The organism is Streptomyces sp. NBC_01591 (genome assembly GCF_035918155.1).
In the GTDB taxonomy this organism is placed as follows: domain Bacteria; phylum Actinomycetota; class Actinomycetes; order Streptomycetales; family Streptomycetaceae; genus Streptomyces.
In genome coordinates, this window is sequence record NZ_CP109328.1 from 1 (window position 1) to 57,671 (window position 57,671).

Sequence of the window (57,671 nt, forward strand, 5' to 3'; positions counted from 1 at the left end):
GCTCCGCGAACACGACGCGCCGTCGCTACGCGACGGAAGACGACCACGCACTCCGTGTGGTCCGGGACTTCGTCCCGGGGATCCGGGCCACTCCGTGGCCCTTGAGTCCAACTCCGCTGGACTCTGGCCCTGTTCGCTCCGCGATCAGGGCGACGGGCCGTGCTCCGCACGGCCCTGGGCTGGCTGCATGTGCGGGCGTCAGGGCCTGGGTGTGCTCGGCTGCTTGATGGGGCATCTCTTTTCCGCTGACTCGTGGTCGGTTTCGGGAAGAGATCAGTCCGTCTTATGGAAGCAGAAAAACTATGGAATCTTCGAGATGTCTGCGGGCCCCTCTTCGGAGACGTCGCGGGCGGTTCCGGACCGGTCCTCTCGGAGGATCTCGTCCATCAACTTGCCTTGATCTTCGGGTAGTTGACCTGCTTTCTGTTTGGTGCGGGTCTTGCACAGCCACGGGCCGATCATGACGCTTTCGCCGTCGGCCTCGATCCATTCTCTGGCCCCTGGCGGGCGGCCGTGACGCTCTACGAAGGCGCGCAGCAGCAGCGCTGTCTGCTCGAAGGAACGGCGTTTCCTGGTACCGGATGTGACAGTTGTTCTCGGCGTTTTCTTCAGCGGGACTTGATCGGCGGTCAGGCCGAGGCTGGTGAGAAGGTCGCGCTGGCCGGAGTTGAGATCGTGCCAGGTGGTGAACTGACGGTGCAGCCAGCTGCCGGCCTTCACGCCGTCGATCACCGTGTCGCGGCGCAGCGTGGCCGGGTCGTGGCCGGCTTCGATATGGCGCTTGATCAGGTGGTATTTGCGGTGCCAGTCGGGGCCGTGCGGGAGCGTCCAGTGCGGGTCGAGGGCGGTGAGCTGGGCTTCGCGGCTGGGGGCGAGACGGCCTTTGCGGGCCAGGGACCGCTGATCGACGAGGAACTGACCGCCCGGTTCCTGGGAAGGGATGGCGAGGTGGCCGTGTTCGGTGTGGAAGGCCTCAACGGTGGCCATATGCCCCTGCCAGGCGGCTTCGCTGTCGTCCCAGACCATGCCCAGGTCTTCGAGCTCGGCAATCCAGTCCTCGGCGAGAGAACCCTGGTGATAGGCGGTGCGTTGCCCGGTGATGAACTGGCCGAGCCGGTAGCCGTAGGCATCCTCGTAGTCGGCCGGGACACGCAGGTGACCGTGCTCGGTGTGATAGCGGACGGCGGCCGCGAGTCCCGCGCGGCGGGGTGCGGACAGAACCGCACCAGCAGCGGGCCAGGCCAACAGGTCCATGGCCCGGGCGATATGCCCGGGGTCGAGCGTGAAGTCGAACCGGAACCGGCGTGTGATCAGGGTGTGGGTGTTGGCGTCCAGGCGGCGCTTGGCGTTCTTGCGCGGGGCCCGGGCGGCAATCGACTGGTCATGATGCCGGAGCGCAGCGGTGACCAGCCACAGTGCCTCGTAGGGGGTGGAGAGGAGGTCGGTGGGGTCGGCGTCGGGTGGGGTGTAGGCGGGGATGACCAGGCTCGCCGTCTTGCGCTCGATGGTCGGGGGCTTACGCAGAGCGCGGCCGAGGCCGCCTGGACGATGCGGCGCACGCTCGCCGTACGGTCCGCGAACACGACCGCGTCCACGGCCGGCAGGTCCACTCCCTCGCCCAGGACCTGGGCATTGGTCAGCACGCCGCGGTCGGCATCGGCGAAGCCGGTGAGGATGGCGTGGCGCTGGTCGGGGGTGTGGGTGCCGTTGATCGACTGCACGAGAAGGTCGTCGGCCCATACGGGGCGTTGATTCCCAGGGAGGGCACGCAGCGTATGGGGAAACTGGCGGGCGAAGTCGGCGGCGTCCGCGACCTGCTGGAAGTACACGATCACATGCTTGAGGTGGTGCTCCGTCATGGCCCTGAGGACGGCCAGGTGCAGCGCCGTCGTGCGACGGGCACTCGGCGCGAACCCGGTGTGGGCGTCGCCGGAGTTGGTGAGGACGGTGCGCAGGTCGGTGCTGGTGATCGTGGGCACGAGGAGCTGGTAGTCGGCCAGGACGCCGTCCTCGATCGCGTCCGCGTGGGAGTAGGTGTGCAGGCGCGGGCCGAAGACCTTCGGATCGTCCATCGACGCGATCAGAGAGGGAGCCTCCCAGGCCGGGACGGTGGCCGCGGTCCGCTTCGGCTGGGGCCGTGTATCGGGGGCCTCGGTCAGGCGCGGAGCCTCCCACTCGTACGGGGTTGCGGTCATGTAGAGGCGGCGGTCGGCCAGGACACGCTGGTGGTCGTGGATCATCGTCCACTGCTTGTCCCAGCTCCCCGCCGTGCGGTGCGCCTCGTCCACGACCAGGAGGTCGAAGACAGGGGCAGCGAAGACGCTGTGCTGGGACTCCTCGATCCTGGAGAGGGAATCGAACGTGACGAACACCGTCGCCCGCTCACGCCGTTTCCTGCACTGAGCAAGCCAGTACGCCAGGTACTCCCCCGAACCCGTACTCACCGCCCCCGCACCCGCCAGCACAGGATGCTTACGGGCATCGGAGGAAGAGACCGCCATCAACGGCTCACGGCGCCCCTCCGCGCGGGCCGCGGCCGCCCACTGACCAATCAAATCCAGGCCCGGCACCGCCACCAGGAGATACCAGACATCGAGAGCTTCCGCAGTGCGCAGCGCGGTCAGGGTCTTCCCCGTCCCACACGCCGAGACAATATGCCCACGCGAACCCGGGCGCTTCAGATGCCGGGCTGCGCTGTCCACCGCCTGCTGCTGATCTGGGCGCAGCACACGACGTTCGGGGCGAACCGAGATGGGCGGGCCGTCGTAGTTGGGGTCGGTGGTCATCAAGTGGTTCCTCAAGGACACGGGAGGAGACGTTGAGGCTGGAGCGGCGGTGGTCAGCAGTACGGCCAGTGGATTCCTTGTCCGCGGCCTCTGATCGCACGCCATTCAGGGACGGGGACCCGGCCGGCCGCGGCATAGATCCAGCCCTTTTGGTGGTAGACGCGGTTGAGGAGCGTGTCGAGGACGTGCCAGTCGGCGTGATGCCCGCAGGCACTGCACCGGTTGGGGTTGAAGCTGCGGCCCCGCTGCCAGGCGGGGCGGTCGTGCAGTTGCGCCGCGATGTCTGCCGTGTCGCCGTCCGGTGCCGCCAGGATGCGGCGTGCCATGGCGACGGCCTCGGGGAAGTCCGTGGTGGTGAACTCCTCGCCGCGCGGGCTGTATGACGGCAGCAGCCCGAACACCCACCACAGGGAGAAGGAGCACCGCTCGCACGGCGCCTCGTATGCCAGCACGTCTACCTGCAGCGAACTCACCAGGCCGCACCTCCTTACACGGTGATCCTGGCACATCGTTTCTTGGCGCTGGGCGCGGTCTGGCAGGGGGGCAGGTAACTGGTAGAGAGTCCGTCCGGTAGCGCTCAAGTCCGGCGACAAGGGCGACGGCGGTGTCCGCTGCCTCTCGGCGCTGCGCTGGTTCGCGGGCGGTGTACATGTGGCCGAGGGGCAGAAGAGGGTGTCAGCCGTCGCGTCTTCGTCCACGACAGGCGCCTCCGTCCCGTAAGGGAGGAGGCGCCTTCTCGGATCAGAGGGTGTCGTCCATGGACGCTTTCCCGGTGCTCCAGCAGGTCGGACCAGAGCCAGCCGCTGCCTGAGCCATCAGGCCTGCAGCTCGGCCTCTGGCCGGCCTGCTTCGGACGGTTGCCCTCGTCCCTGCCAGAGGAAAAGGGCACACCAGTCCTGATTTATCTAGTGGCCAGTCTGCCGCCAAGCATGACTAGCCAGTCTTCTTCACCAGTGAGCCGACAAAACTCATGCGGTGAAACGCAGGGTCCTGGTCCTGTAAGGATCCTGCGAACAACCCCGAGCATGAAGGTCTGGGTGACTCCTTGCACGCCTTGAACTGAGACGGGAGCTGACCCAACGTCGACTCGCCCCGGATTCCTGCTGGCCAGTGGCCGGACAGGAGTCAACTCGGGCTTGGATACGCGGTGGACCAATGTAGTTGGGGCCCGCGTGGGTGGCGTTGCGCCTGTCAGAGTAGGGCGTGGAATCGAGTCCTGCGCAGGCGGGAGCGCCAACTCCCGGTGGGGCTCGATCCGGCTGAGCCTGAAGTCCGCGTGGGGTGTCGCCAACGCCTTCGGACCGAAGGCCCAGTGAGCCGACATCAGCAAGTACGGCGGCGGTACGCCGCCGCCGTACGCGAGCTCATGAGGAGCCCACCCGGTGAAGCCCCCGCGTACCGACGAGGCGGCCATGTCGTCCGTCGTACTGTCCGGCCGGACGCAGTCCGCGCCCGCAGTGATCACGCCTTCCCGTTTCGGGATGGCCCAGGCGATCGTGCTGGTCGCCTTTGTGACCGCGGCAGTTGTCCTCTGCCTGGCCGCGCACATGCCCGTGAACACCGTCTACGACGTCCTTCTACTTCTCGGCGGTGCCGGTTCCATCGGTGTCGCTGTTCTCCTCGCCGCAGGTGTCAGTGACCGGCGGCGAAGCGGGAACTTCCTGCGCCGGATCGTCACCGCGGTCCTGAACAACGGGTCGGGGAGCTGAGGCGGCATGGCGCGACCTGAGAACCCGATCGACTACACGGTTCCGGAGGTGGGCATGCTGGCCAAGTACCTCCGGGACCTGCGCAGCCAGTCCGGGATGACCTTCCGTGACCTGGCCGGCATCACCCCCACCTCGTCGGAGTCGGCACTGAAGCGGGCCGTGAAGGGCGGCTCGCGTCCTCCCAAGCAGGTCGTGGTCATCGAGCTCGTCGAGGTCACTGACGGCGATCTCGGCCACGCCCTGAAGCTTCTCGCCGGGGCCGAGAAGGCCGCGGCCGAGGCGAGGCGCGAGGCGAGGCGCTCCACGGTTCTGCCGAAGCCTGGCCTCGCGTGCACCCGGGCCGAACTGGGGCAGGCGATGCGCGATGCGTACAACGCGGCGGCACGACCGACGCTGGACGAAATGGTGGACCGTGCGGGCCTGGCCCTTCCCCGCAGCACGGCCCACCTCATCGTCAAAGCCCGCAACGTGCCCCGGGATGTGCGCACGTACCTGGCGTTCCTGCACGGCATCGGTGTGCAGGAGGCCGAACTGCATCCCTGGATCAAGGCCTGGGTCAGGGTTGTGGGCTGGGGAGCCGGGGTGCTCGAGCAGAAGGTGCTCGGTAGGCCGCACACCCGCTTCGAGTCAGTCTTCGATCAGTGGGTCCGTGGCCTTCTGCGCAGCCCCAGCCTGATGGCACGCCTGCATCCTGGAGCGATCGCCGACAGACCCGACGTTCTGGTGGAGCTCGTCGGCCGCCGCTTCGTCAATGGATTCGAGGAACTGGACATCGCCGCCTGACCTCGATGAGGCTGGGGTGATCGAGGGATCGGTCACCCCAGCACGAGCGGCGGGCGAGGGACACCCGGGAAGATCGAGGCGCTGGTCAGCGGGCATGGTGAGCTAACCCGGACACCGTGGTTCCCCTCTCGTGCCAGTGAGCATCTGATGATCGCCTACGAGGAACCCGAGATCGATCCGCGGTGGACCGAGACGTTCGAGGTCGTCGAGGGCGCTGCACACGGGCGGGTGCTGCGACTGCTCGAACACACCGCGCCGGAAGAGAAGCTGGCCGGCTGGTCACTGCCGGCGATCCACAGGACCGGGCCGGGTGTATGGGATCAGTGTGCTCGTCCGGCGGCTCCGCCGTGGGTGCGTCGGTTCCGATGTTGCCCCGCCGACGGAATGCGGGGCCTGGGCAGGGCGGCTGGGGCATCGTCGCACCGGAGTCCAGGAAGCCATTCCATGCCGAGCGCCTCAACGGATTCGGTCTCTTCACGGCTGAGGCGGGCCGCGCCGGCCAAGTCGCGCAAGTCGGTGATCCACTGACCCAGCGGGAAGCAGGAACTGCCGTGGGTGTCGGTGTAGTCAACGGGGACGCGCAGATGCTGGTAGCGGCGGAAGAAGCGCCGGGCGGCGCGCAGTCCGTGGGCGTGCGTGGCGCTCTGGCTGCCGAGGGGACGGCACAGGGCAAGGGTGAGGGGGCCGCGCTGCAGCGGCAGAGCGGCCAGGAGTGTCTGCTGTGCTTTGGCGAGAGTAGGGAAGGCATCGATCTGCTCGTCTAGCCAGCGAGTGAGGTCGTCCGCGTCGGCGGGGAGCGGGCCCGGGTAGAGAGACAGGTCCGTGTCGGCCTCGCGGGCACGCGTGTACATGCGCTGCCACGCCGCGTGCCAGGCGGGGTTCCACCAGCGGTCGATGTCCTTCAGGGCGCGGGCGTAGGGGGCGGGCAGGGTGCTGTCGGCGGCCAGGCGGCGCTGCTCGGCAAGCCAGGCGCCCAGTGGTCGACCCTGATAGGTCTCATCCGGTTCCGGGAGCAGATGGCCGTGGGCACGGGCGTAGTCCTGGGCAACGGGGAGGAGGTTTTCGGTGCTGTCTTCGGTGTGGGCCCAGGGCATGGTGCAGGTGACCAGGGCGGCGACTCGGGCTGCGGAGAGGTGTCCGGCGGCCTTGAGAGCGCGCTGGTACCCCAGCCAGCAGCCGAGGTGGAACCCGTCATCGGTGATGTGGTTGCTGGGCACGTTCAGATGGCCGTGGGTGTCGAAGAATGCCTGCGCGCAGGCCATCCCGTTCTCCCAGACATCGGGTTCGGGCTCCATGATCCGCAGCATCAGGTGCGGGGCGATCTCCGTTGCGCGTGCCGGGTGAATGGCGAGGGCCGGTGCGGGCGGTAGCAGCCGGGCGCCGTTGATCGGCAGGCGGTGGAAGTAGTGCTCGTCGTACGCCTTGAGCGCGATCATGACCTGGTGCAGGAGGTGGTACGGGGTCCCGAACGTTGCTGCCTCGGGGCGCTGCCCGGGGCCGAAGAGCACCGGGATGACCAGTGTGGAGATCTTGTTCATACCAGGGCCGATGCGCAGAGCGCGGCCGATCGCCTGGACGATGTCGATGGTGGACTGTTTGGGGTCGGCGAAGAGCACGGAGTCGGCCAGCGGGAAGTCGACACCTTCGACACATAGGCGGACGTTGCACAGCACGCTCAGCTCCGCGAGAGTGCTGGCGTGCTGGTCTTGCGGAGGCTGGGCAAACCGGGTCAGGTGCTCTCGCCGCTCTGAACGGCTGTTACGGGAATGGATGCTGGCGACCCATAGGCCGTGGGCGTGGCCGCCGGGGATGGCTGCGGCGGTCTCGGGCAGGGTTTCGGCGAAGGCATCGCTTTGCGCGATGCTGCGGCTGAAGACGACCGTGCGGCGGATGCTGTGTTCCTCGCGCGCTCTGAGCAGGGCCAGCTGGGCCGCCGCTACCCGCATGGCATCGGTCTGGGGCGTGCGGCTGGCCCCCTTGCCGGCGGTCAAGAGGGTGCGCAGGTGCGGGTCGTGGATCTCGGGGGCGGCGATGCGGTAGTCGGCCAGGCGTCCCTCATGGATGGCCTCGGCCAGCGAGTAGCGGTAGGCGACAGGTCCGTAGAGGGAGACGTCGTCCATGGAGGCGATCGGTTCGGTGACGATGTCTCGGTTGACGTCCCAGATGCGGGGCGTGGCGGTGAGGTAGAGGCGGTGGCGGGCGGGGATGGCGTCGTTGTCGTGGATGACGGCCCACGGTTTGCCGCGGGCGCCGGCGGTACGGTGGGCTTCGTCCACGACCGCGATGTCCCAGCGCGGCAGCAGATGGCGCTGGTGAGCTTCGACGAGCTTGGGCAGCGAGGCGTAGGTGGCGAAGGCACTGACGGGACCGTCTGCACCGCGTACGACGGCAGCCAGCCGGGCGGGGTCGCTGGTCATGGTGAGCACGCCGCTCAGGATGGGCTCACTGGTCTGTGTGTCGGAGCACAGGCCCAGGAAGTGGCCCGGCCGGCCGGAGGTGTGCCAGACGCGGGCGGTCTGGTTGAGCAGTTCCAGGGTCGGCATCACGGTCAGGCTGCGGCTGTCGGAGGTGAGCTCGTGGGCGATGTGGACGGCGAGGTGGGTCTTTCCGGTGCCGCACGGCATGATCACCTGCTGGCGTTCGTATCCCATAGCGAAGGCGTTGAGGACGCAGTCGGCCGCGGCGCGCTGGCGTGTCCACAGTTCGCTGGGCAGGCGTTTGGCGGGCTGGTCGTGCAGCACAAGACGGCTCCGGCGCAAGGGCAGGTGACGGGTTTCTAAGGGGCAGGATGCGGACGAGCCCGCGGCGCAGGGCACTCACCCCGGCCTGTCTCACCCGTTGGGGTGAACGCCCCGGGCCCTCTGGGTCCTCACCGTGGTAGGGAGCGGAGTGCGGTGGAGATCCGGTTCATTGCGGGCGTGGCGTCCTGGGCAGGACAGCCGGTGCGGGAGGCGCGATGTACGGCGGGCGGCAAGCATCGTGATTGGACGGTTGCCGGGCCGCCTGGGCAAAGGGGTTGGGGAATACGGTGTGGAGCAGAAGTCTGCCGCGGCGGCCGGTCCGCTTCGTGGCCAACGAGTCGAACTGTTCGTTCTTGTGGCGGGTGGCCGGGGCACAGGGGGTGGAGGTCGGCTTCCTGCTCGCCGAACTCGGCGACGGGCCGCCGGGCCAGGAGGCCCTTCAGCCATATCTGGCCGAGGTGTTCCTCAGCGGTGCGGCGGCAGACCGGCTCGCGGAGATGCTCGGGGTGCCGTCCGCGCGGCTTCGGTGGGCCCTGCCGCATCTGCGCGAGGCACATCTTCTGCCGGGTGGGCAGGCGCGGTGGGAGTGGCCGTGGCAGCCGCTGGCGCACTATCTCGTGCCGGCTTGCGGACTGTGTACGGCGGCACGGGGCGCCGGCCTTGGTGGGGTGTGGCTCGTCTGGCCGGAGCGGTGGCGGATCTGCGAGCGGCACGGCCGGTTCACGCACGTGCGTCAGAGGAATGGGGCGGGAGTGGATCTGGCGCCGCTGCCGGAGTCGGTCGACGCCCACCGTCGGCGGGGCCGGCTTGAGCGGCGGTTCGGGCCGGCCGGAGGGTTCCTGGTCTCGGACGCCTTCGCCCTTACTGGGTGGTGGTGGCGCCGCGCCCCTCTCACCCGGCGGTGGACCGGGCGGGCCGGGCGGGCGGGACTGCAGCCCGAAGTCGTCGAGACGGCATGGCTGTTGGTGTATCCGGAGGTGCTGCAGGTAGCCCGGGCGCTGCTGCGCTACGAGCAGCAACGCGCCGCTCTGCCCGGCGGGCCCTGGGCTGCGGCCGAGTCCCGTCTGGTGGCCGAGCTGTCCCAGCTGGCGGATGCGCTCGAACTGCCGCCGGGCAGGTGGCAGGTCCCGGTGGCGGAGTGGCTCGCCCGGCATCAGCGGTGCGCGCCGGCCACCAGGGATGACGAGTGCGGCGGGCGCCGCCGTGGCCGGAGGCCGGTCACAGCGCTGATCCACCGCGACGACGAGCACCGGGCGCCGCTGGAGAACCTCTGCTGCCTGCCCTGGGACTGGAGTGACTCGTTCACCGTCGTATGAGCTCCCGCCCACAGCGGCACGCCCCGTCTGGTTTCGCACACGTATCTGCCCTGTTCCCTCGATCGTGGGGTGGAGCCGGGTGCGGCTGCGCATGCCCCATCCGTACGTGGATGCTGGAGCAGGGGCACGCACGGTGCGGCCCACGACAACAGCCAAGGGGGCGGCGGACATGCCAGGGGCCCCGGTCAGCGCATGCGACATCACCGTCTGCTACCTCGACCGGTTCGGACGACAGCGCGAGTGCCCGGTGTCAGAGGCCGGCGAGGTGCCGTTCGAGGAACTGGCACCGCTGGAGCGGCCCGTGCCCTACCCGGGACGGCAGTCGTTCGTCACCAACGCGTGGGCCTCGGCCACCGACCAGTTGCTGGCCTGCGGCTCGCTGCGGCAGCAGCGCTGCGGCATGGTCCTGGACCGCGACTTGGCGGTCGGGCTGCGCAGCGCGGGGCCGATGGAGCTGCGCTGGAGCCAGCAGGGGCGCCGCCACCGCCTGCGGCCAGCGTTCGTCGCCTTACGGGCGGGCTGGCGCGAGGTGATCTGCGTGCAGCCGGAGCAGTTCACCGACCGGTGGCAATCCGAGCAGGCGGTGCTGGCGGTGGCTGCGGCAGCAGCAGGCTGGCAGATCCGGGTGATGGAACCTCCCACCGGGGTGGAACTGGACAACCTCCAGCTTCTCTACGCCGCCCGCAGCCCACGATGGCTCACGGCAGGGCAGGACCAGTTGCTGGCACAGCAGTTCACCTCGCCTCGAACCATCCGCTCTGGGCTACGAGCCGCCGCCCTGCCCCCGTACGCGGGGGTGGACCTTGCCTATCACCTGATCTGGGCGCAGCGGCTGCATACCGACATGGGTGTCCCGCTCACCCCGTCGTCGACGGCATGGGCCCGCTCAGGGGAGGCCGTGTGACCTCGGCTTCGCGGCACACCGCAGGTGCGGGGGCGCTCGCCGCTGCTGACACCCTGGCTGTGGGGGACACTATCCGCTTCCGCGGCGTGGCCTGGGTCGTGACCGCCTTCCACGGACCGCGTCTCTTCCTCGACGCCGCAGAGTCGGCAGAGCCTGTGGAGCCGCTGATCATCCTGCAGACGGCCGTGACCTCGGCCTCCGACTTCGCCGTGCTGAACCGGGCGGCGCCGCGCAGTTCGCTGCCCGGCCGCCTCGGCGAGTTCCGTGCGCTGCCGAAGGATGTACGCAAGGCCGCCCTCGCGTGGGAGCGGCATGTCAAGGAAGTACTGCACCAGCAGGCCCCGAACGTTCCCGCCACCACCGAGCCCCGACCGGCCTTCGACCCGCAGCGGCGCACCCTGCGTTAGCGCTACCAGGCCAAGGCCGGCCAGTTGTCGCAGGCAGGAACACCGGTGTCCGCGGCCACTGTCGAACGGAAGTGCGCGGCCTGGCGCAAAGAAGGCCTGATGGGCCTGGTCGACAAACGCAGCCTGCGCAGTACGGCCCCGCACGGGCGCGTCGATGCGCGGGTGGTCGACCTCGTGTGGGAGATCCTGGACGACGAACGCGACAAGGGCCTGTCTCCGGGAACCCTGTCCCGGCTGATCGACCGGGTGCAGCAGACGGTCCGGACCCGCTACGCGCAGCTGCTGGCCGATCCGAAGACCGCCCGGGGCCTGGTGATCAGTCCGGCGACGTTCTACCGGCTACTGGAGCGCCTCGGGATCACCGCGCAGAACGCGCACGACGCGGCGGCCCGCCACGCGGCCGGACCTGCCACATCCGCAGAGCGGCCGGTCGCCCGGCGGGCGACCTGGGCCCGCTGGCCCGGGGAACTGGTGCAGATCGACACCACCGGACTGGACGTCCTCGTCCTCGGCGACGACGGACGGGGCATCTCTGTGGAGCTCACCATCGCCATCGACGTGGCCACCCGCAGCATCGTGGGCTCTCTGCTCGTGCCCAAGCGCACCGGCCGCACAGGCGGGACGGGACGGTGGACCGCCGGGCGGGCCACCCGCTCGTTCGACACCATGCAGGTCGTCGCCCAGACCACGGCCCCGCTACCCGCGCGCCCGGGCTGGGCACCGGAAACCTTCATGGAAGGATCCGACCTCCCCTTCGAGGACCTCCTGGCGGCCGACCCCCGCTTCGCCGGCGCCGCCGCCAGGCCCGTCATCAAACCCGAAACACTCGTCATCGACCACGGCTCGCCGTTCATCTCCGCGGACTTCACCCGCGCCTGCCACTGCATGGGCATCGAAGTACGCGAGGCACGGCTGCGCACCGCCGTCGACAAGGCCATCGTGGAGCGCGCCATGCTGGCGGTGAAAACCGGCTTCAGCCAGTACCTGGCCTCCTACACCCATCACCGTCTGGACCTGCGTGGCAAACGCGTCCGCAAGCAGCCTCTGTGGACAATCCCCCAGCTCCAGGAACTGTTCGAGCAGTGGGTGGTTCTCCGCTGGCAGCAGACCCCTCACGCAGCACTTCGTAGTCCGTTCACTCCTGGGCTGTGCCTGACTCCCAACCAGATGTACGCAGCCCTGGTGTCCCTGCGCGGCTACCGGTCCACCACGCTGACCGCGCAGGAGAACCGCAAGCTGCTGCCGACGGTGTGGGTCCGGGTCAGCCGCAAGGGCTTCCAGATCAACAACCGCACCTACAACCTCGACCGGGGAAAGCTGGACCTCTTCCGTGGGCCCTCCGGCATCGCAGCGCAGCAGGGGCGCTGGGAGGTCCACTACTCCCCCGACCACCCGGAAGTCGCCTGGCTGTTCAACCACCGGGCCGAGCCGGGCACCGACCCGTGGGTCGAGGTGCCCTTCATCCACCGCCGACTGCTCAAGGACCGGTGGACCGAGGAAACCTGGGACCAGGCCCTGCGTATCCACCTCGCCGCCGGCGGCAGCCGCCGTGACGAGGCCGCCGTCACCCGGGCCACCGCTCAGCTGCTGCGCACCGCGGCCGCCGGGCCCTCGCCTACCGCGGCCAGGCCGGGTCCCCGCGCGGCTGCCGCGGTGCCCCGCCCCGCGCGGCCGACGCCCACCACCAAGCCCTACGCCGACGGCCTGCCGCCCCTGGACCCGGACTCCGTCCGCCCCTTCCGCTCCCTCGACCGTCCCTCCGGAGAGCTGTTCGACACGCCCGAGCCCGTCCGTGGCGCGGGCCTGAGCCTGGACGACTTCCTGGCCTCCCTGCCCGGCCTCCACCCGCCCGGCCCCACCGATCCCGGGCCCGTGGGCGACAACAACTGCAGGCCCACCCCAGACACCACCCAAGGTGACAGCAGCACCGGCCCTCCCCCACCGGGCAACGGGCGACAGGGAGATGACCGGTGAAACCCCCCGTACGTGACGCTCAAAGTGTCCCGCCGCCCGCGTCGGCGCCGGCCCTGTCTCCTGGGTCACCGACCACTCTGCACGGCTGGCGCGCCCGCGTACGGCACCAGCCGCCCCTCCCCGATCCCGCCGGTCGACGGCCCCGTGCCCGTCGACGAGGACGACCCCCGGGTGCGTTACCACGCCCAGCTCAGCCTCGTCGAAACCACCGACATCGCCACAGGCATGAAGACCGCACGGCGGATGCTGCGCCTCAACGGCGAACGCCGCCACCCCTGCCAGCACGTCGCCATCGACAGCGACTGCCGCGGTACTGGCAAACGCACCCTGCTGCACCACATCGGGCTGGCCCACCAGGGACGCCGCGAGAATCGGCCACCATGAAGCCGACATTGTGCCGGTTCGCCGCGTACTCGGGACCGGGGTCCCCGAGGGTGACCTCGGCCGTTGCCGTCCGGCCGTCGCGCTGGTAGGTCAGCGTCACCCGGTCGCCGGGCTTGTGGGTCCAGATCTCGCCGATCAGGGTCGGGCCGCTGTCGATCACGGTGTCGTTGAACTTCGTGATGACATCGCCCGCCCTGAGGCCGGCCCGGTCCGCGGGGCCGTCCTTCGACACGGCTGCCGTACCGTCCGCCCCCTGGTCGGAGATGACCGCGCCGCCGGTCTTCTCGTCCATGCTGACCGTGGCTCCGATCACCGGGTAGACCGGCTTGCCGGTCTTGATCAACTGCTGGGCGACGTTCGTCGCCTGGTTGATCGGAATCGCGAAGCCGAGGCCGATGGAGCCCGCCTGGGTCTGGCCGACGCTGCTGCCGGTCGACTGGATGGCCGAGTTGATGCCGATGACCGCACCGCGCGCATCGAGCAACGGGCCGCCGGAGTTGCCCGGGTTGATCGAGGCGTCGGTCTGCAGGGCGCTCATGTACGAGTTGCTGCCGCCGGAGCCGTCACCGGAGGCGACCGGGCGGTTCTTCGCGCTGATGATGCCCGTGGTGACCGTGTTGGACAGGCCGAACGGGGCGCCGATGGCAATCGTGGAATCGCCGACCGCGACCTCGTCCGAATTGCCGAGGGCCAGCGGAGCGAGCCCCGACGGCGGGTTCTTCAGCTTCAGAACGGCGACGTCGTATCCCTGCGCCCGGCCGACCACCTCGGCGCCGTACTTCTTGCGAGGTCGCGCGGGTTGGCGGTGACCTCGGCGAGCAGCCCCTGCCAGATGGTGGGGACGGCGGCCACGGCATCGACGACAGCCGCATCCCCGTCGTCTGCGTCAACGCCCCGCCCGAACCCGGCACATCCGCCGACTGGTCCGCGGCCCTGGCCGTCTTCCTCGGCTGGGATCTGTACCGCCCGGACACCGAGCAACGGCCCGTACAGCGCATGAAGGACTTCACCGGGCCTGCGGTCCACGTGATGCGCCATGCCCGTACGGAGGTCTGCCTGATCGACGGAATCGACCGGCTGCGGCCCGAGGACCTGCAGCCGACGTTCGACTACCTCGCCGACGAACTGGGCCTGACCGTCTTCTGGAGCGGCATCGGCTCCAGCGACATCCTGCGTGAGGCCCGCGCCGCCCGCTTCCCCGCCCTCAGACGCCTCACCGAGGCTACCGCCCCCATCCGGCCACGCTCAGTCCCCACACTCTGGGTCAACCGGCTCCCGCCTCGCTGCACGGAACACCCCGACGAATGGGCCGGCACCCTGGCCACCCTCGACAGCCTGCTGCGGCTACGGCACCACAAACTCGGCAGCCTCCTGGACCACGAGGAAGAGCTCTACCGCATCACCGACGGACTCATGGAACACCTCACCCCGCTGATCGGTATGGCCGCCCAACTCTCCATCCTCGACCGCACCGAAACCCTCACCCGCGATGTCCTGCACGACGCCGCCCGCTACCTCGACCTGCCTCTCGGCTGACGGCGTCGGCGCCATCCGTGGCGACAGCCCCGCACGCAGGTCCTGTTCAGCAGGCGTGGCGAGGTTCATCGGCGTGACATCGCAGCACCGGCGCGGCCGGTGGCGCTGGGCTGTGCCGGGGAGTGCGGGTGCGTGTGCCACATGCCCAGGAAGTGGCTGATGCTGCCGGTGTCTTCCGTCCGGCGGCGAGGTGGACGCTGACACCGTGCTGGAAGTAGGCCTCGGTCAGCGGAGAGTCCGGGGGCGGGCTGGTCGCCTCGCCGACGAAGATCACGCCGCTGGCCTCGTCGACGAGCAGGGTGCCTCCCGTGGCCATTCACGTCTGTCCCTGCAGCTGCGACGACGGCATGCTGCCGCCTGGCCGGGCGCCTCGACGGGAGGGTGGGGGTGACCGTACGACCCGTCTGTGACGGCACGCCATAATGCTCCTGTTATAGGAGGGGTCGTGAGTCTGTCGTTTTCTCACCAGTTCAACGTGCAGGCGGTCGCAGCGGAAGGTGGTCCCGCCCGGTTCGGGACGAATGTGCTGGCCGGCCTCGTCGACGGGATCGACACGTTCCGGAACGAGTTGGAGCAACAGCGGCGCTCACGCAGCCTTGGGGCCGGGATGCTCGGGGCGTTCTTGTGGGTGGACGACACTGAACTGCTGCGCCGGATAGCCGGGTTCCCGTCCGCATGCGTGGTGGTCAGTAAACAGTCAAGGGGCCCACGGTCCCTGGAGAGACTGCGCAAGGTGGCCAACGCGGTGAAGGGCGCGGCCGGCTTCCCCGCTCGGGCGCTGCCCAATCTGGAGGGACTGAGCCTCCATGAGGACGGCGCGGCGCCTGTACTCGGTCCCGGCTCTGCGTCACCGGACATCCAGCTGCCTGCGCTACGCAGCCTCGGTTACCGCAAGGCCGGTGATCATCTCGTTCCGATCCTGCACACCAAAATGTTGCTGCTGGGTGAGCTGTGGCGGCACGACGAAGACGGGTTGGGCGGGGTGGCCGATGTCATCGGCTTCCGGCCCAGCCGGCTGTGGCTGGGAAGTGCCAACGGCACGGAAAGCTCCCGCCGCAGCCTGGAGTTCGGGCTGTGGACACGGGACCCCGGTCTCATGAAGGCCGCGCAGAAGTTCCTGGTCGAGGTCGTTGCCCAGTCCGAGGAGCTGGATCCCGACAGCAACATCCTGACCCCAGACCTGGTTGAACCGGACTACGACGACGAGGAGATGTGGGAGGCGCTCACCACGCTCAGCGACGGCTCAACCGATGACGGCCACAAGGACGACGTATGACGGGGACGAGCGAAACCATCGCCCCCGGGTCGCCTCGCTTCGCCCTGCACACCCTGGGCTGGCGCGCCTTTCAGGACCTGTGCGCAGCTGTGCTGCGGGAGGTGTGGGGACAGTCCGTACAGGCGTTCGCGGACTCCAACGACGGGGGCAGAGACGGCGCCTTCTACGGCACCTGGCAACCGCCCGACGAGCCCGGAGGCGTGCAGGATGTGCCGCCGGGCCCCTTTGCGCTGCAGTGCAAGCACACCAAGAAGGCGGATGCCACACTCGCCCCGTCGGAACTCGAGGACGAATTCGCCAAGGTCCGTGCCTTGGTTAAGCGCGGGGTATGCGCGACCTATGTGCTGCTGACCAACGCCCGGGTCAGCGGCCTGTCCGAGGAAAAGATCCAGCGGCGACTACGCGCCTGCGGGGTGGCACACCCCCTGGTCCTCGACGGGCAGTGGCTGAGCGACATGATCGCCTCACATCGAGAGCTGCGGATGTTCGTCCCCCGTGTCTATGGACTCGGTGACCTGTCACAGATTCTCGACGAACGCGCCTACACCCAGGCCTCAGTGCTGATGAAGTCCGCGCCGGAACAGGTCTCCACGTTCGTCGTCACCAGCGCCTACCGCAAGGCCGCCCGCGCACTGCGCGACCACGGCTTCGTACTGCTGCTCGGCGACCCGGCCGTGGGCAAATCCGTCATCGCCCTGATGCTGGCCATCAGCGCCGCCGACAACTGGAGCTGCGTGGCCATCAAGCCGCGCACCTCCGACGAACTGGTACAGCGCTGGAACCCGCACGAGAAGGACCAGTTCTTCTGGCTCGATGACGCCTTCGGCGCCGTCCGCCATGAGGAGATCCTCACCCACGCCTGGGCACGGGACCTGCCGCACGTGATGAGCGCCGTGAAGAACGGGGCCCGGGTCGTGCTGACCTCCCGCAACTACATCTACAACGAGGCCCGGCCCCTGCTGAAACCGTATGCCTACCCCCTGCTGCACGAACAGCAGGTCACCGTCGATGTCGCCGACCTCGCCCGCACGGAGCGGCAGCAGATCCTCTACAACCATCTCGCTGCGGGCGATCAGCCGGCGGACGTGCTCAGCCGGATGAAACCGCACCTCGAAGCCGCAGCCGACGCCGAGCCGTTCCGCCCCGAAGCCGCACGGCGCCTCGGACTCCAGGCATTCACCACGGGGCTGTCCCTGACCCGCGAGAGCATTACGTCCTTCATGGCCCGGCCCCGGCAGCTCCTGATCGATGTCTACGACCAACTGGACGTACACGCCCACGCAGCCCTCGCCCTCGTGTACGCCACAGGTCAGGACAAGGGGCTGCCCAGCCCCCTCGCCCTCGATCCGGCCCAGCGCGACATCATCGATCGGGCTGGCGCCGCCCCCGGCGCCGCCAGCCGGGCCATGACCACGCTGACCGGCACCTTCCTCACCGAGGCGACCGCCCTTGACGGGCAGGCGTACTGGTCATTCCACCACCCCACTCTCCGGGAGGGCTTCGCCACCTGGCTGACCACCCAGGCCCACTTGCTGCCCATCGTCCTCACCGGCATGACCGACCGGGCCCTGCTCTCCCGCACGGACTGCCTGCCCACCGGCAGCGAACAGCGCCAGGGCACTCTCCTGCGTATCCCGCCGCCTCTGTACCAGGCGACGGCCAAACGGATCTCCGCGTTGCGCCGACATCGCCGCAGTCCTCTGAGGGATTGGCAGGAGGAGTACGAGCGTCGACAGAGCGTCTTCTCCTACTTGTCGCGGGACAGCAGCGACGGCTTCCTACGCGCCTACCTCATGGAAGATCCCGATCTCCACTCGGTGCTCATGGACTTCGGCACGCCGGCCAACGACGACATCCGCTCGCGGGTACTGGCCCGCCTCCACCGCGCCGGTTTGCTCCCCGAAGACATCCGGCAGCAGGCGATCGCACGTATGACGGACCTAGCCGTCATGGCACCCGACGCCTCGTGGATTGAAGACAACGACTTGCACCATGCCTGGCACGTCCTCCTCACGGAAGAGGAACGCGAGAACCTGTTCGAGCACGTATGCCGTGAACTCGTTCCCCGCCTCGAACAACGGGTATACGACTGGGCCTCGGAGTTCAACGGCGACCCAGACAACGACCCCGTCGACGACGCGCTGTTCTGGTACAGCCAAGCCTTCGAGCGACGGCTGGACGATGACACCGCCGGTGAGTTCGACCGCGCACAAGACATCTACCAACAGATCCGCGAGGATCCGGACGAAGCACACCGCGACTGGGCTCCCGATCCTCTTCCCTACCGACGAGAGACCCCACAGAACAGCCAACCGATCCCAGAACAGCGCAGTCTTTTCGACGACATCGACCACTGACAGACGGCCAGAACGCCGCCCCGGGCCCCGCGTCCGCAGCGTTCCCGTGGCTTCCGTCACGCCCTCCAGCAAGACCCCTGCCAGACACCGCTCCCTGCCGATCACGAGGACGCACACCCGCGGCTCCACAGCGAAGCCGGAACCGGGTGGGCGGCGGGCGTGCATCATCCGCCTCGAACCAACCCAGCCGCACCGGCACGTGCAAGCGAGCAGAGGAAAGGGGTGGTCGTGCATCAGATTTCTCAACATATCTGCAGGCTTCTCACTCAACTTGCAGCAGTACAGGTCAAACACCCTTACGACGTGACAGAACAGGACCACGACATGTCTCATCCGCCTGCAACACCCCAGGTCAGAGGCATACCTCCGCTACAACAAAAATGAGAACTCACACCAGGCAGTCACCGCACGGCCGTCCCTGATCGTCACCGGCCCCGCCGGCGCCGGGAAGACCACCGCGCTGCTCCAGGTCGGTCGTGCCTGCCACCTCGCCCACACCCGACGCCACGGCCCCACAGCCACAGCCGGGCAGGTGCCTGTCGCCTACGTCCTGGTCCCGCCCGCCGCCAGCGCCAAGACCCTGGCCACCGAGTTCGCCCGCTACCTCGGCATCCCCGTCGCCGCCGGCATGTCCCAGGTCCAGATCACCAACGCGGTCTGCCACACCTACACCGCTGCCGGCGTCCAGCTGGTGATGATCGACGAGGTCCACCGGCTCAACCCCCGCACCACCACCGGCGCCCAGAGCGCCGACCTGATCAAAGACCTCACCGAACGCATCGGCGCCACCTTCGTCTACGCCGGAATCGACGTCACCACCACACCTCTGTTCACCGGGGTGCGCGGTGCGCAGCTCGCCGGACGCGCTTCCCTCATCGACTGCGCCGCCTTTCCCGCCCGCCTCGGTGAGAGCGAACCCTTCCGCGACCTCATTACCGCCATGGAAGGCGCGCTCGACCTGCGCCACCACCGGCCCGGAACTCTCCCCCAACTGGCCCCGTACCTGCACGAACGCACCGCCGGCCGTATCAGCAGCCTCGCCCGCCTCATCCGCCAGGCCGCCATCGCTGCCCTACTCGACGGCACCGAACGCATCACCAGAACCAGCCTCGAAGCCATCCGCCTGGACCACCTCGCCGAACAGCACTACCGACCCCACACCCGGCCCCGAAGCCGCAGCGCCAGCACCCTGTGAGCCGGACAGACGTTACGGACCGTGCCGTAGCAGAGGCCGGCGCCCCACAGTGCAGCGCCGTCACCGCAAGGGCATGGCTGCAGGTCCCGGCAGCCGCGCCGGGCGTGTTCCGAGTACGGCCGCTGCCCGGCGAAGCGACCGCCTCGTACGCCCAACGTATCGCTATGTCCTATCAGCTGACTCTGCCCCAGCTCCTCGACGGGGCTGGTATCGCCCTCCACGGCCACGGCACACTGCCGGCAGCCGAACTCCACCTCAACCACAACGCGGCCCGGCACCTCGCTGCCCTCGCCCGGGTCCCACTCCCCAACCTCCTGCGTGCCTTGCCCCGCCCCGCCCTCAACGACACCGCCCCCAGCGCCGAGGCCGCCGCACGCTGGAAGCGGCTCAACGCCGCACAGCAGCCCGTCCGCGCCTGCACCCTGTGCACCCACCACCGCAGCCACGGCACCACCGACACCGCCTGGGTTCACCCACCGCCGCACCGGCTGGTGTGCCCGCGTCACCACCAAGCCGCCCCCGACCCACGGCTTGCCTCCCCCATCCACACGTGGGCCGTGCCCCAACTCGCGGCCGCGCGCCACGCCCACCAGCGCCTGCTACGACATCCCGGCGCCGCTACCGCCTGGACCGCGGCACGCGCCATCACCACCCGCTGGTACGACCACCAGCAACATCTCACCCACCGCTGGCACACCCGCCTGACCCGACTCTGCGCGGGCAACCCCCACCTGGCCACCACGGGCAGCGCCTCCCCCGCACTCCTCGCGCGCGACCTGGTGATCTACCCGGAAACCGTCGCCCTCACCCGCGCACTCGCCACCCTGCCGAACCGGCCACACCGCACCACCAACGACGCCCTCGGCCTCATCGCTCACCGGTTGAACCTCACCCACCTGACCCCCAGCGCGAACGACCCCCTCCGTATCTTCCTCACCCACACACACCACTGACCAGCCAAACCGCGCTTTGAAGCCCGGATAGAACGCAGCCGCCTATAGACGCACCACTACATCAACGGGAAACCCAAGATCATTCCCACACAGCCACCGGACCGCAGGCCAAACGCCCGAACAACCAAACCGAACGCGATCCCAGGCCACACCCATCACACCCGAACACAGCCACTTCAGCCGTCCCGAGTCCCACTCCAAAGACGGAACACCAGACCAAAGCAGCCCAACCCCCTGAACATCACTGCTCCGTCACAGTTGCCGAGGTGTGGAGTCGGCTGCGCGCCGGCCACGGACAGGTATCCGCCAAAGAATTGGCCGCTGCCACGGGCCGCGGCAGTCGGCGGCTCCAGGTGCTGCTCCGCGAGCAGATCGGACTGCCGTCGCGAACCGCCAGCCGAATACTGCGGTTTCAACGGGCGCTCACCTTACCGACTGGTGCCTGCAGGTCGCTGGCTGACCGGGCGGCTGTGTGTGGCTACTACGACCAGGCACACATGAACCGCGACTTCCGCGACCTTGCCGGACTCACCCCGGCACAGCTATGCCTTCTCACCGACCGTGCCGTTTCCCGAGGCAGGGCTCCTATCGAAGGACGGCTGGCCAATGTCTTCGATCATTGAAGCCGTCGTGGGCCCGTCGACGGTCCGGTGCGACTTTCCGCCGGGACCGCCACGACATCCTCCGGTGACCGCTCCCGGCGGGGCCGGTTCGCCGCCGGCGGGCTGCGTTCGGCACGCTACCGACGGGACATTTCGGCCCCGACCGAACCGTCCTGCACTGGAACGTCAGGCCCGGTCCGGCAGCAGTTCCGCGTTGAGTACGGCGATGCCCGCCTCGCCCTCCTCGAACAAGGCGATCAGCTCCTCGGGCCCGGCATCCGGACCGGCGGTGTGGTCGACGAGGAGGACCGGCTGGAACTCCCCGCCCTGCTCGACGGGGACGAAGCCGGTGGTCAGCTCGCGGCGGAGCAGGACGACCCGGTCGGCGTCGAGCGGATCGGAGGGCAGTGCTCCGGACAGTACGCGCCCCTCCTCCGGGCGCGCCCGGAGGCTGTGAGCGAGGACGTCCCGGCGGGCGAGGAGCGTCACCGCGAGCCGGTCACCGGTCCGCTCGTAGCGGGCGGCCAGATCCTCCGGCAGCAGATAGAAAACGCCCTCCTCACCCTCGTGCCCCCGGTCGAGAAGAAGCCGCGCCAGCCGGGCTCCGGGCTCGTCGGCGTGCGAACCGAGCCCCAGAAGCACATCACGCCCACCGGGCCCGAGGGAGGGCACCGCCCCGATCCACAGCTCGGCGGAGCCCTCCGGGGCCTGCTGGATGTCGTCGTCCTTCGTCATGGCGGCGATCCAAGCACACGGCACCGACAGGCCGTTGTCAGTGCGCTGCTCGCGGCGCAGCGCCCGGGGGTGACCCGGTGACCACCTCGTACGCCCCGAAGGAGCCCCTGCCCGCGCTCTCGGCGGATCTGCGGCCCCTGGCGGTGGAGGCGCTCGACCGGATCCTCACCAAGGAGTCTTGGACTGCTCGGCGATCGCGTGGTCGCGGGTGGGCACCAGGGTGCCGTCCACGATGAGCACGGTGTCCTTCGCGAACCGCTTGCGGGGATGCAGCGCGAGTGACGGGCCGAGGTCGTCGCTGATGCGGTCGGCTGCGGACTTCGGAACGCCGAAAGGCGAAGCAAGTTGACGCAACGTCAAGTTCGTGCGGCAGTGGGCCGCCACGAGCAGCACCCGGTCCTCCAGGGGAAGAGACCACGGGCGGCCCTTACGGACCGGATCCTGGAAAACACCATCAAGATCACACCAGCCGAGGAGAACGAGCGGCCTGTGAAACGGACGCAAGATGCAAAGTGGGCGGTCAACCTGGCACTCGGTTCACAACGCCGTGAGGACGAAGGTCAGCAGCGCCAGGGACAGGGTGGCGCTGCCTGCGAAGGCCACGGCACCACGCAACAGGGCGGTGGCGTAGGTGGCTCCGTCGATGCGAGCGAGCAGGCCGGCTGCGGCTCCGACGAGCGTGCAGAAAAGCGCGACGACCGAGAGGAGGAGGACCAGGAGCATCAGGTGGTTGGTGGAGGTGTTCATGCCTTCTTCCCGAGGTGGTTGACGACGGCGACTTCGATGAACTTCGCGGTTTTGGTGTTCACAGGGGTTCAGGCCGAACAAAGATGAATGAAGACGGTCGCCCAAGAGAGGAGAAGCAGGACATGGAGGAGGTGCACGAGGATCCGTTGGCGGAGCTCGCGCTGCGGCTGCGCACCCTTAAGACACAGCGAGGCCTGCAGATGGCTGGGCTGCAGCAGCGGACAGGGCTAGGGCGAACAACGGTCAGCCAAGCGCTGAGCGGTCATAAGGTGCCATCCGAGGCCACGCTGGTGATCTTGGCTAAGGCGCTGGGTACGGAGGTAGTCCCGTTGCTGGCCTTACGCCGCGCCGCCGCGTGCATGCCGCAGGTGGGGGAGGGCTCTCCGAGAAGAGTGCTTCGTAGGTCGGTGCGGCCGACGGTGCAGCCTTCGTTCGAGGAGCGGTACCTCAGCTACGTCGCGGAGCGGCATTCCCGGCTGACTGTCGTAGGGCTGGACCTGAGCCGGCCAGAACGTGCACACTGGCCGCTGGACGCGGCGTACTTGAGCTTGGAACTGGCGGAGCAGCCAGAGAGTTGGCCTTCGAGTAGCGAGGAGGCGGACCGGCCATCCGTTGTGGTGAAGCGTGCAGAGAACGCGTTGGCCAGCTGTCGACGGGTACTTCTGCGAGGGCTCGCCGGCAGCGGAAAGACAACGCTGCTGCAGTGGTTGGCTGTCGCCACAGCGCGCGATGAGCTGCCGGATGAACTGGCGGACTGGCGGGGGAAGATTCCGTTCGTCCTGCCGCTGCGCACACTGGTGCGGCGTGGGCCCCTTCCGGAGCCACATGAGTTCCTCTCTGCGGTCGGAACACCTCTGGCCAGCTCCCAGCCTGAGGGATGGGCCGATGGCGTGCTCGCCAGAGGTGAGGCCCTGGTCCTGGTCGACGGCATCGACGAAGTCCCCCAGGAGGATCGGGCTGCCACACGGGACTGGCTTGAACAGCTCTTGGCGGCCTACAAGGACGCATACTTTGTGGTCACCACCCGGCCGTCAGCGGTTCCCGAAGGTTGGCTGGCTTCGTCGCGCTTCACCGAATTGTCCGTACGGCCCATGAGTGCCGCTGACACGGGCATGTTCGTCGGTCGGTGGCATACCGCTGCCCGGCACAGTGCGGCGACCGACACCGAACGCTCGCAGCTGCGTGATCTCGAAGCAGTGCTCCTGGTGACGGTACGTGCTCAGCGTGACCTGGCACAGTTGTCCAGCACTCCCCTGATGTGTGCGCTTATCTGTGCGCTGCACCGGGACCGCCGCGGTCATCTGCCTCATAGTCGTATGGAGCTCTACGAGGCAGCACTGTCGATGCTCCTCGTGCGCCGTGACCTTGAGCGCAGCATCGACGTCCCAGAGGGCATTCAGCTCACCGAGCACCAGAACGTCCAGCTTCTTCAGCGTCTGGCCTACTGGCTCATCCGCAACCGCCAGACAGAGATGGGCCGGGCAACCGCGCTGGCCCTAGTCAGTGACGCGCTGCCGGCCATGCAGGCCGTGGCCGAGCAAGGCACTGCCGACCAGGTTCTGACTCACCTGGTTGGACGCAGCGGGCTCCTGCGCCAGCCCACCATGGACACCATCGACTTCGTGCACCGCACTTTCCAGGACTACCTCGGGGCCAAGGCCGCCATCGAAGCCCACGACTTCCCACTCCTGGTCAACAACGCCCACGATGACCAGTGGGAGGACGTCGTACGCATGGCTGCCACCCACGCCAGGCCAGTCGAAAGCGCCGATCTGCTACGGCGCCTCGTCGAACGCGGTGATGCTGAGAACCAGCACCGTCCCAGGCTCCACCTCCTGGCGGCAGCCAGCCTGTACTACGCGACCGAAATCGAGCCCGACACTCGCAGACTGGTCGAACAGCGTGCGCGTGTCCTGATGCCTCCCCGCTCCGCGGAGGAGGCGGAGGCGCTTGCCGCGCTGGGGCCGGGCGTCTTGGAGCTGCTGCCGGGGCCCCAAGGCCTGGAAGACGATGAAGTGGGTCCCGTCATCGAAACTGCAGCCGCCATCGGCGGCGACCAGGCCTACGCCTTCCTCTACCGCTTCGTACAGTCCATGCCTTCTGACGCAACGCCCTCCGCGCTATTCCGGCGCTGGGAGCACTTCGAGGCTGATCAATACGCCCGCGACTTACTGCTCCCCCTTCCGGATCAGGAACGTCTGTTTCTGGAAGTACACACCGCTGATCAGCTGAACGCGCTGCGACTCCTGAAACCCATCACCAACGTCGCCTTCCGAGGGAAGTTCACCGCAGGCGAGATCGTCGAACACCTCTCACCTGAACACACCGAAACTCTGCGGATCTACTCCGGCCAATTACTCCAAGACTTAAATTTCGCTCGCGGATTGCCAGCCCTAAAGGAACTAACCATCTCCGAATGCACCCAAATCACAGAGATAGAAGAACTTGCAGGACTTCCGTTGCTCAATTTGAGCCTCCTTCACTTACCGGACGAATTCTCCTTTGACGCATTGGATTCCCTGCCCAAAATAACCAATCTTACCCTCTACACGCGTCTGCCCTGGGAAACCCTGGCGGAACTGCCAGCACCCAAAGGTCTGACGCGGCTAGAGCTTGGCGGCTGGGTCGGCACACGCTTGGCCGGCATCTCCAGGTGGCAGCAACTGCAGGAGTTAGTAATTAACGCCGCACCCAGCAGCGGAGAGTGGCAAGAACTTTCCACGCTCCCCCGCCTGACTGAGCTGTGCATTTCAGAATACGACCTCAACCACGCCGCCCCAATGCCCAGCATCACCTATCTCCGCCTTCTCCCAAATTCAGAAATACAGCTGGATCTAGTCCCGGACCTCTTCCCAAATCTCGAAAGCTTCTTCATTAACTGTCGCTCGGCACGAACTTCCATGATTGACATCACTCCACTGAGCCATATCGAGGGAATCCAGATCTCCATCAGCTACGCAAGCAATGTCGTCGGTCTCGGAAAATTCGCCCCAGACGCAGTCAGGCTGTACCCGCGACCGCGGACAGCAAGCAGTTGAGGTGTTCGCACAGCCTCGTCCAGGACCACGCCGATGTCGTGCAGATAGAGGCTGAGCAGATAGTCGGCCAGCGGTGACGAGCCTGCCCTGGCCTCGTGAGAGGGCGCGCGAGTTTCGTGCTTGGTAGGGGTCTGTCAAACGAGCGGCTCTGTTCGTCGGTGGTGACGGTGCGTTCTCCTTATTGCAGGAGGATGCGGTGACGGAGGAGGTCGAATCCTGCTCGGCCGCGCATCTGCCGCATGATCTTCTTGGTTCGGGTATTGACGCCGGCGTTGTCACGTTGGTGCGGTGTTGATCGATTGAGGGCGTGTCAGGGTGTGTAGGGGTCGGGTGGGGGGGCTTGGCTTACGCTGCGATGGGCTGGTCGGTGGCGCCGGTGATCTCGTCCCAGATGGCGAAGCGGGTGGTCGTCTCGGTGTGGTATTCGGTGGCGGTCATCAGGTGGCGGCGTGGTCGGAAGTGCGGTGAGATGCCGCTGAACGCGGACAGGAACCGCTGGGCCCCGCCGGTACTGCGGAAGCCCTTCATCGCGCGTTCGCGCTGCCTCGTCGGCTGATGACTGTTCTCGGCCCGGTTGTTCAGACCCTTGTGGGAGCGATGCTCGACGGAGGGCATGACCTCGCGGTGGGCCGCGCCGTAGGAGCGCAGCTTGTCGGTGACAACCACCCTCGGCACCGAGCAGGTCTTCTTGAGCAGTTTGCGGAAGAACCGCCTGGCCGCAGCGGTGTCCCGCCGGTTCTGGACCAAAATGTCGAGCACGTTGCCATCGGCGTCGACGGCCCGCCACAGGTACTTCAGCTCACCGTTGATCCTGAGGAAGACCTCGTCCAGGTGCCACTTGTCGCCCGGCTGCACACGCCGGCGGCCCAGGCCGTTGGCGTAGGCCTGCCCGAACTTCGTACACCAGCGGCGGACCGTCTCGTGGGAGACGATCACGCCGCGCTCGAGCATCAGCTCCTCGACCTCGCGGAACGACAGCAGGAAACGGAAGCACAGCCACACGCAGTGCGCAATGATCTCCACCGGGTACCGGTGCCCCCTGTACGACGGCGGCGCGCTGTCCACGGACGCCCCCTCCCAGCACGACCAACCAGAAGATCATCCCAGGCCGGTCAGTCAACGTGACAGTGCCGCTCCACGCCTTGCGCGCGATCGAACAGTTCTACAACTCCCATCGGCCGCATCAGGGCATCGCGAATGCCCGCCCGCTGTATCCATTGCCCACGCCGATCACTGTTCCGGACGAGATCGCCCGCCTCGACATACGCCGCCGCGATCGCCTCGGCGGCATTCTCCACGAGTACCGACATGCCGCATGACCTCAATGGATGACGTTTTCGGCAAGGGCAACGTCAGTCGCATGGGAACCACGCTACTCGCCCGGCGCACAGGGCTCAGGCCCCGGCGGATTCGCGCGGGGGCCTGAACGGTTTTGACCGGTTGATAGTCAGCGGGGGTTGTCGTTGACCATCGTGCGGGAGATTCCTTTCTGCTACTCCGGCGGCGAATCGACGATGGCGTCCCAGTAGCCCGCTACATCGGACGCGTCGATCCGCAGGTAGGCAGGGCCGTTGGAGCCGTCGTCAGCGTGCGCGGGTGCGGTGGCGGCCAGTGCGCCGAGGGACAGGGCCACGGCCCCGATGATGCGGTGTGTGGTGTTCATAGCGGATGTAACTACGAGGCTGGCAGACGGTTACGGGGCCGCAGTCCGTCAGTTGGGCTCACCCCCATGTCCTTCGAGTTAGCCGGGGAGGACACCTAACTTGCCTTACTTGCCTGACAAGCAAGCAACGACCTGACTTCTAGGGATAGTTGACAGACCTAGATAACGATCGTCGGCGCCGGGGTCCTCGGGCGGGTGCTCGGCGTCTCGGTAGCGGGGCAGGCGGTAGACGGCCTCGGCGTACGGCGCAGGGGCATTGCATAGTCGCGATCGGTCCGGTTCGTCTGCCTCATGCGTGACGTGGCGTCATGTCCCGGCCTGGTCTGAGATGCCCCCGGGAAGCAGAGCAGGCACGGTGCCGGTGATCATGTGGTTGTCGGCGATCAGGCAACGACCTGGGCCCTGGCCGACCACAGCTAACCTCGCCGTTTCGGGTGGGCTGAAGCGGCGTCGCTGATGACCAGCTGTGGGGTGGTCAAGGCATATTGATCCTCTGCGAGCTCTTATTCGGGTACATGCTCCGGGACAGTGCAACGAGCCGGGAGGTTGCGGACGGCCGAGAGGAGGAGAGGGATGGTGCTGGCCAGGAGGACGAGTACACCGCTGAGCAGGAGTGTTTCGGCTATGCCGATGTGAGCAGCCACCGGGCCTGCCACGGCGAGGCCCAGGGGCGTGCAGATAAAGGAGACCAGCGAGTCATATGAGCTGATCCGGGACATGGACTGCTCGGGAACATGAGTGTGGACCGTGGTTCTCCACAGGACCTCGAACACATCAATGCAGATGCCAGCCACCAGCATGCTGGTGGCGATCAGCCAGGTTGGGGAGCCCCCGGCGAGGAACAGGTAGGCCGGGAAGAAGCCGAAGGTGACGAAAACGCCCGTACGCAGGGGGTAACGGGGACGGATGCGGATCGCGATCAGGCTGCCGAGGACGAAACCGGCCGAGTGGGCGCCGAGAACGACCGACCAGGCGACCGCCCCGCCCAGCTCCTGCTTGGCCACCGCCGGGCCCAACACCATGATGGCTCCTCCGAAGGAGGCGTTGACGATGGCGAACTGGCCTACGACCGGCCACATCCAGCGCAGGGAGGAGAACTCTGTCCAGCCGCTGCGCAGTTCGCTGAGGAGACTGGTCGGCGCCTCTGTCGCGGTGAGTGCCCGCGATGCCGTACGAGGGCGGCTGAACATCAGCAGCACGGCGGACAGGAAGTAGGTGGCGGCGTCGGCCGCCAAGGCCCAGCCAGGCGCGACGGCCGCGACGAGTACTCCGCCGGCGAACACGCCTCCGATACGCGAGAGGTTGGCCGCTAGGCGCAGCAACGCATTCGCAGGCTGAATGCGTTCGGCGTCGACGAGCTGGGGTACGAGCGCGGTGGCGGCTGGTTGGCTGACAGCGGAGGACGCGCCGTTGACGGCGGCGAGGACGATCAGAAGGTTCATCGGCACGCTGCCGTGCAGAAACAGGGCGGCGGTGAGCGCTTGGGAGCATCCGGCGGCGGTCTCCCCCACGATGATCAGACGCTGGCGGGGGAACCGGTCCGCGAGGACTCCGCCCAGCAGAATCAGACCGAGCTGAGCGACTGTGCGGGTCCCCAGCAGTAGTCCGAGTTGGGACGGGGAGCCGTCAGGCAAGGCCAGCACGGCGAAGGCGAGGCCCAGCGGTGCGATGACGTTGCCCGTCAGGGACGATGTGCGGGCGAGGAAGAACAGGAGGAAATTCCGCTCCCGCAGCAGGCTGAGATCACCTTTCATGAGCTGCCATGGGCGCTGGGAGGTTCAGCTCTCATGGCACGTTCGAGGATGTCCGCGATGACTTCGCTCTTCGCGTCGGCGTAGTGCTGCATGTACGTCCATGTCCGCTGTGCGAGGTCCCTTTTGGTTCGGGCGTAGAGGTCGCGATCGTTCGTGTGGGCGCGCAGCCAGTCGCGGAAAAGGATCATGCGCTGAATCTCGGGGCAGCCGGTGGAGAGCACGTGCAGATTGGCTGATTCGGCACTGGGCGCGAGGTCGGGCTTGCGCAGGACGCGGTGCTCATACCAATCGGGCTCCCGGACCGCGAGCGCGTAACCGAGGGGAGCCAGGCTGGGCACGTAGGCGGATTCGTCGGCGGAGTCGGGAACGATCAGCAGGATGTCGATGACCGGTTTGGCGGGCAACCCGGGTACCGAGGTGGACCCTGTGTGTTCGATCCGGTGTGGCAGCGCGCCCAGCTCGTCGCTCATCCGGCGGGCCTCCTCCGCGAACGCGGCGGCCCATTCCGGCGTGTACTCCATCAGCTTGATGTTGCTGTTGAGTAGGGGGGGCGTCTTCAGGTTCGCCGCTTCGATCTCCTCGTCAGTCATCGAGACGCGGGGGATCTCCTGCTCTTGACGTTCCTGTGGCATCATGACATTTCGTCCTTGTTCGGTTCGCTTGTCAACTCCAATAGGCTAGAGGGTAGTTAGCCAGGGCCGTTGCCTGATCGCGATCTGTCCGGGTTGATCACGTGAGGCCGAGGGTCGACAGCGGCCGGTGGTAGTCGCGGCTGGTGCGGCGGAGGGCGGCGGCGATGTTGGTCTCGCCGTTCTGGCGGAAGACGCTGATGGCGAGGTTGCGCAGGCCGGCCATGGTGCGGGGCAGGTGGCCGGTGCGGACCTTGGAGTCGTCCTCGCAAAAGGTGCGGTCGCGGACGTGGTGCAGGCGGTTCTCGATGCCCCAGTGGCCTCTGATCCAGGTGGCGAGTTGGGCCGGTGTCGCGTCGAAGACGTCGAGGCTGGTGATCACGTAGACGCGCTCGGTGGTCAGTTTCCCGGTGCTCAGCTCGCGCCGCCACCGGACGATCTGGATGGCCTGGCGGGCGCCGGGATAGCCGAGGTGGTGGAAGGCGACGACCTTGATCCGACGGATCTCGTCGCGGTGGTGGGCCCGGTCCCGGGTGCGGTGGTCCAGCGGGATCTCGGCCCAGGGCAGCTTGGTGACCTGCGCATACAGTCCGGGGTGGTTCTTCTTCACGATGGCCAGGTAGTCGTCGGCGGAGGTACGCACCATGGCTGTGTTGGGTGTGCAGGGCGTCGCCGGTCAGCACGGTGTTCTCCACGTTGATGGTGTCCAAAAGTGGCTGGAAAGATGGAATCTCGTTGCTCTTGGAGGCGACCTGACGCTGGGCCAGGACCACGCCGTGGTGGTCCATCGCGGCCAGCAGCTGGACCGCAGTGGTCGTGGCGGTGCGGGAGCCGCGGACTGTCTTGCCGTCGACCGCGATCGCCCGCAGAGCCGGCTTCGGCGGCGGCTCGGACTCTTCCGGCCGTGGCGTTCTGGCCTGGAGGTAAGCACCGATGGCCGCATCCAGCGCGTCGCCGTCGACGCGTTGGAGCAGGCGACGGACGGTGGCGGCGTGCGGCGCCGGCCGGATGCCGGTGAACGGTCGGCCGGGAAGCCGAGCACACCCAGGACGGGCTGCGGGGCATCGCCGATCCATTCACCGATCGCGATGAGAGACCGGGCACCGGTCAGGACGGCTGCCGCGGCCGCGCACAACAGGGGGAGCAGCGGATACCGTCGTCCTCGCAGGCCACGCGGATCGGGCACCCAGACTAGGAAGCGTCGCAGGTCAGCGGCGTCCTGCGTAGTGGCGCAGAGGTTCGGGAGGGCCAGATTCCCCAGCCCGGCGGGCATGGGCGATGATGTCCGGGCAGGCACGGTCTCGCTCGGTTCTCATGGGTCTTCGACAACCACATGATCACCGGCACCGTGCCTGCTCTGCTTCCCGGGGGCATCTCAGACCAGGCCGGGACATGACGCCACGTCACGCATGAGGCAGACGAACCGGACCGATCGCGACTATGCAATGCCCCTGGCGTACGGCGTGAGGTCGGCGGGGTGGAGGTCCAGGCGCCGGGCGAGTTCGAGGACGACGTGCAGCGGCTGGTTAGGCAGGGCGTCCATGGTGACGTCGTGCTCGTGGACGCCGAGGAGGTCGGCGAGTTCCCATACGGAGAGGCCCGCGTTGTGCAGGCGGCGGCGCAGTTCATCGCCCCAGCCCCGGGGCTGGTAGCGCGGGGCCAGTGGAAGCGGTCGGTCACCAGTCGGGGCCGTCCTCGGAGAGGATCACCACGTCCATGCGGCGTGCGGCCATCCAGTCGGTCAGGAGCGCCGGGCCGCCGCCGATCCCCGCGACTTCGCAGAAGCCGCGGTGGGGAGCGCTTGCCCATTGGTCCTGGGTGGGGGCGCGCGGTGGACGTGGGTGCGCTGTCGTGTCCCCCTGCACGCCCTGGTCAGGCTCTTGCAGAGCGAGAAATGATCTGGAAGACGTCGGGCTGTCCGGCGGAAAGCCCCGTCGGCCTGCTCAGTGCATCCGGTCGACGGAATCGAGAGGGCATGTTCCATGAGCGTTGAACAGGACGAGGCGACCACCACGGTCACCGCGGCAGACGTGGCCCGGATCGCGAAGCAGGGTGTCTTCGCGACACCGACTTCGCTCGACCCGAAAGCCGTCAATGTGGGCCATGCGCTGATCGCCACGCTGCAAGGCGCGGCGGAAAAGCCGCTGCTGACCGATGACCTCCAGCGGCTCACGGAGCAGGTGCGGCAGAAGGCCACCATCGGCTTCCCCCGCATCACCTCCGCCGACGGGATCCGGTTGTCGGCACACACCATCAAGCTCAATGCCCCAGAGCCCCGGCCGGTGGTGATCGTGCCGTCCGACTGGACGCCTGCCGGCTGGCCCCTGTTCGAGCACACGTATCTCAAGCTGGCGCTGCGCGGCTACCACGTGCTGGCCTACACCCCCCGCGGGCTCGGGCTTACGGCAGACGTGCACGGCGGCGGGTACATGGACGGCCCGTGCACCTCCGGAGGGACGATCGACGTGGCCGGCCCCCTGGACTGGGCCGACGGCTCGACCGTGATCGACTACGCTCAACAGCACTTCAACCCGAGCCGTATCGCCTTCTTCGGCAGGGCCTACGGCGGGCTCATCAGCCAGCTCGTCGCGGCGCACGATCCTGGCGCCCGTGTGGACGCCGTCGTCGCGCTGAGCACGTGGGAGGACCTGGTCGCCGGCCACCAGAACGACCGCGGACACCTCGCCGCGGTCGCCGACCTGACCAACTTCACCGGCGGACCGGTGAAGCACAAGTTCGATGAGGACACGCAGCAGATCCTCGCGGACCTCCAGGCCGGAGAAAACCCCGACGATGTCGCCTCGTGGGCGATGCAGCGGGCTGCGTTCTCCTACGTCGGGCAAACCAATGCCCGTGGCACCGCGACGTTCATCTCCCACGCCGGGAGCGATGCGCTGTTCCCGCTCAGGCAGATCACCAAGCACTTCGAGCAGCTCACCGTGCCCAAGCGACTGAGCCTGCAGAACGGCAGCCGGCCCGCACCTGAACACGCCGGGCTGACCGTCCCGCTCAGCGACACCGCCCCGACACTCGACGAAGCCTTCGCCTGGCTCGACCACCATCTCCTCGGGGCCGCCAACAACGTACCCACCTGGTCACCGGTCAGCAGCTAGTGACCCGAGACGGGATTGGGTGGCCCGCATCGCTCCTGTCGAGCCCGTTTTCACGAATGCCAGGTTCACCTGAAAGCGCTGGCCGCAGCCGGTGGGCGTGACGCGGTGGCTTCGTTCACTCCCGCCCCACTCGTAGTCGCGGCGACCACTCCGTCCAAGAGCCCATTTCGCAGCGGGGCCCCCGCCGGGGTGCTTTCCGGCAGGGGCTCCGAAGGCGTGGCTCAGCCGAGGCGGAAATGCTGGTTGGGCTTGTTCTTGTCGGTCCACTGGACGAGCTTGGCACCGTCCGCGGTGTCCTCGCCGACGACGGACAGGAGCTTGCCGCTGTGGCGTGCCTCCAGGGAGAAGTACCCGTCGTCCTTCTGGACGAGCTTCCACTCCTGGTTGGGCTTGCCCTTGTTGGTCCACTGGACGACGGTCCCGCCGTCCTCGGTGTCCGAGGCGGTGACCGACAGGGCCTTTCCGCTGTGCACGGCAATCACGTTGTAGTAGCCACCCGTCGTCGCCACCAGGTTCCAGTGCTGGTTGGGCTTGTTCTTGTCGGTCCACTGGACGACCTCGGCGCCGTCCTCGGTCCCCGAGGCGGTGACGGACACGAGCTTGTCGCTGTGACGGGCCACCAGAGCGGCAGTGAAAACGGCCATGAGTTCTCCTCGTTCAGTGATCAATTCGACCACCGGCATAACGATCACTGCCCCGCCTCCGTCGTGATCAACAAGCTGTATGACCAGAAAGCGCCCTGTGAGGGCTCGGGATAATCGGCCGGCTCGAACAGCCGTCGGTTCCCGACAGCCGGACTCCAGCAGTCGATCGGGCAAGGCGGCGCGAAACGCCCGGCTCCGGGCGTGGTTACCAGCCCGATGGCCTGGGCGGCCAGTTCGGTGCCCTGCAGACGGTCCTCGATCTTGGCGAACGCCGTCTCCCATGAGGTGGAGGTGTCGTCCGCGAAGGGAAGCGAAGCCCGGGTCACAGCAGGTGCCCAGTGGGAGCTCTCACTCCCCTGACCAGGTAATCCTCACCCAGTGACCAGCTAATCCTCACGACTTGTCCAACATCATCGCCCGGTCATCAGCGCTCAACACCCCAATGAAACAAACCGAATCAGCCCGGCCCACAGCACCCAAGACCGGACACCGAACCGAGAACCACCCCAGACAAAGAAGCGAAGACTCCCAGGCCATGTCCTCGTCCTTGATGTCGTGGCCCTCCGCGCGGAGCTGGGCGACGGCGGCGTCCAGGTAGCGGGTGTTCCACAGCACGACGGCGTTGAGGACGAGTCCGAGGGCGAGCTGGTCCTCCTGGCCGTCCCGGTACGCCTGGCGGATCTGCCCGCGGCCACCGTGGCAGATCGCGCGGGCCAGGCGGTGGCGTGACTCCTGGACGGTGAGCTGCCGGTTCATCAGGCGCCGGTAGGTGTCGTCCACCGGGTCGACCAGGGCGAGCAGGTGCATGGTCTTGTCGATGCGCCCGTACTCGGCGAACGCCGCCCCCAGCGGTGTGGGGTGCCCCTCGCGGCCGAACAGACTGGCCGGCCGCCGATCCCCGAGGCGCTCCCGCCCGCCCCACCCCCACCCCTTTCTCTTTCGGCAGTTCGGGCAGCAGGGGGTGCGCAGAGGGGATGCCAGCACCCCGACCACGCCCCTACAGGCATGGTGACCTGCACAAACACCCGACGCCTTGGTGAGAGGGCGCAACAGATACCGCAGGAGAACCCGCGGGGCATGACGCAACAGGTGCCGCAGGAGATTCCGGCTCCGGGACATCGGCGGGCCCAGGGCACGGTCGCCATGCCGACGCCGACCGCCACCCTGAGGCCGCGGGGGGTGCCTCCGGCACCACATGCTGGAACAACCGCCGGTGGGCTACCGACCTCAAGGAGGAGGCCTGCGGTCAGTGACCTTTACGGCGCTGTGCGTCGAACCGGCGCAGCACCCGGACCAGACGCCACACTCCGGCCGCCGCTCCGAGCAGCGCACCCCCCACCAACGCGCCCTTCCCCGCTGGACCAGAGACGCCAAAAGCCAGTGCGAGAGCCAGAGCGACGGCAAAGACCGCCGCAGCCAGCACGACGGCAGTCACCAGAGCAAAAACGATCTCCACCGTCATTGCGTCCTTTTCCCACCGCGACTCACGCCCCATATCCATGCTGCAAGTCTCACATCACGTCAAGCCATTGCGCCTGGACCGAACAGCACCTGGCTCAGTGGCCGCAGCCGGACATGGGGGTGTCGAGGTACTTCCAGGTCTGGGGTCCGACCTGGCCGTCGGGATTGAGACCGCTACAGCTCTGCACGGCACGTACGGCGACGTCGGTACTTTCTCCGAACTTGCCGTCGACGGTGAGTGTGTAGTCGTAGTTGGAGTTCAGCAGGCACTGGATCTGCTTCACCTTCGAGCCGACCATGCCCTTAGCCATGACCTGGGTGCGGTCCCAGTTGTAGCGGCAGCTGGCGCGGCCGGCGGCGCCGGGCGAGGCGGCCGTACTGGGAGAGGCAGAAGCAGAGGCCGGGGAAGAGGCCTGGTCCTTGGCTGAACTGCTGGGGCGCGGTGGCTTCGTGTTCGTGTCCTCCTCGCCCGTGGAGTCCTGGTCCTTGTCCTTCTTCTCGTCGTCCGGCGGAGTCTTGGTCGGTGCGGTGCTGCTCTTCGGGGGCACGGGGGTTTCGTCGGCCACTGGTTGGTCGTCGCCGGGGCGGTTGTCGCCGCCGGTCTCGGGCTGGGAGACGGCGGAGTCCTTCGTCTCGTGGACCGAGTACCAGCGTCCGACCAGCAGCAGCGCGGCGAGGGCAGCGGCGATCAGCGCGAGGATTTTGATCCTGCTTCGGGGAGCAGCGGCCGGCCTTGCCGGTTCGGCCGGGCCGGGCGTGGATGGTGCGGGAGCCGGGGTGGCCGCTGCGGGTTTCGGAGCTGCGGTGCCAGGAACGGTGTCCGGGACTGTCGGCGGCACGGGGTCCGCGGCTGCCGACGGTGTGGGGTCTGGGGCTGCTGTCGGTGGTGTGGGGTCCGGTGCAAGGGCTGTCGGCGGTGTGGGGTCCGGTACGCCTGGTGCGGAGTCCGCCGGTGCCGGAACGTGCGCTGCTTCGGACGGTGCTTCGTCCTGGGTGTCTGCGGCGCGGCGGGCCTGGTCGGCGGTGTCCCAGAGGCCGAGCAGGGTGTTCTTGTCCAGGCCGCGGCGGGAGCAGAGTCGTTCCACGGCTGCCCGGGGTGGGAACGCGGTGCCTTTGAGGACCCGGTTCCACGAGGAGCGTGAGTAGCCGGTGTCGTGGGTGAAGGCGTCCAGGGAGAGGTTCTTGGATGTCTTGACCTGCCGTAGTGCCTGGAGCAGTGCGGTGACTTCCGGCAGTGGCTGTGCGGGTGAATTGTCGCCTTGGTTGGGTTGCACAGGTCTCCCCCTGGTGCCGATGTGATCGTCGTGTTCCAGAGCCGTTCCTTTTCGCAGGTCAGGGGCCTTGTGGGACGGCCGGGACGGCGCAGTACGGCTGGAATGGCGATCAGGCTACCGGTGGGACGGCGGTACCCCGAATCTTCATCTCGTCGACGCCGCAAAGGCGCCGTGTGAATCGCCCTCCGGATGTGTGCCGGTGGGTCTGACGAGGGGTGAAGTCGTGTGCATCATCAGCAAGAAGACGGGTCTTCAGGCGGGTGCCATGGTGGCGGTCGCGGCCGCCGGATTTGGCCTGATCAGCTACTCCGGCAACGAGCAGGCGCAGGCGAACAGCCCGGCCGCGTACAGCGTGAAGGGCTTCGACACCAGCCACCACAACTCCCACCCGATCCAGTGGTCGGCAGCCGCGAGGGCCGGGTACTCGTTCGTGTTCCAGAAGGCGACCCAGGGCACCGGCTACCGCGACCCGCAGTTCGCCGGTGACTTCGCAGGCGCCTCGCAGGCCGGGCTGATGGCCGCGCCCTACCACTTCTACGACTCCGGTTCCGGCGTGGCCCAGGCCGACCACTTCGTCCGTACGGCCCGGGCCGCCGGCTACGACGGCAAGCGGCCCGGGCAACTTCCCCCGGTGGTCGACCTGGAGAAGATCCGCGGCCGGTGCCCGGCCGGGGTGAACAACACCCAGGTCGCCGCGTTCCTCTCCAAGGCCCGTCAGGCGTTCGGGGTGAACCCCATCGTCTACACCTCGAAGGACTTCGCCGACACCTGCCTGCGCGGCAACACCGGCGCCCTGGCCAACAGCCCGCTGTGGCAGCCCCGCTACGAGAGCGGAACGCGTGAGCCCGCTCCCGTCGGCGGCAGGTACTGGTCGATCTGGCAGTACACCGAGAACGGGACGGTACCCGGCCTGCGGGGCAAAGCCGACATCAACGTCTACAAGGGCACACTGACCCAGCTCCGCGCACTCGCCCACCTCAGCCCCGGCCAGACCCCCACCCGCCCGGGAACAGGTTCGACAACCCCGCCTGCTCCGCCCACGACGCCGCCTGCTCCGTCCACGACGCCATCTGCTCCGTCCACGGCCGTCTGGCCGCTGCTCAAGAACGGGACGCGCGGCGTCAACGTCACCACCGCCCAGCACCTGCTGGCCGCGGGCGGCCAGTCCGTCACCGCCGACGGGATCTACGGCCCGAACACCCGGAACGCCACCGCCGCGTTCCAGCGCTCCCACGGCCTGACCGCCGACGGCATCATCGGCCCGAACACCTGGAACAAGCTGGTCCGCACCGTTGGCCAGGGCTCGAAGGGATCCACGGTGAAGGCGGCCCAGGCGCAGCTGGCCGGGTATGGCAACCGCATCGCGGTCGACGGGGCGTTCGGCCCGGCCACCCAGGCCGCGGCTGCCGCGTTCCAGCGGTCCCACGGCCTGACCGCCGACGGGATCATCGGCCCGAAGACGTGGAACAAGCTCGTCAACGGAACCAAGACGAGCACCCCGACCACGCCTGCCCCGACCACGCCCGCTCCGGCGAACGGTAGGCTGACCCAGCGCCAGGCCCTCACGCAGCTCGCCGCGGCCGGTATCAAGGCCCCGGTCGGGCGGACCTCTTTGGCAGGTGTCCGTGCCCGGACCATCCAGGGCGTCATCGCTCTGAAGAAGGCCAGCGGCTGCACCATCGTCATCACCGGCGGCACCGAGTCCGGCCACAGCACCCGGGGCAACCACTCCCACGCCAACGGTTACAAGCTCGACCTGCGTACCCGTGACGAGGGCCGCTGCGTGACCAACTGGATCAAGACCACCCAGCGCAAGGGCGCCCCGCGGGGCAACGACGCCCGCTGGCACGGCACCCTCAACGGGATCTCCGCCGAGTACGTCTACGAAATCCCCCGCAGCGGCGGCATCCACTGGGACATCACCCTCATCTGATCCCCCTCCAAGTCGACTGACACCTGCGCCACCAACGTCCGGTGGGCGGCACCCCATGCGGGTGCCGCCCACCGGACGTTTCAGACGGGCGTAGCGGCGAGGCCGTGGTCAGGTTCGGGGTCGATGTCGTCGCAGGACCGGGGGTGAGGATGCCGGTGGCCGCAGTGTTGGCGAGGTACTGCGGGGGTGGCTTCGAGCAGCAGCTCGCCGATCGCGTGGGCGTGGGAGGCGAGGTCGTCGACGGTCCGGCGCGGGTGTGGCGAGAACCAGGATCCGTTGGCTGGGCCTGGTGCTCAACGCCGCCGCCAGTCAGATGGGTGGCCCTGGTCCGCGGGTGCCGAACCTGGCTGGTGGGGAGAGGCGTACGGGCGCGGTGGAAGCCGCCGGGCGTACTTCAGGTCCGCTCGAACCGGGGGTTTGTCTCCGGCAGGAGATCAAGAGATCGGTCCTGCTCATACCGTGTGATGTGCCGCACCCCTGCTGAGCAAGGAGTATCTGTGGCCAACAACTTTCAACTCGGTGAGATCCCGCACGGTTTCGCGTTCACCGAGACCGGCGGTCTCATCCACTACAAGCACACCATCATCCTGACCGTGCCGCCGCCCAACGCCGGCCCGTGGGGCGACTGCTGGCTCAGCTTCGGCTGCGCCTGGGCGGACACCAAACTCGGCGTGAGCATCTACACCGGCAGCACCTGGGGCGGTGTCCAGCCCCGGACCGTCCCCGACAACGGCAACCGCCTCGGCGAACGGCTCCCCGCCGGCACCCAGAAAGTCGTCATCGGCCGCATGAAGAAGGACGGCGGAGACTCCGCAGACGACGTGCCTATCAGCTGGCTCCTCGAATACCTCGGAACCTGACACACCCCCACCGGTGCCCCGGCCCGGCCCACCAGCCGGACCGGGGCACCGGCCTGCCCACCGGCCACCGGCCACCGGCCACCGGCCACCGGCCACGGTCCAACTTCTCCCCACGACGAACACCGCCGGCGCCGACACCGGTCCGGCGACACCGCCCTGGACCTCGTCGTTCTCACCCATACCCTTCAGGATGCGCCGCACCGACAGCCCAGGGCCGTGCGCACCAATCCCGACAACCCCATAGAATCACCACTCACCCACCATCAAAAACTGACCCGCAATCAACACCCGAAGGGCCCGAGAGAAACCCTCTCTCGGGCCCTGAAACGTACTCAGAATCCACCCTGCGGGAATCCCATAAAGAATCCCTTGAATCCGAGCAGGAAGAAGGACGAATTTGAGATGAAAAACGATCACGACAGCGACGGGGCGGCCGCCCACGGCACGACCCAGGCCCCGACCACAGCAGGTCACAGATGAGACACTCCCAGGCCAGACCACCCACCACCCCGACCAGCCCGTTCCCGACTGGTTCTCAACCAACCCGCAACACCCCAGCCCACACCACTCCCAGCACATGCTGGCGGGATCGACGCCCCACACGTTCGTCCGGGAGCCCACCGCGATGCGCTTGAGGCTGCCGGAGACGTTCACCCGCGGGTTCGAAGCCCCCTGGTCCCCGGCGTACCGGAAGATTTGATTGCCGCCGTTAACGCGTAGTGCCTTGTTTGCGGTGCTATGCACCGCAGTTGGCGAGCTGGTTGGGCCTATGAACTCGCGCTATCCCACACGGGACCCCGGTCCCAGACCTCTGGCTGACCAGTTCCACATACACCGAAGGGCGCAGGGCGGGCCGTATCCGCCACTTCTTTCGTGTCCGCACGCGGTCGGCAAGAGGATGCACCCGCTCGCACCTTTGTCCTGAAAAGACTGTTCGCCCAGTACGCGCGCTATCAGTTCAATTCATCTGAAGGTGTGCTTTGCATGTATTGCCCGGGCGCGTCGTCGCCGCCGCCGACACCATCCGAAGTGTCGGGCCCCGCCTGCTGTCCAGAGCGGGAACCGGCTCAGCGCGGATCCACCGAAGAGAGGAACCAGTGATGGCGAACGAGTTGCGTTACGGCGACCGGCTGCACCTGCAGAACCTCTATCAGGGCGACGGGGGCTACCTCGACACCAATGGCACTTCCAGCGCGCCAGGGGCCAAGCTGGCAGTTTCCACGGCCCCCACCGCCACGCGCGCGCCGGGCACCGGTACCTGGGAGATCGTCTCCGGTTCCTGCCAGGCCGCCGGCTCCCCGGTGAGGAGTGGCGACATCGTCTACCTGCGCAATCTCTGGGACGGTAACGGCGGCTACCTGGACGTCAACGGCGCAGCCAGTGCTGGCCAGCAGAGCTCTGGTGGCATCTACGACGTCACTACCGCCTGGGGCAAGGACCGCGACGAGAACAGCAGCCGCTGGCAGATCTTCGACACCACCTCCGCGCCCCTGGACGGCCTCGTCCGCTTCAACGACACCGTCCAGCTGTGGAGCACCTACCACAACAGGGGCGGTTTCCTGGACACCAACGACGTCAGCACCGCGACCGGCGCCCGGTACGACGTGGACACCAGCGCCTACTCCAACCGCGCCAACGCCGACGTCGCCTTCTGGAAGGTCCTGCGACCGCAACCCTGACCCCCTCACCCCAGCCAGCCTCACCCCGGCGGCAAACGACACGAAGCCCTGACGGCCTACACGAGCCGTCAGGGCTCCTTCGCACTCGGGCTGGCAGCTCCCCGCTCCCCGCTCCTCACGACAGGCGGAACGAGTCATCAGCCCGTTCGGCGCGTCAGCCAATGGAGGGGGTGGAGTGCCGCCCACCGGGCGTTTCGCGGGCGCGGCAGCACTCAGGTGCCGCACCATCGCTGAGGGAGTGTCAGGCGGGATGGCAGGGCTGTTCCTCGGCGGTGCGGCCACCGGTTCCGAAGGTCCGCCGCGGGGACGGGGCGCCGCCGGGCGAGAACCGAGCACGCCTCGGGCTCGCAGTTCATCGAGGTCGGACAGACGCTCTCCGGGAAGAACATCGAGCAGGTCGGCCTGGGCGGCGCGAATGCTGGGCGCGGGAGCCTGGGGGCCTGCGCCAAGGGCACGGCCGTGGGTGTGCACGGTGACGCGTCGGCCGCCCGTGCCGGCGGGCTGGTGCACGGTGATCGGCGCGCTGGTCATGACTCCAGCGTGCTCCCGGCGCTCCGGTCCTGCCATCGCGGCGGTTTCGTACTCGGTCAGGAAGGGGCACCGAGCGTGCACTTTCGTTCATGGCGGAGGGTGGCCGTGCCCCGGCGCTTAGAGTGCGATCGCGCGGTGTCCCTCTTCGCGGGTTTCCCTCCGGACCAGCTGGCTGGAGGGAGGAAGTGCCTCTCCCGGCCTTGTCGAGGAGGCAGATCATGAAGTGGGACGATGCGCCGGACTACGCCGCGTGGAGCTTCTACCTGAGTGCAGTCGAGTTGCTGCTCGACTTACTCAGTCGGCTCCCGCTGTAGCCCGGCGACCGCTCCGCGGGGCCGTTCCTTCAGGGGACGGCCCCGTTCCTGCGTCTCACGACGACACCGCCGATGCTACGCACGCGGGCACTGCACAGCTACCAACTTCCAGCGAACGGAGTATGCCAGGGGCATACTCCGTTCATTGCCTGGGCTGCGGCTAAGGGCTCGTAAAGAATCAACACGTTGGTTTGGTCTCTGTCGTGAGGGTCGCGCCGTGTGCGGTGGCGTGGACGAGGAGTCCTGCCAGGGTGCTGAGGTGTGCTGCTGGGGGCTGGGGTGTGTGCGCGTGCTGGTCCATCAGTCGTCGGATCTCGCTGGTGGTGTGGCGGATGGTGTCCTTGCTGACGGCGAAGAGGTGGGCCAGCACGGTAGGCGGCAGAGCGAGGTTTTGTTGCAGCACGGTGGCCAGGACCCGGTCGGCCAGGTCGAGTTTGGCTTTGCGGCCGCCGCCCGGGGCCCGGCGCCGGGTGCCGCCGTCGCGTCGGGTGGCCGGGTCCTGTTTCTGCAGCGCCTGCCAGCCAGGGGTCAGGGTCTCGGTCAGCTCGGCCAGTGCGGTGCAGGTCATGCCGGTCAGCGCGGGATGTGACAGGGCACCGCGGTCGAAGACCGCCGCCGGCCCGGGCGTCGGCCTGGTGGGGTCTGCCGGGCTGGCGGGGTGGGGGTGCACGGTGTAGTTCCATTCGCCGTGGAAGGCATGTCCGGTGACCGGCGCCGCGTTCAGCTCGGTGTCGCTGACCTTCACACCGGTGGGATAGGTGCCGGTGTCGAGTTCGGCGTGGACGGTGAGACCGGTGCGGGTGGTGGTCGCGGCGATGGACTGCACGACGACCTCGTGGCTGTTCAGCGCTCTGCCGCGCCAGTTCATGGTGATCGCGGAGAACAGCCGATGCTCCACCTTGTTCCACTTCGATGTGCCCGGCGGCATGTGGCAGACCGTGACGGCCAGGCCGGTCCGGGCGGCGAACGCGGCCAACTCGGTCTTGAAGGCCCGGGTGCGGTAGCCGTTGGAGCCGCCGGCATCGGCAGTGATCAACAGACGTCTGGCCTGCGGGTAGTCGAGGCGTCCTTGCCCGTTCCACCAACGGCGGATCGATTCGACCGCGAAGGCTGCGGTGTCGTGATCCGTACCGACATTCACCCAGCCGGTGTCCGCCGCCAGATCGTAGATGCCATAAGGCAGGGCCTTGCCCAGTGCATCGCTGGGGAAGTCATGGACGTCAACCCGCACGGGTTCACCGGCCGGCCGCCATTGACGTCCCGCATTCTTGAAATCCCCGACGACTTCCTTCTTTTTCGTGTCCACACTGACCACCGGCTCGCCCTCCGCCTGATGGTCCTTGACCTGGTCGTTGATGTACCGGAACTGCGCGTCCCGGTCGGGGTGCTGAGCGCCCTCAAGGGTCTTGGCATTGGCCTGCAGACTGAAACCGTTCTCCCGCAGCAGCCTGCCCACGGTCGGCGCCGACGCGGTATGGCCCTGCCGCGTCAGCTCCCCGGCCAGAGACCGCAGCGACTTGGTCGTCCACCGCAGCGGCGACATCGGATCCCCCGCTCATCCGGCTCGACCAGCGCCAGCAACGCCGGAACGAGCAGCCGGTCAAGCTTCTCGGCGCTCTTGCGACCGCCGCCGTCCCGGCGGACCCGGCCATCGGGCAGTGGGTCCTCACCGCCCTCCAACTCGAAGACACCCTTCCGCACCGTCGTCTCGCTCACCCCTGCGGCACGCGCGACGGCCCGGACCCCACCGTGCCCCAGCAGCCGGGCCTCGGCGGCCAGCGCCAGCCGCTGCTGCCGCTCATTCAGATGAGGGAACAACACTCCGAATCTCAGGGCAAGTTGGTCACGAACCTCACTCGGTATGCGCATACCACACCAACGACAGGGAGACCGTGAAGCAACGTGTTGATTCTTTACGAGCCCTAAATACGAAACAGGAAACATCCGTAAGCCGCGCCCGCGGCCACGAGCGTGCCATGCAGGCTGAACACATGCCCGCGGCCGCGGAGTCGCGGCCTGAGGGCACCACGGCGACCAGGGAGAAATTCATGCGGATCAGTGCGGGAGACAGTGAGTTCTACCGGTGGCTGCTTCACCACGCCCGGCTGATGAACTGGGACCTCGACGCGGTCGACGAGCTGGACGGTGTCACCGTCCCGCGGCGCCGCTTCTTCCTCGTGTGGGCGTCGATCGCACTAACCAACGGGCTCACTCCCGCGCAGACCGGGCAGCTCGCCCGCGGTCTCGGCGTCACCCCGGACGAGGTGACCAACGCGTACACGCCAGAACTGCGGGCCACCACCATCGACGAACTCAACCAGGCACTCCGGTACTGAGGAGCGGAGCGGCGTTGCACGGACCGGGGTCGTTGGTTGCCTGGCCGTGAAGGCCCCAGCGGGGAAGGGGCGGACGCCCAAGCGGTGGCGCGCATCCGGCGCGGACGGGCGCCAGCGCCGAACCTCGTGAATCGCCCTGTCAATACTGTTCGGTCTCGACGAACCCGGCGTCGGCGTCGTCGCCAGCGCCGAACGCGTCCGCCGCGGCCGTCGGGTCGAATCCGGGCGGGCTGTCCTTGAAAGTCAGGCCCATGCCGGCCAGCTTCGCCTTGACCTCGTCGATCGACTTCGCACCGAAGTTACGGATGTCGAGCAGGTCGGCCTCCGAGCGGCCCACGAGCTCACCCACGGAGTGGATGCCCTCGCGCTTGAGGCAGTTGTACGAACGGACCGTGAGCTCCAGCTCCTCGATCGGCAGCGCGAGGTCAGAGGCGAGGGCGGCGTCCGTCGGGGACGGGCCCATGTCGATGCCTTCGGCGTCGATGTTGAGTTCGCGGGCAAGACCGAACAGCTCGACCAGGGTCTTACCGGCCGAAGCCATGGCGTCACGGGGACGCATGGCCTGCTTGGTCTCGACGTCGACGATCAGCTTGTCGAAGTCGGTGCGCTGCTCGACGCGGGTCGCCTCGACCTTGTACGTGACCTTGAGCACCGGCGAGTAGATGGAGTCGACCGGGATACGGCCGATCTCCTGGCCCGCCTGCTTGTTCTGGACGGCGGAGACGTAGCCGCGACCGCGCTCGACGGTCAGCTCCATCTCCAGCTGGCCCTTGCCGTTCAGCGTGGCCAGGACCAGGTCCGGGTTGTGGACCTCGACACCGGCCGGCGGGGCGATGTCAGCAGCGGTGACCAGGCCGGGGCCCTGCTTGCGCAGGTACATCACGACCGGCTCGTCGTGCTCCGAGGAGACGACCAGCTGCTTGATGTTGAGGATGAGGTCGGTGACGTCCTCCTTGACGCCCGGCACGGTGGTGAACTCGTGCAGGACACCGTCGATCCGGATGCTGGTGACAGCAGCGCCGGGGATCGAGGAGAGGAGCGTACGGCGGAGAGAGTTGCCGAGGGTGTAGCCGAAGCCCGGCTCCAGCGGCTCGATCACGAACCGGGAGCGGAACGCATCGACAACCTCTTCGGTCAACGCGGGACGCTGAGCAATCAGCATAGGGTGCTGCCTCCATTTTTCGGCGCCCGCTATTTGACGCCGTAGACACCGCACGGTATCGGCAATACGACCTCACAAGAGGCCGCACCGCCCGGCTCGGGGCAAAGCACAGATTTCCGCAGGATGGAACGGCGCACAGGAGTGAGTGCGGACCTGGATGCCCTCGGGATGAGCTGGTAGCCGCAGCGCCATCGGCGGGAGGACGGCAGCTGGCACGGATGCGTCGGCGGGGGTGGGCTTTCCTGTTTGGCTGGGGCGAGGGAGCGCTGGGCCGCTACGGTCTCAGTAGAGCTGACGGCACATTGGATTCTCGGCTCTTGAGATTTGAACTGCTTTGTTCATGTGGTCTGTTGCGGGAAGGTCGGTGAGCTTTGTGGCTTCGGCGGGGGTGGCGCGGGTGTGGGTGTGGGTGACGGCGGTGGTGGCGTTCCTGGGAACGGTGGGGCTGGTTTTGGTGGCGGTTCTGGCTGATCTGGACACGGCTGGTCAGGCTGCGAGCGTGGTGGGTTCGATGGTGGCGCTGGTGGCGTTGCTGGTGTCGGTGGTCGCGCTGTTCCGCGGCGGTGGATCCGCGAGCGGGCGCCGTGTGCGTGGTGGTCGTGGTGCGGTCGTGGCCGGTGGTGACATCACGGGCTCCGCTCTCGGAAAGGACTCGAAGGTGACCGGTCCCCGCACCCCGCCGAGGATGGGCTCCTCGCGGCGGGATGGGGATGATGTGCGTGCCGGGCGGGACGGGGTCGCGGCTGGTGGCGACATCACCGACAGTGCCCTGGGTGAGGGAAGCGAGCGGTGAGCCTTTTCCCTCGGGCCCGTCGCGGGCGTAAGTCTGGAGACGGTGCGACTCCCCCAGGGGCGGGGGCGGCGCGCAGAGTGTCCGCTGGGGCAGGTGGGGTCGCGGCGGGCGGGGGGATCACCGGTTCCGCGCTGGGTGACAACAGCCGGGTCACGTATGTGGACAAGCAGTACGTGGCAGAGGCCGGCGTGCCGGTGGGGTGGCCGGTGGTGGTGGGGACGGTGCCGGTGCTGGCGTCCGCGTTCCAGCCGCGCGAGGTACTGCGTCAGGCGGTCGACGAGGCCCGCGGGCACGGCCGGAGCGTCGTGCTGGCGAGTGACACCCCGCACGGTGAGCGGTCGCGGTCCGGTACGCGTGCGTCTGTGCAGGTGATGTCGGGCGGCGGCGGGGTGGGCAAGTCGCAGCTGGCCGCCGCCTACGCCCGTGAAGCGGTCACGGACGGCGCCGATCTGGTGGTGTGGACGCCGGCAACCGATATCCAACAGGTTCTGACCGTCTATGCGCAGGCCGCTGCGCTCGTGCAGGCGCCCGGCCATACCGGCACGGACCTGGAAACGGACGCACGAGCCTTCCTCAGCTGGCTGGCGGCCACCGACCGACGATGGCTGGTCATCCTGGACGACATCACCAACCCGGATGCGATCGAGCCCTGGTGGCCAGACAGCCAGCGCGGCACCGGCTGGACCCTTGCCACCACCCGCCTCAAAGACCCGCGCCTGACCGGCGGCGGCCGGACCCGCATCGACGTCGACGTCTACACCCCAACCGAAGCAACCGACTACCTCACCACCCGCCTCACCCACGACCACAAAGCCCACCTGGCCGACCACCGAGCCCCGGCCCTCGCCGAGGCACTCGGACACCTGCCGCTGGCACTGGGACACGCCGCCGCCTACATGCTTCGCGAGAACACCTCCTGCAGCACCTACCTGGAACAGTTCACCGACCGCGCCACGCACCTGGACAAACTCCTGCCCCACTGGGCCGACGCCGAACGCTACGGCCGGCAGGTCACCACCACCCTGCTCCTCGCCCTCGACGCCACCGACCAGGACCCCCACGGACCCCTGGCCCGCACCGCCCTCCGCATCACCGCCTACCTCGACCCCGCCGGACAACCCGCCGCCCTATGGACCACCAACGCCTTCCTCACCTACCTCATCCAGCAACAGCGCGCCGCCGTCCCGGCTCGGCGGAACCTCGGCCTGCGCCGACGGCGCAGGAGCGCGGTGCGGACCGTCACGGGTGACGAGGCAGCCGCAGCGCTGCGGCTCCTCGACCGGTACGGACTGATCACGTACGACTCCGCCGACAACCCCCGAGCGGTGCGTATCCACGCGCTCACCGCACGCGCCGTGCGCGAGACCACTCCTCAGGACCAGCAGCCGACGACCGCCGTCACCGCCGCCGACACCCTCGTCGAAATATGGCCAGACCCCGACCACACCCAGCGCGAACTGGCCAGCACGCTACGCGCCAACACGGATTCCCTCACCACCCATGCCGGAGAGTCCTTATGGACGCCCGACGCCCACCCCGTGCTCTACCGCACGGGAGCAAGCCTCCTCAATGCTCACCTGCACAGCGCCTCCTCGACGTACTGGGAACACATGGTCGCCGACTGCGAGCGGCTGCTGGGCGACGAACACCCCGACACCCTGGCCGCCCGCGCCAGCCTCGCCGCCTCCTACTGGCAGGCCGGGCGCACCAACGACGCCATCGAAATCGAAGAGCACGTCCTCGCCGAGTACGAGCGACTCCTCGGCAACGAACACCCCCACACCCTGGCCGCCCGCGCCAGCCTCGCCGCCTCCTACCGGCAGGCCGGGCGCACCAACGACGCCATCAACCTGCTCGAACACGTCCTCGCCGAGTACGAGCGACTCCTCGGCAACGAACACCTCGACACCCTGGCCGCCCGCGCCAGCCTCGCCGCCTCCTACCGGCAGGCCGGGCGCACCAACGACGCCATCGAAATCGAAGAGCCCGTCCTCGCCCAATGCGAGCGACTCCTCGGCAACGAACACCCCCACACCCTGAGCGCCCGCGCCAACCTCGCCGCCTCCTACCGGCAGGCCGGGCGCACCAACGACGCCATCGAAATCGAAGAGCCCGTCCTCGCCCAATGCGAGCGACTCCTCGGCAACGAACACCCCGACACCCTGAGCGCCCGCGCCAACCTCGCCGCCTCCTACCGGCAGGCCGGGCGCACCAACGACGCCATCGAAATCGAAGAGCGCGTGCTCGCCGATCGCGAGCGGTTGCTTGGCAACGAACACCCCGACACTTGTTCTGCTCGTGATGCTCTGTCCCGGTGGCGGTCGGCGGGGGATGGTCTTGGGGAGCCTCCGTTGTAAAGAGGGACCGCGAAGATCCTGGTGGGCGGGGCGTCTTTCTGGTCGTGCATGAGGCGGTCGTGCGGGTGCGGCGGCGCAGGGCGGCCGCGTAGCGGGGGCCGAACCGGTCGCACCACCGGCGGATCGCCTCATGGGAGACGGTGATCGCGCGTGCCAGGAGCAGCTCCTCGACTTCGCGGAAGGAGAGCGGGAAGCGGTGGTACAGCCATACTGCGTGGGAGATGACCTCCGCCGGAAACCGGAACCCCTTGTACGACGGCCCTTCCCCGGCGCCCTCCGCCACCAGCTACTCCCGAACGATCAACAAACCCGGCTACCATTCCGGCCCGGAGACCACTCAAGGCCACGAAGTTAAGGGCGTGGGGGAAACTGCAACTCGCCTGACGGTTGGGGACCTTGGGGATGCGAGAACGGGACCTCTGGTAGAAGCGGGAGACCGACCAAAGTCTTCCTGCCGCGAGAGGTCCCGTTGTCCGACCAGTCTGCCACCACGACGCTCACCCGTACCATCACGGTTGCGGATGGTGTCTTCGCTCCTGGCCACCTGGGCGAGCTGACCCAGTACCTACCCTTCGAGCTCGTCGATGACGTGCTGGAACAGACGCGAGCCGTGCAGCACCGGCTGCGACAGCTGCCGTCCCGGGTGGGTGTGTACTTCGTGCTGGCCTTGGGGCTGTTTCCCGGTCTCGGGTACGCGCGGGTGTGGGACAAGCTGGTCGCTGGCCTGCACGGACTACCACTACCGGCCCCGTCGGAGAAGGCCCTGCGCGATCTACGCCGACGGCTGGGGCCCGCTCCGTTGAAGGCACTGTTCGAGGTCATGGCCGGGCCCCTGGCTCAGCCCGCGACGCCGGGGGTGTGCTATCGGCGATGGCGGACGGTCGCTTTCGACGGCTGCAGCTCCATTGAAGCCCCTGACCAGCCCCGTATCCGCGCTCTTCTGGGCAAGATCCGGCGTACCCGTGGCGGCCTGGAGGGCTATCCACACCTGCGGCTGATGGCCCTGTGCGAGACGGGCACCCGCGGACTGCTCGGTGCGGTGTTCGGCCCGACCAACACCGGAGAGACGATCTACGCCCGTCGGTTGCTGCCGCTGTTGAACCCGAGCATGCTACTGCTCGCCGACCGGGCCTTCGACGGCAGCGGCTTCCTCACCGCGGTGGGCGACACCGGAGCCCAGATGCTGATCCGCCATCTGGGCCGCGCTGCCCGACGGCTCTTTCCTCACTCGCATCGACGGCCGGACCTTCCGCATCATCGACGCAGACGTGACCGTCATGTGCGGCGACGGGCACCGCATCCGCGACCGTTACCGGCTCGCCACCACCTTGCTGGACCACCGGGCCGACCCGGCCGCGCGCCTCGTGCACCTGTACCACGAACGCTGGGAGGTCGAGTCATCCTTCCTGGCCCTGCGCCACACACTGTTCGCCGGCCGAGTCCTGCGATCGGCCGACCCCTTCGGCCTGGAGCAAGAACTCTGGGCCCAGCTCGCCCTCTACCAGACGTTGCGCCGCGCCATGGTCGATGCCGTGGAGTCCGCACCGGGGACCGACCCCGACCGCGCTGGCTTCACCGTGGCCCTCCAGGCCACCCGCGACCAGGTCATCACCGCGAGCGGCATCATCCCGGCCACCGCCACCCCTCGGGCCGAAGCCATCGGTAAAGCCATCCTGAACAACCTCCTGCCGCCTCGCCGCGCCCGCCTCAGCGCCCGGAAAGTGAAGTGCCCTGTCTCGCGCTACCCCGTCGAACAGAACGAAAAGCGCCCCGCACGCAGCCAGAACATCGTGTCCATCGCCGTCGACGTCCTTGCCCGTGCCGCCTCACGACCCTCCCCGCGGCTGCCAGAGACCATGAACGCCCGCTCCGGGACGAGCCGCTGGGACCGGGCCCTCCAGCTCCTGCGCACCGAGCCAGACCGGTCCTGGCGGACCATCGAACTCGCCGCCGCTCTAGAAATCAGCCACTACCGCAGCTTCTGTGCCCAGTTGGGACAATGGACCAAAGAAGGGATACTGCAACGCCTCGGACGCGGGCGCTACACACTCGCTGCGGAGTTGATCGCTCCCACCTCGTCCCAAGGTCCCCAGCTGTCAGGCGAGTTGCAGTTTCCCCTGCGTCCTTAACTTCGTGGCCTTGGGAGACCACTCACTCAACTTGACAGTGCCGACTCAGAAGTTCAGCGAGCGTCTGGAGTTGGTCCTCGTACTCGCCGGGGCTCGCGTCCAGCTCCTAGTCCGTGAGCCCGCGTTTCGTCGCCATCCCGCGCAACATGGCGTACATCTGTCTCTGGCCGTCGTCATAATGCTTGATCATGTTGTTGCGGGTGTCGGTGTCGACCTTGGCGTTCTCCTCGTTCACGTGAACCGTGGCTCGCCAGGTTGTACCGCCCCACCAGCGGGCGCTGTCACCCGGACGTGGCACCGCCCTGGTCGCCTTGGCCTCGGCCATGGGTGCTGGCCAGGGTGACGAGCGCGATGTGAGGGACGGCGTTCAGGCAGAGTTCCGCCGCCGTGCTCGGATCGGTCGCGGTGCGCGCCTCCTGCAGCGCCAGCAGACCGGTCAGCACCGCGGAGTCGACCGCCTCGTCGAGAACCTCGTCCGCGGCGAGTTCGCCGCCGGCCACCAGCTCGCGCAGCCAGGCGGCTGCCTCTGCGGACCGGTCCGCCACCGCGCGGCCAGCTGGCTTTGTTCATGAAAACGGGTTCTGGCTCAACTTCTGTTTGCGCCGTGAGGCGCTGTTGGTTCGAGTGGAGGTGGAAGGCCTGCACCAACCCGCTGTCGCAGCAGCTGGGTTGAAGCTGAGGGCAGCCTGATCCGGGTGATGCCGGGGAGGGTGAGAGCGGCCCTGACGAAGCCGGGACGTGACCAGTACTGCCAGATGGGGCGGGTCCGGCAAGTGTGATGGAGAGGAGTACGCGAGGAACCGGCGTTTTACGTCTCTTAACGAGCCTCCGGCTCCAACCTGGTGGATCTGGGCCGGAAGCGGTGCGTACTCGGGTCATCCTTTCGGGTGGTCTGACAACTCCTGGGTCGGTTTACGAAAGCTGGCCGGGAGGCCACGAGGAAAGCCTGCGGCGTACTCGTGGCGATGCCGCAGGGACACAGTCGGGCTCCTACTCCGTCGAGCGAACCACAGTGAACACGGGAACCGTCCCGAACCTCGCCCCGCTACCTGTCTCCAGCAGGCTGCCGGGGCTGGGCGCATCGACCGCCGATCGGTCCGGGACGGGGCGGAGCCGCCGTAGTACTCCGAGGCCGGGAAAGCCGGCCGCATGGGGAAGGGCGGCAGCGGTATCGAGAAGGGAAGGACGCTGCAATGCCGGAAGATGCCCCGCCGAATGGCGGAGCCCCGGGCCCTCGGGCCCGGGTACTGGAGATGCAGGCCAAGCTTCACCGTTGGGCGGTGGCCGATCCCGGCCGCCGGTTCGATGACCTGTTCAACTTCGTGCACGATCCGGCGACGCTGTTGGTGGCGTTCGACCGGGTCGCGGGCAACCGGGGAGCCCGGACTCCCGGCGTCGACGGCCTGACCGCCACCGACGTCGAGGAATCCATCGGTGTCCCCGGATTCCTGAACGACCTGCGGGTCGCCGTCAAGGGCGGTGCGTTCTGTCCTCTGCCGGTGCGGGAACGCAGCATTCCCAAGCCGGGAGGCTCGGGAAAGGTCCGTAAACTCGGGATTCCGACGATCGCGGACCGGGTCGCTCAGGCAGCGCTGAAACTGGTGCTGGAACCGATCTTCGAGGCCGACTTCAAGCCGGTCTCCTACGGGTTCCGGCCCCGACGGCGGGCCCAGGACGCCATCGCCGAGATCCACTATTTCGGCACCCGGGGATATCGCTGGGTGCTGGATGCGGACATCGAGGCGTGCTTCGACTCGATCAACCACACGGCCCTGATGGACCGAGTGCGTCATCGGGTGAAGGACAAGCGTGTCCTGTCGCTGGTCAAAGCCTTCCTCAAGGCCGGGATTCTTACTGAACTCGGTGAGAACAAGGAGACGTTGACCGGCACCCCGCAAGGCGGCATCCTCTCCCCGCTGCTGGCGAACATTGCTCTGTCGGCGCTCGATGAGCACCTGCACGAGACGTGGGAGCCGGGCGGGACGATGGCCACCGAAGGTAAACGCGCCCACCGGCGCCGCAAGGGTCGGCCGACGTGGCGGGTCGTCCGCTACGCGGACGACTTCGTCGTCCTGGTGCACGGCACCGAGGCCGACACTGCGGCACTGCGCGAAGAAGTCGCTGACGTGCTCGAACCTCTGGGATTGCGCCTGTCGCAGGCGAAGACCCGGATCGCGCACATGAGTGATGGGTTCGACTTCCTGGGCTTCCGCATCCAGTGGAAACGCAAAGGAGGCACGGACAGATGGCACGTCTACACCTTCATCGCGGACCGGCCCATCCGGTCCTTGAAGGCGAAGGTCCGTGCTGTGACAGGCAGGACATCGCAGCAGGATCTCGCCACCGTGCTGATCAGACTCACTCAGATCATGCGCGGTTGGGCCAACTACTTCAAGCACGCTGTCGCCAAGCATGTCTTCACGAAGCTTGACGCCTTCGTGTGGTGGCGTCTGATCCGCATGCTGCGGGAACGTCACCACTGGAGTTGGGGCGAAGTCCGCCGCCGGTTCACCACCCCCACCGGGCGGTGGCTACCGATCGCGGCGGACGGGGCCGAACTGTTCCAGATCGCATCGGTCACGGTCAGCCGTTACCGATACCGGGCCAGCAGGATCCCCAACCCATGGCACCCTGCGAACCCCGTCTGACGGCAGAGACCGTGGAGAGCCCGTTGCGCTGAGAGGCGCACGGCGGGTTCGGCGAGAGGTCCGGAGAAACGGACCGGGAGCAATCCCGGCACCGCGCTCCGGGCCTACTCAGCGGTGCCGACACGGTGAGTGACAGCTGGGAATGAGTGGGGCGGTGTGCACCGGGGCTGAGGGGGTCGGGCCGTGGTGTTACAGGGCGATCAGCCCTGCTGCTGTCTCCCGGAAGCCACAGGCGTCGAAATAGAACGAGCGCAGATGTTCCTCGAAGTCGACGTGGAGCCACTCGCACTTCGCGGCACGGGCTTCTTTGGCTGCGACTGCGACAAGCGCGGCGCCAACCCCTATCGACCGAAGATGCTGGGCGACCACCGTGTCCAGAATGAAGGCGTGTGCTCCGCCGTCCCAGACAACGTTGACGAATCCGATCAGATCGCCATTTTCCCTCGCGCAGACCCAGCCAAGGCTGTGGCGCTCAAGCCGTGCTTGCCAGTCGGTCTGAGCGACCGGGGATCCGAAACCGTCGGCGTGCAATCTGTTGAGGGATGCGTTGTCGAAGTCGCCTTGCCACTCATACTTGATCGCCACGTCCAGATCCTAGTGCCGAGAAGGTACTTGGTCCGCATCGACTACTGGGCGAGGAGAACCCGCTTCCGGAGGAGACGGAAGCCGGCACGGCCGAACATCTGGCGCTTGAGCATCTTGATCCGGTTGACATGGCCTTCGACGACACCAGAGCTCCAGGGGAGGGTCAGGCCGGCGATGACGGCGTCACGGTCGCGGCCGATGCCCGCGGCGAGGGTGTGGAGGCTGGGGAGATCGTCTTGTCTCACGGCGGTGAGCCAGTCCGGCAGGAGCTCGCCCTGGCGCTCGGTGAGCATGGTCGCGAAGGACCGGACGTGCCTGGTGAGTGCATCGATTTCGGGACAGTTGGCCCGGACGTGCTTCAAGCGGAGTTGTTCAGTCTCGGAGAGGCTTTCCGGTCGGCGGAGGACCCACCCGGCGACGATCCGGGGCGAAGGCGCACGGGCCGTCACCGGCCCTGGTGAAGTGCGTTTCTGGCGGAGGTAGGCGCGAACCCGCTGGTAGCTGCCCGTGTAGCCGAGCGGAACGATCTCCTCCCACAGCTTCCAGGCGTTCGTTCCGCCCTCGTTCCAGCGGTCGTCGAGATAGGGCTTGTACTCGTCGAGAACCGAGCGCCGTGCTTGCCACTGACCGGTGAAAAGATCTTCTGGCCTGGCAGCGTCCGCGTACCGTTTGACGGTTCGGCTGGTCATGCCGAGCTGCCGCTGGATCGCGCGGCGGCTGTGCCCCGCCTCCACCAGGGCGTGGACCGTGGCGTGAACGGTCCGGGTTCGGTCGGCGAACCGGTGGCCGGTCGGCCAAGGCGAGTCGGAGGACTCCTGCACAGGTCCTGGCTCCGCCTCGGGCGTTTCAGGTGTCTCGGGCACCAGGACACGCAGGCATCGCCGGTGCTGGGCGATGCTCCGCTCGGCTGCCTCACTGAGGTTGTGCCAGAGGTGCCACCGGTCTGCGACCTGCACGGCCTGCGGGGCGCCGACGGCGGCGCCTTCGGCGAAGAACGGCGCGCGGTCCCGGCAGACCACCTCGATTCCGGGCCGCTGGGCCAGCCACGCAGCCAGGGTCGACGACTCCCGGTCAGGCAACAGGTCGATGGGCCGGCGGGTCTCGACGTCCACAAGAACGGTCCCGTAGTGGCGGCCCTTGCGGGTGGCGTACTCGTCGACGCCGACCACCCGCGGAGCGGGCACCTCCGGCTCGGGAAGCGCGTCGACCAACCGCAGGACCGTGCTGCGGCTGACCGCCCCGCCCACGATGGCAGCCAGCCGGGCACCGGCCCGGCCGGCCAGGGCAAGACCGATCGAGGCCAGGGTCGAGCGGAGCCGCTCGGTCCGCTGACCGTTTCTCCGGGTCAGGCCGGGTATCTGCTCGACGAACGTGCGACGTCCGCACTCAACGTTCCCGCAGGTGAACCGGCGGACCCGCAACTGGAGAACCACGCTTCGTCCCGCGCTCGGAACCCTCTCTGTCAGCCTTGGGTGAGACATCCCGTTCTGCGGGGTTAGCCTGAGAGGGCACGACAGGAGAACCGTCCCTTATGCCCAGTACAGAGCCCGTCGGGTCCGAGCCGGCGCCGAGGCCGAAGCGCCGCACTTTCACCTCGGAGTACAAGCTGCGAATCGTCGCCGAGTACGACGCCGCGCCCAGGAACGAGAAGGGTGCGGTCCTGCGCAGGGAACGGCTCTACCACTCGCATGTCAAGGAGTGGCGGGCCGCCCGGGATGCCGGGGCCCTGGAAAACCTGGTCGACCGCCGGACCAGCCCGGCCCGTGCGAAGAAGTCCGCCGCGGAGGTGGAGAACGAAAAGCTGCGGCAGCAGGTGGAGCGGTTGCAGAGGGACCTGGCACGGAACAAGGCCGCACTCGAGGTGATGGGAAAAGCTTCCGCGCTCTTGGAAATGATCTCCGAGAGCGCGGACTGAAGCCTGCCGCCGACCCTGTCGTGGACGAGGCGTTCACCAGCGTCGAGGTTCAGCTGGGCATCACGGCCGCCTGTCGGCTGACCGGCCGCTCCCGCGCCACGCATTACCGTCGGCTCCGGCCCCCACCACCACGCAGAACACGTGCCCCACAGATGCAGCCGTCGGCCCTGACGGCCGAAGAGCGTTCTGCGGTACTCGAGTTGATGAACGGCGACGAGTACGCCGAGCTGGCGCCCGCGCAGATCTGGGCCCGCGAGCTGGATGCCGGGCGCTATCACTGCTCCGTCTCGACGATGTACCGGATCCTGCGCGAGCAGGATCAGTCCGGTGAGCGCCGACGGCAGGCCACCCATCCCGCCAAGGCGGTGCCCGAGCTGGTCGCCACCGGGCCCTCGCAGGTGTTCACCTGGGACATCACCAAGGCGGCCGGGCCGGCCAAGGGCGTCTGGTATCACGCCTACGTGATCATCGACATCTTCAGCCGGTATATCGTCGGCCACACCGTCGAGCGAGCCGAATCAGCTGTGCGGGCCGAGGAGCTGATCCGCGAGACCATCGCCCGCAACGGCATCGTGCCCCAGACCGTGCACGCGGACCGCGGCACCTCGATGACGTCGAAGAAGGTCTCCCAACTACTGATCGATCTGGGCGTGACGCGGTCGCACTCGAGGCCGAAGGTCTCCAACGACAACCCTTACAGCGAGGCCCAGTTCAAGACCACGAAGTACATGTCGGATTATCCTGAACGGTTCGATTCGCTGGCCCACGCCCGCGAGTGGTTCGACGCGTTCATCGCGTATTACAACCATGAGCACCGGCACTCGGGTATCGGCTGGCACACACCAGCCTCCGTCCACTTCGGGACCGCCGAGGAAGTCCGCGACCAGCGCGCGGTCACCCTCGCCGAGGCATACGCCCGCCACCCCGAACGCTTCGGCCGCCGCCCCAGACCACCCGAGATACCCCAGACGGCCTGGATCAACGACCCGGCCAAACGCAGGGAACCCGCACCACAAACCTCATAGCGTCACGACCGTCTCACTGGACTTGAAATCTTCCGGAACATCATCGGGAAATCGCAGGTAGGAGCCGTGCACCTTGGCTGACCATGCCCCACAACCCGGACACGAGGCACCAGCTGCGGTGCACCGCACATCAACACGCACTATCGCGATGTTCACGTCTACCGACAGCACCGCGACATCCGCGATCGACGGGAACAACAGCTCCTCCAGCCGGAACAAGATCTCATTCACAGCCACGAACTATCGGCCCAGCCACGCATGCCACTGCTCGTTTTGAGGCAACTTACCTGGCCGCCCCAGGGAGTTCAGTCGTTACTCACAGTGCACGGACCACACAACCTGAGCCAGAACCACTACTGGTGAATAAAGCCACCGGGCTTACGGCTGCACCGCCCGGGCTACGCGTCACGGAGCAGGCGTAGTTGAAGGGTCTTCTCCAGGGCTTGGGAAGCGGCCGGGCGTGGGCGGCCAAATGCGGCAAGGACGGGTGTGGCGCTGGTTGGGCTGGGTTTTTTGTGAGGCTGAAGGCGGTGGGCTGGGCGTTCGTAGCGTCGCGGGATCCGGATGGGCAGGCCGGAGCGAGTCTGGCCTGCTGGCGGGTAGGGGCGCTGCGGGCCCTTCCAGATGCGGGGCATGTCGGTGTTCATGTAGTCGCTCACCACTTGGTCACGGAGGTAGTCGTAGTCGGGGCCGTTCGCGGCTGCGGTCATCAGTAGGACGGGGGGTTGGGGTGGCACGGCCGTCCGCGACGCGGATCTCGACGACAGCCGGAGGCTGGCGGGCGTGGGTTTGCGCGATCCGGTCCCACGCTCGTTCCCACGGTCTGACTTTGCGGGGGGAAGCGCCGAGGGCTTCCATGAACGCGGTGACGTGCTCGCGGGAGGGGACCGCTTCCCCCCGCAGAACGGCGCTCAGACTGCTCTTCGGGAGCCGGAAGTGCCGGCCATCAGCGGTCCGCCCGGCCTCGGATTGCAAGTAGCCCAGAGACGGCTGGCCCTCCCTGGCACGGACCTGGATCATCGCCCGGCGTAACTGACCGAAGGTCTCGATCAGTTCCGGGTGAGTGAGTGCGGAGCGCACCGAGGTGGCCAGGTCCTGGAACTCTGTGGTGGTCTCCTCTCGACGCCGGAGTTCTTCCTCGGAGCGGCGGGCGGCTTTCCACAGGCGGATCGCGTCTGCGGGATCGGCGTCGCAGGCTTGTGCGTAGGCTTCGACGAGTTTACGGGAGGGGACTTTCCCGCTGGCGCCGCGCGAGAGCATGGTCGCGGTGAACCGGTATCCGATCAGTTTGGCCATCGCCGCGTAGGTGACGCCTCGGCGCTCGCGCTGGGCACGTAGCCACAGCGCGAGCGCTTCGGACTGCCGGGTTCTGCGGCGACGGCGTTCTCACGCCGTCCCATAGGTGGGTCAGACTGCCTCGGGC

Annotated in this window: 46 protein-coding genes and 11 pseudogenes (1 of these 57 running past the window's edge); 24 read left to right on the forward strand and 33 right to left on the reverse strand. The window is 67.8% G+C overall.

Annotated features, from left to right (window positions below; all coding sequences use genetic code 11):
• Positions 1–300 precede the first annotated feature (300 nt).
• The 3 genes from OG978_RS40805 to OG978_RS40815 are packed head-to-tail and all read right to left on the reverse strand — an operon-like array spanning position 301 to position 3,259.
• A complete protein-coding gene (locus tag OG978_RS40805; RefSeq protein ID WP_326769877.1) occupies positions 301–1,254 on the reverse strand; it encodes a helicase associated domain-containing protein in 954 nt (317 codons plus the stop codon).
• A 56-nt stretch (positions 1,255–1,310) separates the two neighbouring features.
• Positions 1,311–2,786 carry a DEAD/DEAH box helicase family protein gene (locus tag OG978_RS40810; RefSeq protein ID WP_326763231.1) on the reverse strand — a complete coding sequence of 492 codons (1,476 nt, stop codon included), beginning with the start codon at positions 2,784–2,786 and terminating at the stop codon, positions 1,311–1,313.
• A 53-nt stretch (positions 2,787–2,839) separates the two neighbouring features.
• A complete protein-coding gene (locus OG978_RS40815; RefSeq protein WP_326763232.1) occupies positions 2,840–3,259 on the reverse strand; it encodes a hypothetical protein in 420 nt (139 codons plus the stop codon).
• A gap of 909 nt (positions 3,260–4,168) precedes the next feature.
• Between OG978_RS40815 and OG978_RS40820 the strand changes: the two genes are divergently transcribed.
• Complete coding sequence (locus OG978_RS40820; RefSeq protein ID WP_326763233.1) at positions 4,169–4,495, forward strand: hypothetical protein; 327 nt, start codon at positions 4,169–4,171, stop codon at positions 4,493–4,495.
• Between the two features lie 6 nt (positions 4,496–4,501).
• Entirely contained in the window at positions 4,502–5,278 is a 777-nt protein-coding gene (locus OG978_RS40825) for a hypothetical protein (protein ID WP_326763234.1), read from the forward strand.
• A gap of 320 nt (positions 5,279–5,598) precedes the next feature.
• Here OG978_RS40825 and OG978_RS40830 read toward each other — a convergent pair whose 3' ends face one another.
• A complete protein-coding gene (locus tag OG978_RS40830; protein WP_326763235.1) occupies positions 5,599–8,019 on the reverse strand; it encodes a DEAD/DEAH box helicase in 2,421 nt (806 codons plus the stop codon).
• Positions 8,020–8,345: 326 nt separating this feature from the next.
• On the opposite strand from OG978_RS40830, the gene OG978_RS40835 reads away from it, so the two are divergent.
• From OG978_RS40835 to OG978_RS40850, 4 genes are all read left to right on the forward strand, one after another.
• A complete protein-coding gene (locus OG978_RS40835) occupies positions 8,346–9,335 on the forward strand; it encodes a hypothetical protein (protein ID WP_326763236.1) in 990 nt (329 codons plus the stop codon).
• 169 nt (positions 9,336–9,504) lie between these two features.
• Positions 9,505–10,239, forward strand: coding sequence for a hypothetical protein (locus OG978_RS40840; RefSeq protein ID WP_326763237.1), 735 nt, complete (start codon positions 9,505–9,507; stop codon positions 10,237–10,239).
• Positions 10,236–10,646: a hypothetical protein gene (locus OG978_RS40845; RefSeq protein ID WP_326763238.1), complete on the forward strand. Its 411-nt coding sequence runs from the start codon at positions 10,236–10,238 to the stop codon at positions 10,644–10,646. Before OG978_RS40840 ends, OG978_RS40845 begins: the two co-directional genes overlap by 4 nt.
• A gap of 45 nt (positions 10,647–10,691) precedes the next feature.
• On the forward strand, positions 10,692–12,620 hold the full coding sequence (locus tag OG978_RS40850) for an integrase (RefSeq protein WP_326763239.1): 1,929 nt from the start codon (positions 10,692–10,694) through the stop codon (positions 12,618–12,620).
• A 253-nt stretch (positions 12,621–12,873) separates the two neighbouring features.
• Here OG978_RS40850 and OG978_RS40855 read toward each other — a convergent pair whose 3' ends face one another.
• Entirely contained in the window at positions 12,874–13,770 is an 897-nt protein-coding gene (locus OG978_RS40855; RefSeq protein ID WP_442817626.1) for a trypsin-like peptidase domain-containing protein, read from the reverse strand.
• A 230-nt stretch (positions 13,771–14,000) separates the two neighbouring features.
• Here OG978_RS40855 and OG978_RS40860 point away from each other — a divergent pair, with 230 nt between their 5' ends.
• Positions 14,001–14,540: a hypothetical protein gene (locus tag OG978_RS40860; RefSeq protein ID WP_326763240.1), complete on the forward strand. Its 540-nt coding sequence runs from the start codon at positions 14,001–14,003 to the stop codon at positions 14,538–14,540.
• 46 nt (positions 14,541–14,586) lie between these two features.
• On the opposite strand, the gene OG978_RS40865 is transcribed toward OG978_RS40860, so the two are convergent.
• The gene (locus OG978_RS40865) at positions 14,587–14,856 is read right to left on the reverse strand and encodes a hypothetical protein (protein WP_326763241.1); all 270 of its coding nucleotides are present in this window, start codon (positions 14,854–14,856) and stop codon (positions 14,587–14,589) included.
• A 129-nt stretch (positions 14,857–14,985) separates the two neighbouring features.
• Between OG978_RS40865 and OG978_RS40870 the strand changes: the two genes are divergently transcribed.
• From OG978_RS40870 to OG978_RS48575, 5 genes and pseudogenes are all read left to right on the forward strand, one after another.
• On the forward strand, positions 14,986–15,816 hold the full coding sequence (locus OG978_RS40870; RefSeq protein WP_326763242.1) for a hypothetical protein: 831 nt from the start codon (positions 14,986–14,988) through the stop codon (positions 15,814–15,816).
• Complete coding sequence (locus OG978_RS40875) at positions 15,813–18,173, forward strand: hypothetical protein (RefSeq protein WP_326763243.1); 2,361 nt, start codon at positions 15,813–15,815, stop codon at positions 18,171–18,173. Before OG978_RS40870 ends, OG978_RS40875 begins: the two co-directional genes overlap by 4 nt.
• Positions 18,174–18,564: 391 nt before the next feature.
• A pseudogene (locus OG978_RS40880) lies at positions 18,565–19,368 on the forward strand (TniB family NTP-binding protein); the annotation flags it as partial.
• A 164-nt stretch (positions 19,369–19,532) separates the two neighbouring features.
• Positions 19,533–20,321: a hypothetical protein gene (locus OG978_RS40885; RefSeq protein ID WP_326763244.1), complete on the forward strand. Its 789-nt coding sequence runs from the start codon at positions 19,533–19,535 to the stop codon at positions 20,319–20,321.
• A gap of 266 nt (positions 20,322–20,587) precedes the next feature.
• A complete protein-coding gene (locus OG978_RS48575) occupies positions 20,588–20,944 on the forward strand; it encodes a helix-turn-helix domain-containing protein (protein ID WP_442817627.1) in 357 nt (118 codons plus the stop codon).
• Positions 20,945–21,109: 165 nt separating this feature from the next.
• Here OG978_RS48575 and OG978_RS40890 read toward each other — a convergent pair whose 3' ends face one another.
• The 3 genes and pseudogenes from OG978_RS40890 to OG978_RS40900 form a co-directional block, all read right to left on the reverse strand.
• Positions 21,110–21,658, reverse strand: a complete 549-nt coding sequence (locus OG978_RS40890) for a hypothetical protein (RefSeq protein WP_326763245.1) — start codon at positions 21,656–21,658, stop codon at positions 21,110–21,112.
• Between the two features lie 177 nt (positions 21,659–21,835).
• Positions 21,836–22,099, reverse strand: a pseudogene (locus tag OG978_RS40895) (helix-turn-helix domain-containing protein); the annotation flags it as partial.
• Between the two features lie 96 nt (positions 22,100–22,195).
• Positions 22,196–22,405 carry a hypothetical protein gene (locus OG978_RS40900; protein WP_326763246.1) on the reverse strand — a complete coding sequence of 70 codons (210 nt, stop codon included), beginning with the start codon at positions 22,403–22,405 and terminating at the stop codon, positions 22,196–22,198.
• Between the two features lie 14 nt (positions 22,406–22,419).
• Here OG978_RS40900 and OG978_RS40905 point away from each other — a divergent pair, with 14 nt between their 5' ends.
• Positions 22,420–25,443 carry an NACHT domain-containing protein gene (locus OG978_RS40905; RefSeq protein WP_326763247.1) on the forward strand — a complete coding sequence of 1,008 codons (3,024 nt, stop codon included), beginning with the start codon at positions 22,420–22,422 and terminating at the stop codon, positions 25,441–25,443.
• Between the two features lie 345 nt (positions 25,444–25,788).
• Here OG978_RS40905 and OG978_RS40910 read toward each other — a convergent pair whose 3' ends face one another.
• The 9 genes and pseudogenes from OG978_RS40910 to OG978_RS40950 all read right to left on the reverse strand — a co-directional run bounded on the left by OG978_RS40910 (position 25,789) and on the right by OG978_RS40950 (position 31,354).
• Positions 25,789–26,508 carry an IS6 family transposase gene (locus tag OG978_RS40910; protein WP_326763248.1) on the reverse strand — a complete coding sequence of 240 codons (720 nt, stop codon included), beginning with the start codon at positions 26,506–26,508 and terminating at the stop codon, positions 25,789–25,791.
• Between the two features lie 47 nt (positions 26,509–26,555).
• On the reverse strand, positions 26,556–26,753 hold the full coding sequence (locus OG978_RS40915; protein ID WP_326763249.1) for a hypothetical protein: 198 nt from the start codon (positions 26,751–26,753) through the stop codon (positions 26,556–26,558).
• A gap of 182 nt (positions 26,754–26,935) precedes the next feature.
• The gene (locus OG978_RS40920) at positions 26,936–27,106 is read right to left on the reverse strand and encodes a hypothetical protein (RefSeq protein ID WP_326763250.1); all 171 of its coding nucleotides are present in this window, start codon (positions 27,104–27,106) and stop codon (positions 26,936–26,938) included.
• A 503-nt stretch (positions 27,107–27,609) separates the two neighbouring features.
• The gene (locus OG978_RS40925) at positions 27,610–28,860 is read right to left on the reverse strand and encodes an MFS transporter (protein ID WP_326763251.1); all 1,251 of its coding nucleotides are present in this window, start codon (positions 28,858–28,860) and stop codon (positions 27,610–27,612) included.
• Positions 28,857–29,495 carry a GrpB family protein gene (locus tag OG978_RS40930; protein ID WP_326763252.1) on the reverse strand — a complete coding sequence of 213 codons (639 nt, stop codon included), beginning with the start codon at positions 29,493–29,495 and terminating at the stop codon, positions 28,857–28,859. The genes OG978_RS40925 and OG978_RS40930 overlap by 4 nt, the downstream gene beginning before the upstream one ends.
• Before the next feature lie 94 nt (positions 29,496–29,589).
• The gene (locus OG978_RS40935; RefSeq protein WP_326763253.1) at positions 29,590–30,135 is read right to left on the reverse strand and encodes an ISAs1 family transposase; all 546 of its coding nucleotides are present in this window, start codon (positions 30,133–30,135) and stop codon (positions 29,590–29,592) included.
• Between the two features lie 43 nt (positions 30,136–30,178).
• Positions 30,179–30,565 (reverse strand): annotated as a pseudogene (locus tag OG978_RS40940) (hypothetical protein); the annotation flags it as partial.
• Positions 30,535–30,762 (reverse strand): annotated as a pseudogene (locus OG978_RS40945) (transposase family protein); the annotation flags it as partial. The pseudogenes OG978_RS40940 and OG978_RS40945, both read right to left, overlap by 31 nt.
• A 403-nt stretch (positions 30,763–31,165) precedes the next feature.
• Complete coding sequence (locus tag OG978_RS40950; protein WP_326763254.1) at positions 31,166–31,354, reverse strand: hypothetical protein; 189 nt, start codon at positions 31,352–31,354, stop codon at positions 31,166–31,168.
• A 117-nt stretch (positions 31,355–31,471) separates the two neighbouring features.
• On the opposite strand from OG978_RS40950, the gene OG978_RS40955 reads away from it, so the two are divergent.
• Positions 31,472–32,602 (forward strand): alpha/beta hydrolase family protein, encoded by a 1,131-nt coding sequence (locus OG978_RS40955; protein WP_326763255.1) that lies wholly within the window; start codon positions 31,472–31,474, stop codon positions 32,600–32,602.
• Positions 32,603–32,823: 221 nt separating this feature from the next.
• Here the strand turns inward: OG978_RS40955 and OG978_RS40960 are convergent, their stop codons facing one another.
• From OG978_RS40960 to OG978_RS40980, 5 genes and pseudogenes are all read right to left on the reverse strand, one after another.
• Positions 32,824–33,246 carry an RICIN domain-containing protein gene (locus OG978_RS40960; protein ID WP_266767452.1) on the reverse strand — a complete coding sequence of 141 codons (423 nt, stop codon included), beginning with the start codon at positions 33,244–33,246 and terminating at the stop codon, positions 32,824–32,826.
• Positions 33,247–33,455: 209 nt separating this feature from the next.
• A pseudogene (locus OG978_RS40965) lies at positions 33,456–33,585 on the reverse strand (5-methyltetrahydropteroyltriglutamate--homocysteine methyltransferase); the annotation flags it as partial.
• Between the two features lie 177 nt (positions 33,586–33,762).
• A pseudogene (locus OG978_RS40970) lies at positions 33,763–34,110 on the reverse strand (Tn3 family transposase); the annotation flags it as partial.
• A gap of 382 nt (positions 34,111–34,492) precedes the next feature.
• Complete coding sequence (locus OG978_RS40975; RefSeq protein WP_326763256.1) at positions 34,493–34,747, reverse strand: DUF6332 family protein; 255 nt, start codon at positions 34,745–34,747, stop codon at positions 34,493–34,495.
• A 55-nt stretch (positions 34,748–34,802) separates the two neighbouring features.
• Positions 34,803–35,981, reverse strand: coding sequence for a peptidoglycan-binding protein (locus tag OG978_RS40980; protein ID WP_326763257.1), 1,179 nt, complete (start codon positions 35,979–35,981; stop codon positions 34,803–34,805).
• Between the two features lie 223 nt (positions 35,982–36,204).
• Here OG978_RS40980 and OG978_RS40985 point away from each other — a divergent pair, with 223 nt between their 5' ends.
• From OG978_RS40985 to OG978_RS40995, 3 genes are all read left to right on the forward strand, one after another.
• Positions 36,205–37,914, forward strand: coding sequence for a GH25 family lysozyme (locus OG978_RS40985; protein WP_326763258.1), 1,710 nt, complete (start codon positions 36,205–36,207; stop codon positions 37,912–37,914).
• A 497-nt stretch (positions 37,915–38,411) separates the two neighbouring features.
• Positions 38,412–38,774 carry a hypothetical protein gene (locus tag OG978_RS40990; protein ID WP_326763259.1) on the forward strand — a complete coding sequence of 121 codons (363 nt, stop codon included), beginning with the start codon at positions 38,412–38,414 and terminating at the stop codon, positions 38,772–38,774.
• A 1,100-nt stretch (positions 38,775–39,874) separates the two neighbouring features.
• Positions 39,875–40,453 (forward strand): hypothetical protein, encoded by a 579-nt coding sequence (locus tag OG978_RS40995; protein WP_326763260.1) that lies wholly within the window; start codon positions 39,875–39,877, stop codon positions 40,451–40,453.
• 1,023 nt (positions 40,454–41,476) lie between these two features.
• On the opposite strand, the pseudogene OG978_RS41000 reads toward OG978_RS40995, so the two are convergent.
• A pseudogene (locus tag OG978_RS41000) lies at positions 41,477–43,167 on the reverse strand (ISAzo13 family transposase).
• Between the two features lie 179 nt (positions 43,168–43,346).
• Between OG978_RS41000 and OG978_RS41005 the strand changes: the two are divergent.
• Positions 43,347–43,634: a hypothetical protein gene (locus tag OG978_RS41005; protein ID WP_326763261.1), complete on the forward strand. Its 288-nt coding sequence runs from the start codon at positions 43,347–43,349 to the stop codon at positions 43,632–43,634.
• 139 nt (positions 43,635–43,773) lie between these two features.
• Here the strand turns inward: OG978_RS41005 and OG978_RS41010 are convergent, their stop codons facing one another.
• Positions 43,774–44,796 (reverse strand): DNA-directed RNA polymerase subunit alpha, encoded by a 1,023-nt coding sequence (locus tag OG978_RS41010; RefSeq protein ID WP_326763262.1) that lies wholly within the window; start codon positions 44,794–44,796, stop codon positions 43,774–43,776.
• Positions 44,797–45,160: 364 nt separating this feature from the next.
• On the opposite strand from OG978_RS41010, the gene OG978_RS41015 reads away from it, so the two are divergent.
• Both OG978_RS41015 and fxsT read left to right on the forward strand, forming a co-directional pair.
• Positions 45,161–45,589: a hypothetical protein gene (locus OG978_RS41015; RefSeq protein WP_326763263.1), complete on the forward strand. Its 429-nt coding sequence runs from the start codon at positions 45,161–45,163 to the stop codon at positions 45,587–45,589.
• A gap of 77 nt (positions 45,590–45,666) precedes the next feature.
• Entirely contained in the window at positions 45,667–47,946 is a 2,280-nt protein-coding gene (fxsT, locus tag OG978_RS41020; RefSeq protein WP_326763264.1) for an FxSxx-COOH system tetratricopeptide repeat protein, read from the forward strand.
• A 67-nt stretch (positions 47,947–48,013) separates the two neighbouring features.
• Here fxsT and OG978_RS41025 read toward each other — a convergent pair.
• Positions 48,014–48,229 (reverse strand): annotated as a pseudogene (locus tag OG978_RS41025) (IS6 family transposase); the annotation flags it as partial.
• A gap of 186 nt (positions 48,230–48,415) precedes the next feature.
• Here OG978_RS41025 and OG978_RS41030 point away from each other — a divergent pair.
• Positions 48,416–50,075: pseudogene (locus tag OG978_RS41030) on the forward strand (transposase domain-containing protein).
• A 106-nt stretch (positions 50,076–50,181) separates the two neighbouring features.
• On the opposite strand, the gene OG978_RS41035 reads toward OG978_RS41030, so the two are convergent.
• Positions 50,182–50,310, reverse strand: a complete 129-nt coding sequence (locus tag OG978_RS41035) for a hypothetical protein (RefSeq protein ID WP_326763265.1) — start codon at positions 50,308–50,310, stop codon at positions 50,182–50,184.
• A gap of 46 nt (positions 50,311–50,356) precedes the next feature.
• A complete protein-coding gene (locus OG978_RS41040) occupies positions 50,357–50,620 on the reverse strand; it encodes a hypothetical protein (protein ID WP_326763266.1) in 264 nt (87 codons plus the stop codon).
• Positions 50,621–51,268: 648 nt separating this feature from the next.
• Here OG978_RS41040 and ltrA point away from each other — a divergent pair.
• A complete protein-coding gene (ltrA, locus tag OG978_RS41045) occupies positions 51,269–52,723 on the forward strand; it encodes a group II intron reverse transcriptase/maturase (RefSeq protein ID WP_326763267.1) in 1,455 nt (484 codons plus the stop codon).
• Positions 52,724–52,912: 189 nt separating this feature from the next.
• On the opposite strand, the gene OG978_RS41050 is transcribed toward ltrA, so the two are convergent.
• On the reverse strand, positions 52,913–53,308 hold the full coding sequence (locus tag OG978_RS41050; RefSeq protein WP_326763268.1) for a GNAT family N-acetyltransferase: 396 nt from the start codon (positions 53,306–53,308) through the stop codon (positions 52,913–52,915).
• A gap of 41 nt (positions 53,309–53,349) precedes the next feature.
• Positions 53,350–54,768: pseudogene (locus OG978_RS41055) on the reverse strand (ISL3 family transposase); the annotation flags it as partial.
• A gap of 71 nt (positions 54,769–54,839) precedes the next feature.
• On the opposite strand from OG978_RS41055, the gene OG978_RS41060 reads away from it, so the two are divergent.
• Entirely contained in the window at positions 54,840–55,223 is a 384-nt protein-coding gene (locus tag OG978_RS41060) for a hypothetical protein (RefSeq protein WP_266726502.1), read from the forward strand.
• Positions 55,224–55,243: 20 nt separating this feature from the next.
• A complete protein-coding gene (locus OG978_RS41065) occupies positions 55,244–56,248 on the forward strand; it encodes an IS3 family transposase (protein ID WP_326763270.1) in 1,005 nt (334 codons plus the stop codon).
• 33 nt (positions 56,249–56,281) lie between these two features.
• Here the strand turns inward: OG978_RS41065 and OG978_RS41070 are convergent.
• From OG978_RS41070 to OG978_RS41080, 3 genes and pseudogenes are all read right to left on the reverse strand, one after another.
• Positions 56,282–56,479, reverse strand: a pseudogene (locus tag OG978_RS41070) (ISL3 family transposase); the annotation flags it as partial.
• Positions 56,480–56,914: 435 nt separating this feature from the next.
• Positions 56,915–57,544 (reverse strand): hypothetical protein, encoded by a 630-nt coding sequence (locus OG978_RS41075; RefSeq protein ID WP_442817629.1) that lies wholly within the window; start codon positions 57,542–57,544, stop codon positions 56,915–56,917.
• Between the two features lie 111 nt (positions 57,545–57,655).
• Positions 57,656–57,671, reverse strand: the 3' portion of a protein-coding gene (locus OG978_RS41080) for a hypothetical protein (protein WP_326763272.1). It continues 212 nt past the right edge of the window; only the last 16 of its 228 coding nucleotides appear in the window; its start codon lies beyond the right edge, outside the window; it ends in the stop codon at positions 57,656–57,658.

Coding starts and splice junctions, on each gene's coding strand:
- OG978_RS40955 (WP_326763255.1), top strand. CDS start 31,472: ATGAGCGTTGAACAGGACGAGGCGACCACCACGGTCACCGCGGCAGAC.
- OG978_RS40825 (WP_326763234.1), top strand. CDS start 4,502: ATGGCGCGACCTGAGAACCCGATCGACTACACGGTTCCGGAGGTGGGC.
- OG978_RS40920 (WP_326763250.1), bottom strand. CDS start 27,106: ATGAACACCACACACCGCATCATCGGGGCCGTGGCCCTGTCCCTCGGC.
- OG978_RS40915 (WP_326763249.1), bottom strand. CDS start 26,753: ATGTCGGTACTCGTGGAGAATGCCGCCGAGGCGATCGCGGCGGCGTAT.
- OG978_RS40900 (WP_326763246.1), bottom strand. CDS start 22,405: ATGAACACCTCCACCAACCACCTGATGCTCCTGGTCCTCCTCCTCTCG.
- OG978_RS41010 (WP_326763262.1), bottom strand. CDS start 44,796: ATGCTGATTGCTCAGCGTCCCGCGTTGACCGAAGAGGTTGTCGATGCG.
- OG978_RS40860 (WP_326763240.1), top strand. CDS start 14,001: ATGAAGGACTTCACCGGGCCTGCGGTCCACGTGATGCGCCATGCCCGT.
- OG978_RS40810 (WP_326763231.1), bottom strand. CDS start 2,786: ATGACCACCGACCCCAACTACGACGGCCCGCCCATCTCGGTTCGCCCC.
- OG978_RS41075 (WP_442817629.1), bottom strand. CDS start 57,544: ATGGCCAAACTGATCGGATACCGGTTCACCGCGACCATGCTCTCGCGC.
- OG978_RS40885 (WP_326763244.1), top strand. CDS start 19,533: ATGTCCTATCAGCTGACTCTGCCCCAGCTCCTCGACGGGGCTGGTATC.
- OG978_RS40890 (WP_326763245.1), bottom strand. CDS start 21,658: ATGACGAAGGACGACGACATCCAGCAGGCCCCGGAGGGCTCCGCCGAG.
- OG978_RS41060 (WP_266726502.1), top strand. CDS start 54,840: ATGCCCAGTACAGAGCCCGTCGGGTCCGAGCCGGCGCCGAGGCCGAAG.
- OG978_RS40875 (WP_326763243.1), top strand. CDS start 15,813: ATGACGGGGACGAGCGAAACCATCGCCCCCGGGTCGCCTCGCTTCGCC.
- OG978_RS40975 (WP_326763256.1), bottom strand. CDS start 34,747: ATGGATATGGGGCGTGAGTCGCGGTGGGAAAAGGACGCAATGACGGTG.
- OG978_RS40935 (WP_326763253.1), bottom strand. CDS start 30,135: ATGGTGCGTACCTCCGCCGACGACTACCTGGCCATCGTGAAGAAGAAC.
- OG978_RS40995 (WP_326763260.1), top strand. CDS start 39,875: ATGGCGAACGAGTTGCGTTACGGCGACCGGCTGCACCTGCAGAACCTC.
- OG978_RS40840 (WP_326763237.1), top strand. CDS start 9,505: ATGCCAGGGGCCCCGGTCAGCGCATGCGACATCACCGTCTGCTACCTC.
- ltrA (WP_326763267.1), top strand. CDS start 51,269: ATGCCGGAAGATGCCCCGCCGAATGGCGGAGCCCCGGGCCCTCGGGCC.
- OG978_RS40865 (WP_326763241.1), bottom strand. CDS start 14,856: ATGGCCACGGGAGGCACCCTGCTCGTCGACGAGGCCAGCGGCGTGATC.
- OG978_RS40960 (WP_266767452.1), bottom strand. CDS start 33,246: ATGGCCGTTTTCACTGCCGCTCTGGTGGCCCGTCACAGCGACAAGCTC.
- OG978_RS40930 (WP_326763252.1), bottom strand. CDS start 29,495: ATGATGCCACAGGAACGTCAAGAGCAGGAGATCCCCCGCGTCTCGATG.
- OG978_RS40805 (WP_326769877.1), bottom strand. CDS start 1,254: ATGGACCTGTTGGCCTGGCCCGCTGCTGGTGCGGTTCTGTCCGCACCC.
- OG978_RS40925 (WP_326763251.1), bottom strand. CDS start 28,860: ATGAAAGGTGATCTCAGCCTGCTGCGGGAGCGGAATTTCCTCCTGTTC.
- OG978_RS41005 (WP_326763261.1), top strand. CDS start 43,347: ATGCGGATCAGTGCGGGAGACAGTGAGTTCTACCGGTGGCTGCTTCAC.